The organism is Nitrosospira sp. Nsp2 (assembly GCF_003050965.1).
In the GTDB taxonomy this organism is placed as follows: Bacteria; Pseudomonadota; Gammaproteobacteria; order Burkholderiales; family Nitrosomonadaceae; genus Nitrosospira.
The window spans coordinates 230,687-288,357 of record NZ_QAOU01000002.1 but is presented as its reverse complement, the minus strand read 5'-3'; the positions used below and the strand labels follow the sequence as shown (position 1 = coordinate 288,357).

The window sequence follows — 57,671 nt, the reverse complement described above, 5'->3', positions numbered from 1 at the left end:
CGCACTTCTCATATTGCCCGGCTGCGCCACTTATCACGTCACCGTCCCGGATTCCGACCCGATCCGGACCGAGGGCCAGACCGCCGAGTACCAGTCGAAAACCATGCATGCCTTTTTCTGGGGGCTTCTGCTCCATCCCCAGGTTCTTTCAGCGGAGTGTCACGGTCAGGGCATTAACGACGTGGTTGTCTTCCGCACGTGGCTGCACGATTACGTCGGAGTTGTCACGCTGGGATTATGGATGCCGACCCAGGTGCGTTTCCGTTGCAAAGCGCCGCCGACAAGGCCGGGGATCCTGCCCGGAGCGCGAAAAAGGTCACGCGGGATATCGTGAGCGCTTGTAAACGCTGCTGAGCGGATAAAGGAAACCAGGTTATGCCAGACGGAAATGAAAGCGAACCCGCGCGCTCGGGGGGCACACGAAGCTCCTTCGTGCGCCGTCACCTGGAAACAGGGAGGCATGAGTCCTACGAGCAGGTAATCGACGGGGAATATGTCTTTGACATCGACAGGGGCGGCAAGGCACCTTTTGAAACATATAATTCGGCGACGAAGGAACTGCAGGGCATCATCCAGGCCTGCGTAAACGATGGCAGGTCACTTCGGGCGCACGGTGCGCTGTGGTCGCTGAGCACGGTTGCGGTTACCGCGGGCCGTCTCATCGACAACGTGGCGCTGCGGCTGGCGTTTGAGGTCCCAGGGAAGCTGACGAATCCGGCTTATGCTGGCGATCCCGTGAAATTGCGTTTCGTCGAATGTGGCAACTCGGTCGCGGCGCTGAATGATTATCTCTTTGCCGCCAATCTGTCCATCAAGGGTTGCGGATCCAACAACGGGCAAACATTGGCGGGCGCGCTTTCAACCGGTACCCATGGCAGCGCCTTCAACTTTGGAGCCATGCAGGAGATGGTTGTCGGTTTGCATCTGCTCACCGGTCCCAACCGTAATGTCTATCTGGAGCGCAAGAGCTATCCCGTCATGAGTCCTGATTTTCCCGAGAGCGTCGGCGCGGAATTCATCCGGGACGACATCCTGTTCAACGCCGCGCTGGTAAGTCTGGGCTCGTTTGGAATCGTTCACGGCATCATGATCGAGACGCGCGATCTTTTCGCGCTCAACGCAATCCGCTTCCGGCATCCCTACGATGCAACGCTCAAGGCAGCGATCGCCGCATGCGATCCGACCCTTATCCCCCTCCCGGCAGAGGCGCTCGATATTCCCAGAGACAATCCCTACCATTTTGAAATCTTCTACAATCCCAACGAGGGAACGCCGCCTGACAAGGCGATCGTTCTCGTCATGTACGAAACCGCCTACGACCCCGCCTCATACGTTCCTCCACCCTGGAATACCGGCGAGCCTGGCCTGGGTGCTTCGGGGCTGGACGTGATGGGGGCGTTAGTAGGCCGTATCCCCAGTCCGCTCAACAAACTCGCGGTGCCCTTGCTCAACAGCCAGGTAAACCAGGAATTCGCGCCCTATTTCAAGAAAGCAATTATCCGCGACCTCTTTCGCGGCGAAAAGACCCTGGGCAAAACCCTGGCCTGCGGCGTCGGACTACCCGTGGCAAGGGCAGTCGAGGCGATGGAGATTGCATTCGATCTATACAAACGTTCCAGGCTGGTTCTGCCACTCATCCTGTCCCATCGTTTTGTTAAAGGCACTAAAGCGCTGTTGGGCTTCACCCGTTTCGATACAACGGCGGTGATGGAGATGGATGCGGTAAATACCTCCGAAACCCGGGAGTTCTATAATACAGTCTGGAACGAGCTTGATGCCGCCGGCATTCCCTTTACGCTTCACTGGGGGAAATATAACACCTTCCTCACGCCGGAGCGGGTGCGAAACCGTTATGGCGGCGAGGCTGTTGACCAATGGCTTGCCGCTCGCCATACCCTTATGGAAAATGCCGTCGTGCGGCAAATCTTCACGAATGAATTCACGGCCGAGTTGGGGCTGGCAAACTGAAGCGCGCGGTGGCGCCATGGCGTTCGGGAGCTCTCGGTGGTATTGCTCTAAAAAAAGATTGGCCGGTACTTTCGATTTTCGCGTCACGAGCTGAGCGCGTTATAAGTCAATTTAATGTAATGCTTCGCCCAAAAAGCGATTGCCAGCGGGAGATCCTGGCGCCGCGCGACGTACCATCCCCCATTACGCAAAAAGCTGCTTCACAGTGGCTCTGATAATCTCGGCGGAGTTCGAGTCGCCACGCATGATGGCCGATGCGTACGCTCTCGCCTGTTCCAGCGTGATGTGAGGTGGCAGCGGAGGCACGTTCGGATCTGTACACGCCTCCAGCACTACCGGTCGATCCGCGATAAAGGCGAAGTCCCAGGCAGCTGCAAGATCATCGGGCCGATCGACGCGAATGCCATGCAGGCCGATCAGTTTTGCGTAGTCCGCGTAGGGGAAATCCGGAAGATTCTGCGCCTCGTCGAATTTCGGATCGCCTTCTGTTGCGCGCTGTTCCCACGTCACCAGATTCAGGTCGCGGTTATTCAGCACAAGTATGATCAGACGCGGATCGCTCCAGCGCCGCCAGTACTTGCCTATCGTGATGAGTTCGTTCAGACCGTTCATTTGCATGGCGCCATCCCCCGCCATGGCAACCACTACCCTGTCGGGATGAGCAAATTTGGCCGCAATTGCGTAGGGGACGGCCGATCCCATGGTAGCGAGTCCGCCTGAGAGCGAAGCCATCATCCCCCGGCGAAGCCTCACGTCACGGGCATACCAGTAAGTGGAAGAACCGGAGTCGCCGCACAGGATGCAGTTGTCCGGCAGGCGGCTCGACAACTCAAGGAAGACCCGCTGCGGATTAATCGGATCAGCCGGCTCCAGCGCCCTCGCCTCCACCGTTTGCCACCATTCCGCGATACTCCGTTCGAGGCGCTTGCGCCACGCGCGATCTTCCTTTCGTGTCAGGAGTGGAATCAGCAGCTTCAATGTTTCGGCGCTATCACCCACCAGATTCACCTCCATGGGGTAGCGGATGCTCATCATGCGGCCGGTAACGTCGATCTGCACCCCTCGTGCCTGCCCTTCCTCGGGAAGAAATTCAGAGTAGGGAAAGCTCGATCCGATCATCAGGAGCGTATCGCATCCCATCATCATCTCGTAGCTCGGCTTCGTACCCAGCTGTCCGATCGCGCCCGTCACGTACGGCAGATTATCCGGTACTGCGGCTTTTCCCAGCAGGGCCTTCGCGATACCGGCTCCCAGCAGCTCGGCGACTTGAATAACTTCATCGGTCGCGTCCAATGCACCGGCGCCAACCAGGATGGCAACCTTCGAGCCGGCGTTGAGCACATCCGCTGCCCGTTGCAAGTCCTCGGGCTGAGGAACGACCCGCGGAGCGCTATAACCCGCGCCGGAATGAACCGTACCGTGCTCGTGGGGGGGATTTTCGAACTCCATGTCCTGAAGATCGTTGGGGATGATCACGCAACACACGGTCCGCTCCGCCCGCGCGATACGGATGGCCTGATCCAGCACATGCCTCATTTGCGCCGGCGTGGTCACAATATGAACGTATTCGTGCGCGACATCCTTGAACAGTGAGACAAGATCGACTTCCTGCTGGTAACTGCCCCCAAGGGCCGTGCGCTGCTGCTGACCCACAATGGCGACCACCGGCTGGTGATCGAGCTTGGCGTCGTACAGTCCGTTCAACAGATGGATTGCACCCGGCCCGGACGTGGCCAGGCAAATCCCGACCTCGCCGGTGAACTTCGCGTGCGCGCAGGCCATGAACGCAGCCATTTCTTCGTGCCTTACCTGGATGAATTCAGGCTTGTCCTGGGCGCGTCCCATCGCGCCCATGATGCCATTGATGCCGTCCCCGGGAAGGCCGAATATGCGCTTGACGCCCCATTCCGACAGGCGGCTGACGAGAAAATCGCTGACGTTTTGTTTCATGGCGGGCTCCACGGATTACCGGATAGATAACAAGTAGATCCCGCGGACCCTAGGCCCAAGGCCCAAGGCCCCTAGGCCCCTAGGCCCCTCGCCTATGCAGCAGGAGAGTTGTTTCTACTGTTTTCGTGTCCGCCACCTTCGCACACCCTTTCTCGCGTCGCTGTGCGCTAGAGAACAGAAGGACGTTTCTAGAAGCGGGTTTCTGGACTTCTGGGGCCCAGAGTTGTGATACCGGCTTACCGCCGCGTGCGTTTGAGCTGGCGGTGGACATTCCACCCCTGTTATGTACGACTTCGTACAGAGATACATCGCGCATACCGACATACTTCCGGATATACGGATAAGTATGAGCCTTACCTCTCCGACAGACCGGTAGCCGTATCCAGGCGCTTTTGGGGGTCTCCAAATAAACGATAAGCGGGAACATTCGAGCCAGATTGCAACCCAATAAAGCATACCACAGCGGTCCGGATACAAAATGGAACAGCCTTCCCCGACAATTGACGCGGACAAGGAAAACGGCGAAGAGCCCGGCGATGCCGGGCGGTCCCCTATCCTTAATCCGGGCAGGAACTGCTGGCGCATCGAGCACGCCGACCGGGTCGCGTTTCTGGTGGATGGCGCCGAGTATTTTCGTGCCTTTCGCGAGGTGGTCAAACAGGCTCAGCGTTCCGTTCTGATTATCGCGTGGGATATCGATAGCCGGGTGGAACTGGTGCGGGAACACGAACCCGACGGCTTTCCCTTCACGCTGGCGGCGTTTCTCAACAGCATGCTCAAGCGCAACGATCAACTGCATATTCACGTGCTGGATTGGGACTTTCCCATGCTCATGGCGGCAGATCGCGAGTGGCTGCCCCTGCTCAAGGAAGAATGGACAGCTCATCCGCGGCTGCACTTTCATCTGGATGACCGGTATCCGCCGGGTGGCTCTCATCACCAGAAAATTGTCGTCGTGGACGACAAGGTGGCTTTCGTGGGTGGTCTGGATTTGACAACCGGCCGCTGGGATACGCCCGAGCACCGGCCTGATGACCTCCGCCGCTGTGATCTTGGCTCCGGACCCGTGCCACAACCGTATCACGATATCCAGATGATGGTACGCGGCCCTATCGCTATCACGCTCGGCGACCTGGCGCGTGAACGCTGGATGCTCGCCACCGGGCAAGCAGTGGACACGCCTCACGTCCCTTCCGGACCGAGCTATTGGCCGCAGTACCTCTCTTGCGATCTGGAAAACACTCCGGTTGCGATAGCCCGCACGGTACCCGCATACGAGAACCAGGCTGAGGTGCGCGAGATCGAGCCGCTCCTGCTGGACGCGATTGCGGCGGCGCACAAGGCGATTTATATCGAGGCGCAATATTTTACCGCCAATAAGGTGGTAGCTGCTTTGCAGCGACGCCTGGAAGATCCCGATGGCCCGGAAATCGTCATCGTGCTTCCGGTGCAAACCGCAGGCTGGCTGTCTCAAAGTACCATGGACGTGCTGCGCGAGCGTTTGTTCAAGCAACTGCTTAACGCCGACCATTACAACCGTTTGCGCCTCTACTGGCCGGAGGTGCCAGGCCTGGACGACGATTGTGTCAATGTTCACTCCAAAATCATCCTCATCGATGACGAACTCCTGCGTATCGGTTCGGCGAATCTCAACAATCGCTCCATGGGGGTCGACACGGAATGCGATCTGGTAATTGAGGCCAATGGAGAAGTGCGCATTCAAAATGCGGTGGCGGCTTTCCGTCATCGACTGCTGGGGGAACATCTCGGCAAGGATCCGGCAGAAATCGCAGCCGCTTTTGAACACGAGGGTTCATTGATCCGAGCCATTGAATGCTTGTCTGGCCCGGGCCGCAGCCTCCGACCGATGCAACTGAAGGTAACGCCGGAGATGGACGAACTGGTGCCCGATACCCAGGTCATAGACCCCGACCAGCCGATCAATCCCGACGAGCTGATCAATGGGTTTGTGCCCGAGGAAGAGCGCGAACCGGCTCGCAATCACCTTACACTGATTATCGTCACACTTCTCGTCGTTCTTGCGCTTGCAATCGCCTGGAGCTGGTCGCCTCTCAAGGAATGGATCAACATTGAGACGCTCACAGCCCTCGGGATTGAACTTAAACAGGCGCCGAGCGCGCCATTCCTGGCACTCGCCACTTTTGTCATCGCGGGTCTGGTCGCGTTCCCCCTTACTGTGCTCATCATTGTATGCGGTCTGGTCTTCGGTCCCTTGCAAGGCTTCCTTTATTCTCTCGTCGGCGCATTATTAAGCGCGATGCTCACTTTCTCGCTTGGTTATCTACTCGGCCGTAACACCGTGCGCCGATTTGCCGGTCGCAAGCTCGGGGAACTGAACAGGCGATTGGCCCGCCGCGGTCTTATGACTATCATCATCGTCCGGATCATTCCGCTCGCGCCATTCACGGTTATCAACATGGTTGCTGGGGCGTCGCGCATCCGCTTCCGCGACTTCGTCCTTGGCAGCGCCATCGGGCTCCTGCCCGGCATTATCGGCATGTCCGTCTTTACCGAACGACTAGCCGCGGCCATCGAGAAACCCAATCTTCTCGCCTTCGCGACGCTGGCAGCCGTCGTCGCAATTCTCATCGCGAGCGGTTGGGCGATCTGGCGGTGGGAAAACCGGCGCAGGGCTTCGCGCCTGAGAGCAGAAACTGATTGAGCCGCACAATGTCCCTGACCGTTGCCACCTATAATATCCACGCATGCATCGGAACCGACGGGCGCTTCGAACCCGGCCGCATCGCGGGTGTACTGAAGGAACTGGATGTGGACGTGGTGGCCCTGCAGGAAGTGGAGCACCACGATGTCGATGGTTGCGATCTGCTGGACTACCTCGCGGGAAAAACCGGACTAACGGCTATTGCCGGACCCAACCTTATGCGCGAAAGCAGGCATTACGGCAATGCGATATTGACGAGACTTCCTATACTGGCCTCTAACCCGGTTGACCTGAGCCTGCCCGGGCGCGAGCCTCGCGGAGCGCTCAATGTCACGCTTGACGGCAATGGTCGGCGGGTGCAAATAGTAGCGACCCATCTCGGACTGATGCCTGGCGAGCGGCGTCATCAGGTGCGCGAGCTTCTTAAGCTGTTCGATATTGGTCTTACCGATATTTATGTATTGCTGGGCGACCTGAACGAATGGTTCCTGTGGGGCCGCCCCCTGCGGTGGCTGCACGCGCACTTCAAATCCACGCCGCACTGCCCGACATTTCCGTCGCGCTGGCCTTTCATGGCCTTGGACCGCCTATGGGTGCATCCCCGGCGTCGACTCCAGAAGGTGGAGGCTCATACGAGCCAACTCGCGCGTATTGCATCCGATCATCTGCCATTGAAGGCGGTCATCAAAACGGATTGAGAGTTTCAGCGGCCTACCTGCCCTGTCACACTTGCAAGCGTGTCGATCAAGACATGCATGTCAACAGGCCTGGAAAGCTGTCTTCGAGAACCGGCATTAATTGCTCTGTTGCGGTCTTACGGACGAGTGAATGCACTGAGGGCGACAGCTGGGGTCTGACCAGCCATGGATGCAGGAAGATTCCTTACGTCTCGAATGAGTTGGTAGCCATCCATATGGGGCGTACCAATGTGGCTGCCAATACGTCGGGCCTGTGCCTCTGTACCTGGTCTGATCCTTCCGCAGCACCAGGAGCGGCAGATACCTCTGCCTTGTAGGGGATCAACATGGAGCCGCGTAAGTTCCAGAACCTCCAGCTTATCGTCAATGATCAGTATCTTCGTTCCGATAGCGAGCGATTGTTGATTTCCATTTAGAGCTCATTGCGTTAGATACTGCAATTCTGTCCTTGCTTAAAGAAGGACGCCGGCAAGCCGATGTGGACAACGCAATACACTACGTATAGATAATGCTTATTTAGAATCTCCCGGTTGATTGAACATCCCCGCGTGTTCTCATACACAGCGCTTTCCCGAAGCGAAAAGGCGCATCAAAGGATTTCTCCCGTTTCTGTAGCATCGCGCCGCTTTTCAAGACAATAACCTGATTCCGGCAGCTTCCCAACCAGTACTTTTTCGAGCTAAAATTATAGTGAGTCGCAAAACCCAAGTAACCTGTTTTCTCCGTTTAAAACACGTTTGAATAAGGGAGTTTGCTACTTATGTTTTCCTCGCCTGGCCTGAATCACCCCAATCCCCGATCGTTAATTCCCGCAGTTCCCTCCCATGCCCGAATGGATGAGGCCAAGCGTCTGCAAGCGGTAAGACGTTACGACATATTGGATACCCCTCCAGATGGCGCTTACGATCGAATTACTGCGCTGGCGGCTCGCTTGTTCGGAGTGCCGATTGCAATAGTCAGTATTGTGGATACAGATCGGATATGGTTTAAGTCCCACCATGGACTGGATGCAACCGAAACGGGGCGTGACCTCGGGCTGTGTGCATCAGCCATATTACAGAACGGCCCGTACGTTATTGAGGATGCTGCCAACGATGCCCGCGCCTTATCCAACCCGCTTGTTGCCGGTGGGCTGGGCCTGCGCTTTTACGCGGCCGTCCCGTTGACCACAACCGACGGCTTTAACTTAGGCACGCTGTGCGTGATTGACAAAAAGCCCCGGATTTTGGGCGAGCTGGAAATCGAGAATCTGCGCGATTTAGCCTCCTTGGTCATGGATCAGCTGGAACTACGTTTGAGCGCGATTCGGACCGTGGCAGAGTTAAATAACGCCAAAGCCTCTGCTGTAAATGCCAGCCTCGCCAAAACGGATTTTGTTTCCACTCTCTGCCATGAGCTGCGTTCACCGCTGAACTCCATCCTCGGCTATGCGCAATTGCTGGAGCTCGAGATGCAACCCCTACAATCCTCCCAGCTTGCTGGCATTCTTGAGATTCTTAAAGCAGGGCGACATCAGTCAAAGCTGATTGATCAAATACTAGACCTTGCAGTGATTGAATCCGGAAAGCTATCAATGGTGCGGGAAGTGCTGCCGCTATTTGAGGTCCTGAGTGAATGCCTCTCAATGATAAAGCCGGCGGCGCAGGTGAAGGGTGTCCATTTGGGTTTACCGCATAATGATGTGCATTCGTTTGTATATGCGGACCGAACCAGGCTGAAGCAGATCCTTATCAATCTTCTTTCCAATGCGATCAAGTACAACCGTGAAGGCGGAACAGTGACGGTGGAGTGCAACCGAAGCAGTCAAGGGCGAATTCGCGTCAGCGTCAAGGATACGGGCATAGGGTTGCCCCCGGAAAAGCTGGCACAGCTGTTCCAGGCCTACAACCGTCTTGGTCAGGAATCGGGTAGTGAAAAAGGTACGGGTATTGGTTTAACCGTAACCAGGAAATTGGTCGAAATGATGGAAGGGAACATTGGTGTTGAGAGCACCGTTGGGGTGGGAAGCGTGTTCTGGATCGAATTGATCTCAGGCGGCGCCCCGCCAATTGCAGAAATCTGATGAGATTATAAAAGGGAGGGGGACTCCACACTCGTCGAAGCATTGAGCTTGATCGGAATAAATAACTTAGTGGTTACTACGTTGGCATTAGTAACTTCCTAAATTCTATTCAGCAAGAGGAGATGTCAATGCGATTTTTGCACAGCCCAAGGCAAAACAAGATTCTTGCCGTTCTCCCCGATGAAGAATTCATGCGATTGCTACCGTTTCTTGAATGGGTCGACATGCCGCTTGGTCAAGTCATCCAGGAACCCGGAGCCAGATCAAGCCAGCTCTATTTCCCCGCAACCTGCATCGTTGCACGGATGTACAACCGTAAGTCCGGTATCTCCAAACGCGTTTCAATGACTGGCAATGAGGGGGTGGAGGACATATTCCTTTTATTAGCTGGCAATAGCCCGCCCGCCACCGTCGTGGTACAAAATCCTGGATACGGGTATCGGATTAAAGCAAAGATTTTAAGAAAGGAATTCGAGGCCGGGGGCGTCTTACAGCAGCGATTGTTACGTTTCAGTCACGCGTTGCTTCTTCAAACGGAGCAGTCCGTGGTAGAAGCTTGCCAAACTACTGAGCAAAAGCTGTGCGCGTTTTTCCTGATGACGCTGGATCGTTTATCAGGTGACTCCATGGTTATGACCCATGAATTCGTCAGCACCATGATCGGGGCGCGTCGCGAGAGTGTGAGCGAGGCGGCCTCCATATTGCAGCGGGAAGGCGCCATACAATATCGGCGGAGACACATAACGGTGGTGAATCGAAAACTCCTGGAAGATCGGGTAGGCGAAGGTTACGCAGCGCTCAAAAAGGAATACGACCGCTTGCTGTTGAACGAACCTTGTGCCGACCCTGTCCGGCATTCCCGTGCCGTACTAAAAAAAGCGCATGGTTATTAAATCTTGATCCGATTAACAGAGGAGTTACCGTGATTCACGACAACGATAAACATCCTGAGGCTTATAGGTAAGTATTACGTTGATGCCGCACTCAAGGCGTTGCCTGATAGCAAAACGGCGACCTCATCCGCGGGGTGTATTTTTCATTAATATTTATAGCTGCAGCTAAAGAACCTAGCGATGGCTCTCTGCGCGGTTTCAGTGCATCAAGCCAAACAAGGGAAGCACCCTGTATTGTAAAAAAAATAGCTCGGCGCGCACCGGCGTCGAGCTATTACTTTTCCTAACCTTCATCAAGGGGTTGCGATGAGCCCCACCCGTCCAGCAACAGCTAAGAAATATGTTCCCCGAAGAATAATTGGCTTATCCATCCGGCATCTCGTTTGTCGCAGTCTCATTTATAAGGCCTGAGGTGATCTTCCAGCGCCTTTTTACGAAGTATTAGGCAGGGAAGGGCTCGGTGAAGCAGCCCTTCCCGTCTTTCACTGTTACTTGTTCTTATGGCTTTGGCTGCCGGCTTTGGCGTGCTGCTCCTGAGAACCGCCTCGCGTTGAAGAGGAAGAGCCTTCCTTACTACCGCCACGGTCGTCCGATTTTTCCCCGCCATGACTGTGCTCCCCTCCTTTCTTGCCGGCCTCCCGAGCCTCGTCGGAATCGAACTCGTGAGCCGTACCCTTCTCATGTGCCGCTTTGCCGCCCTTGCTGGCTATTTCCCGCTGCTTGTCTGCGTCCATCGAAGCAAAGCCACGATTGCTGGTGTCACCCTTTTTGTTGCTATCCTTGTCTTGATTTGAACTCATATTATCTCCGAAGGTTTGAGTGATTAAAGAACCTCCCTCTTACGAATTTTGCTCTCTTGGAGCGTTCCCTTCTTCGGGGCGTTGCAGCATATTGGACTTTGTCTTATGCTGGGTCTGTGTGCTGGGAGACGTTTTGTTACGGTATTACCGACTCGAGCGAAATTATTATTAACACGTGAGTAATATGACGATTGTGACCTTGGCAACGGACCAGAATCTCGATCCTGATAAACTTTCTCAAACTGCCAGAAGAATGCTCGATGGAATGATTCAAGATTTGCTCGATTCCGTAAAATTTCAAACCGGAGAGCGATTGCACCTTCGTCTTGAAGAATTCGACATACAAGAGCTCGTGAAGGAGGTACACGATCAGTTCAGTGTCCCGCGCGGCCCGCGCTTTCAATTTATTGGCAATATGGCTAAAGGCTGGTGGGACCGAGAGGCAATGAAAAGGGCAATCGAAAATATTGTTGGCAATGCAGTGAAATACGGCCGTCCCGATACCCCTATTCGAATTAAAACTGATTCCCTAAATGAGCGCCTGCTATTGTGCGCGCATAACGAAGGAAATTCTATTCCTCCCGAACAAGTCAAGGATATTTCAGGTATTCCATAGAGCAGAGGTTGCAAAATCAGGGAACAAGGAGGGCTGGGGTATAGGCTTGCCGTATGTTTGCAGTGTCGCGGAAAGCCATGGCGGAAGTGTTGGAGTCGATAGCGGAGTAAACCGGGGAACAACCTTCATAATAGACATTCCACTGGAGGACTCCAGGGCGTATCAAGATGCTCCTGCGCTAGAAAGAAAATCGGATTGATCCTGGAATAGCAGTCGGACGCAGCGTCCTGAAAGCACAAGCATGTTCAAAAAAGTTGCATCTGAAAACGCGATCGTTCTTTTTTCTTCACGAAACTTGCGTTACGTTGACCACCGCACAGATAATGGGGGCAAGGAAGGATATTGTTGACCTATAGACCGGTGACTGTATTCGCAATCACTTTATTGTTATTGCCGTTTTTTCCAGGAAAGCGAACGGAGAATACCGGGCTTGGCGAGTGGTGAAGCGGGTCTATAATCTGAGGAAAAGAGGAGATGAAAATGCTAGGAAAAATTGTAACGCTGGCTGCCATGGCCGCCGGCGGAGTGATGTTATCCAAACAGCTCAGAAGATCGCGCGAGTCTGGCCATAACCTGTCAACGATCGAAGAAACCATCGAAATCGATGTGCCTGTAAGCACCGCGTACAACCAGTGGACTCAATTCGAGGATTTTCCCAAGTTCATGGAAGGCGTGCGTGAAGTACGTCAATTGGATGACACCCACTTGCACTGGCGTGCCGAAATCGGGGGTAAAGAGGAAGAATGGGACGCGGAAATAACCGAACAGGTGCCAGATACGCGGATTGCCTGGCGCAGTACCGGTGGGGTGCAGAATAGCGGGGTGGTGAGCTTCTACGAGCTATCCGATTCCAGGACCCGGATCGTGCTGAAAATGGAATACGGACCCAAGGGCTTCCTTGAAGAAGTCGCGGATGCGTTGGGGATTGTGAAGATGCGCACGAAGGGCGATCTCCGGCGTTTCAAGGAATTTCTTGAAAACCGGGGAAAAGAAACCGGAGCATGGCGCGGCTCAGTCCCTCAGCACTGAGGGTTTAATACCGTTCAACTTTCTCGCTTGTCCCTGGCGCTTGATCTTCGCGCCTCACCTTGGCGCTTGGCGCGAAGTCGAAGTGTGTAAGCGCCGTGCCGTCACGTCGCCACAGGTGTGACGCGAAATACCCTCGGGTCATCTGCAAACTCCAGCAGCAACCGTCGGACGCGCGCCTGCCACGCGTCGGCGAATGCGCCGCGCTGTGAAGCGTCCGCGCGGTCTTGCAGGATAGCCATCAGACGTCCACCCTGTGCCGGATCGCCCGGCACCAGCGAAACGTCGAGTTCCACCGCCACTGCCGTGCCCGTATCGAGGCGCTTGAAGATGATTGCCTCGCCTTCACGCTGCTCGGCAAAGCTGAGTAAGCCCTTGCGCCTGAATCGTCCCTGGATCCCGTGAAAACCGTTATCCGCGGCCGCGCCCGTGAGCAAAGTCAGCACCTGCGCCATGACACCGGTGGTGCCCTCGTGTTCGGGCGCGGGCATGTGCACGGCAATCGCTCCTCTTTCAGCAGGTTCTTCCGGATATAGCGCGGCCAGGGCGGCGCGACCCATCAGGAAGGCGCCCGCCACGGTCGGACAGGAATGCCCCGCCAGACGCACGGCATCCACGTAGCTGTACTCCAGCATCCCATCTTGCGCCGCGCCCAGCATCTCCGCAAACGGATCACGCGTAGGTATGACGGGAGCAAGTTCATAGAAGTCGGGGAATTTCATGAGATGTCACCTTTCTGGAATTGTATGAGGGTAAGCCGGGTTCGGGCTCAGCGGGTCTGTTGAAGTTGCGCTTGCGGTGCAAGCATGCGGTTCAAGCTGTGGAAAAAATACGCGTTCCTCATAGCGCACATGCGCGCTGAGGAGTTCGCCGAAGCGCCTCAGCCGCGCCCGCGGCTCAAGCGAACAAGGTCCCGCAGCCAGTATTCGCAGTTCGGCATGATCGGAAAGAACGCGCGCCACCGCATCTGCGTCGAGCTTCTCCCCGGCAAGTTCTATCAGCCGTTCCTCCTCAACGAAGTGCGCGGACATGTTGCGGCGCCAGTACTCTTCCACGCGGGCAATGGTCTCCAACCAGACGGCACTGTCATTAGCAGCAGCCGCGCGCCTGGCGTCGCGCCCCATTACCAGCGCGCTATGATGGTCACGTGACAACTCAAGCAAAGCCCCGAGGCGCGGCATATCAGTGGGAAGCGGAAGAAATTGTCATGCAGATGCCCGGACACAAATTGCTCATTGCTTCGTCGTTTTCAGCGCCAGCGCCCATTTCATTTATATGACTCGTTCAATAGCGATTCCGCCCCATGCAGGTGATGCCCAGTCGGCACAAGATTGTTGTTCGCATGGATGCACCTGGCAATATTCTGCTCGCTCACGGTCTCGACCATGGGCATCATCTTTAGCGTGGTCAGCGTGATCTCTTCCACCAGTGCGGAATGCACGCCACCTGAAACGCCACCATAACTGACAATGACCAGGGCTTGTAGTTCCACTTCTTTGTACACGTATTTCAGCGCGTTCAGCAGCGATGGCGGCGGCCTAAAATTGTACCCGGGGGTAACGAACACATACGCGTCCGCCGCGTCAACGCTTGCCGCCAACGCTTCGTATGTTCGCGGCGATAATGCTGCAGAATCGGACGTTCCGGCTCGGCATAGGACGCGCGCCGAAAATGATGATGGGCAGCTTAAGCGGCACCATTCGTAATCCTTCCATACGCGGTGACCGGCTGAAAATGAAGCACATGGCCTCCGATGCATCCCGCCTGTCTACCCTTGGACCGATGAGATGGATGAATGGACGCGCGTGGAACCGCTGCTGATCGGTGGCCGGGGGAAGTCGACCAGGAACGTCGCTATTCGTATCGCACAGCATGCTCATCATGTTTGGGTTAGTATGAGGCGATGACATTTCTGAATCAAGATGAGCCCTGGATTCGTCATGGCCCAAAACCGCAACATCGTGATGCTTCAGCCGAAACAGAAGTCTGCCAGGATAATGGCCGGCGGCAGCAATATAACGTTTTGTTGAATCGAGGGGAGTCACACCATGCTTAAATTGTCTCGCTATGATGACCTGGGAAAATTGATCGTACGCCTCATGGTGGGCGTCCTGATACTGTTTCATGGCGTACATAAGGTCCTAAATTCCGGGTCTCTTGATTCCATCAGAAAAATGCTCGTATCCTCCAACCTGCCGTCGTTCCTGGCGTACGGAGTTTATCTTGGCGAGGTCGTCGGGGCAGTGATGGTTATTCTGGGCGTCTACTCGCGTATTGGCGGCCTGTTCATTGCCGGCAACATGTTATTTGCGCTTGGATTGGCTCACCGGTCCCAGCTATTCGCGCTGACGAACACGGGTGGCTGGACACTGGAACTGCAGGCCTTTTTCCTTTTATCCGGACTTGCGATCGTATTCCTCGGCAGCGGTCGCCTGGCCGTGAAACCAGACTGACCTGCAGCGTAAACGATTCCACGCATTCCCCCCCGCTGCGATTGGCCTGTAACTTGAGCTTGGCGAAACCGTGGCATACGCGTTACTCGTCCCAATATTACTCATCCCTATGCCGCCGAACCTGATCTCTGTGCAATGCACTGGACAGCCAACGGGTGGCGGAAGCTGAGACATAGCGCTGGGCGCAGTTCGGTGGACTCTACCTGTAATGAGTACAGCTCACTGTCCGAACCCGCGCCCGGCCCGGCAGTCAAAGCCACAGGAGCTACCCCGCTTATACCTGAACAATGAAAACAGAAATTGTAATTATTGGAGGCGGTTTCGCGGGATTGAACCTGGTCAAGCATTTGGCCGAGGCAGGGCATTTTCATGTCACGCTGGTCGATCTCCACAACTACCATCTTTTTCCTCCTCTCCTGTATCAGGTAGCCACCGGCTTCCTGGATGCCTCCAATATTACGTATCCGTTCCGGAAGTTATTCCATGGCAAGGAGAACATTCGCTTCCGGTTGGGCAAGCTGCAAAAGGTGATGCCCGAAGACCACAAGGTGCTTCTGTCCACCGGAGAGCTGTCCTATGATTATCTTGTGCTCGCCACAGGCACCGAGACCAATTATTTCGGCATGGAAAATATCCGTCGGGCGGCGCTGCCGATGAAGACGGTGGACGACGCGATAGAAATACGAAATTACATGCTTCAAAAAATGGAAGAAGCAACTATTGATCTGGACGAAACAAAGAAAAAAAAGCTGTTTTCGGTTGTGATCGCCGGCGGGGGACCCACCGGCGTGGAAATTGCGGGGATGCTGGCGGAGATGCGAAACACTATCCTGCACAGGGATTATCCGGAGTTGATTGGTCTTCAGCCGCGAATCTATCTGGTTGATGGCTCATCCACGCTATTGAGCGCAATGAGCGAAAAATCGCAAAAATACGCCTATGCCATGCTGCGAAAAATGGGGGTTGAAGTACGTCTGAACACCCAGGTAAAAGATTATGTAAACGATATGGTAGTCTTTGCGGACGGAACAACCATTGAGACAAAAATCCTGTTCTGGACCGCTGGCGTGACCTCGAGAGTATTCGAGGGAATGCCCAAAGAAAGTTATGGATGGGGTAATCGCTTGCTGACGGATGAATATAACAAGGTCGTTGGAACCCGGAACATCTATGCTATAGGTGACACGTGTCTGCTGACCTCCGACAGAAATTTTCCGCATGGGCATCCGCAATTGGCGCAAGTAGCGCTTCAGCAAGGCGAAAATCTGGCCGCAAATCTTATCGCGATGCTCCATGACCAGCCATTGACGCCGTTTGCATACCACGACAAAGGATCGCTGGCCATTATCGGAAGAAACAAGGCCGTAGCGGACCTTCCAAAACCCGCGGTGCATTTTCAGGGGTTCGTCGCGTGGGTGACGTGGCTGTTCGTGCATCTTTTTTCCCTGATCACCTATCGCAATCGGTTCATGACAGTAGCCAACTGGGCAGTGGCTTTTTTCACCAGGGACCAATCCTTGAGAATGATTATCAGGCCGCGCCCGCATCAGCACGGCAAGGAGAATGAATGATCATTGAATGCTGGTTTAATAACGCGGAAGCACGAAGATGCTACACAAATCCGGAATACCTGAATTGGCTTTTCAGACCCGACATCCATGCAGGCGCCGCAATGAATCGAGAAATGCATCAGGCTGGTCGGCAGGCTGGGTGTCCAGCTGGTTAAGCGGGTTCCCGGAACCGGCTCCTGCGATGAGCAGGCATAAGCGGCTTTCCGTTTTGCTTCCCGTTCTTATTCTCTGCCTGGGTGCGAGCCTGAGCGGATGCGCGCTTTTACCGTCCCAGGAAAACCGCACCACTTCCGTTGCCTTTCGGGATACCGCCGATAGCCAGCTTGGGAAGGCGGTTATTCCGCGAGTGGCTGCCAATCCCGGTTATTCCGGCATCTATCCGCTTCGGCACGCCCTCGATGCCTTTGCCGCACGAGCGCTACTGATGCGTGCTGCCGAGCGCTCTCTCGATGTCCAGTATTACGTCTGGCATAAAGATACGACCGGAACCTTGCTGTTCAATGGTCTCTACGAGGCGGCAGAGCGTGGTGTTCGCGTGCGGTTGCTGCTGGATGACGCCAACGCATCGGGACTCGACACAATCCTCGCCGAGCTCGACGCCCACCCGAATATCGAAGTTCGGCTGTTCAATCCCTTCGTCACACGGAGAGCGCGCCTACTTACGTACATTTTCGACTTCGCCCGGGCAAACCGCCGGATGCACAATAAGTCGTTCACTGCCGATAATCAGGTCACCATCGTGGGTGGACGCAATATTGGGGATCAGTATTTCGGCGCCGCCGGCGGCCAACTGTTTGCGGATCTCGATATCATGGCCGCGGGGCCGGTCGTTCATGACGTGTCAAATACTTTTGATCGTTATTGGACCAGCGAATCGTCCTATCCGCTCGATCGTATCGTTTCCCCGGTTGCTTCCGATTCAATCGCCGAACTTGCCGCTGCTACCTCACGCGTCAAAAATGATCCCGCGACCTTGGCATATATAAGCGCCGTACGCGATTCTCCATTGATGCACAAACTGCTCGAAGGCCAGCTGCCCCTTGAGTGGGTCACGATGCAGATCACCAGCGACGATCCGGCAAAGGGCCTGGGTAAGGCGGCGCCGGAAGCCCTGCTGCGACACAAGCTGAAACAGATTATTGGCAAACCCGCGACTGAAGTTGATCTCATTTCGCCCTATTTCGTGCCCGCCGCGGCCGGCGTCGCTTCATTTGTAGCATTGGCGGAACAGGGTGTTCAAATCCGGATACTCACCAACTCGCTGGAGGCCACCGATGTAACGCTCGTCCATTCGGGATACGCAAAGTGGCGCAAACCCCTCCTCAAGGCGGGTGTAAGGCTCTACGAATCCCGGCATCTGTCACCCACCCTCCCGGAATCTCATGGCGCCGGATCAATCGGCAGTTCTTTTTCGGGCCTGCATGCAAAAACCTTCGCGGTGGATCGCTCGCGCGTTTTCGTGGGCTCCTTCAACTTCGATCAGCGTTCTGCAGCCATTAACACGGAAATGGGATTTGTCATCAATAGCCCTACGCTGGCACAGCTAATCGCAGATGCATTCCGTGACAATATTCCGGGCAAGACTTACGAGGTTGGTCTGTCCGATACCGGGCAGCTTTATTGGGTCGAGCGCAGGGACGGAGAGCAGGTGCGGCACGATGTCGAACCGGGCACAACTTTCTGGCAACGCGCACGGGTCTGGATTATTTCGCTGCTGCCCATAGACTGGATGTTATGAGGATTGGCTATTGCGGGTCCTAATTAGCGCGGCGTGATCCGATTGCGGTGTGTCCCGGGGTTATCGCGTTGGTCTGGATGGCTAACCCAACGACCGTTTTACCCAAGGGAAATAACAGACGTCTCACTGCAGGTCTGGTTGGACGCGGGGTCTGGCAACACAAGCTTATTGATCTGCGATCAGGGCCAGCAGGTCCTTGAAATTGATGGGCTTGGTGAGGTGGGCATCGAAACCTGCCTCCTCCGCCAGTTTCTTGTCCTTTTCCTGGCCCCATCCGGTAGCCGCGATCAGGCGTATGGCCGATCCCCATGGAGCGGCGCGGATCTGGCGCGCGACTTCATAGCCCGATAGATGCGGCATCCCGATATCGAGCAGAGCAATGTGCGGCTGAAATCGCTCGGCCTCCTGTACAGCGGAGGCGCCGTCATTCACTATCAGGATCTCGTGGCCGTCACGCTGCAGGAGCATGGAAACAGCCATTGCCGCCGCCTCGTTATCGTCAGCCACAAGGATACGGCATCCTTTTTTTGCTGGAGGTTCCGGATCTGACGGCGACGTCCGCGCCGTCTGCGGCACGCCCCGCCCGATCTCCGGTTGCGCCACAGGCAAATGGACATGAAAGGCGCTGCCCTGACCAATGCCCTGGCTGGTGGCATAAACCCGACCGCCATGCAGTTCCGCGATGGCTCGCACCAGCGCGAGCCCGATACCCAGTCCCCCGGCCAGCGCATGGCGTTTGCCCTTCGCCTGAGAAAACATGCCAAAAATTTCCTCCAGGCACGTTGGCTCGATGCCAATGCCATTATCCTCGACACTTACCGTTACGCCTGCGGGGGTTGACTGCACGTCGAGGGTGATCTTGCCGCCCGGATCGGTATACTTTGCCGCATTGGATAACAAATTGGAGAAAACCTGAGTCAGCCGGATCGGGTCGCCGTGAACCATCAGCGACGGCGGCGGCTTCGTGACCGATAAGGTATGGCTGGCTTCATCCATAAGAGATTGTGTCGTTTCGATGGCGGAGTCGATAAGCACAGTCAAGGCGATATTCTGTTTTTGCAGCGTTACCCGGCCCAGGGTGAAGCGCGAAACATCGAGAAGGTCATCCAGCAGGATCTTCATGGTCCTGCACTGCCGCCGAACCACCTGGAGAGCCCAATCGCGCTTGGCGCTGTCGAGATGCGCGTACTCCAGAAGCGTGGCTGAACTGTCGATTGCCGCCAACGGATTGCGCAATTCATGCGAAAGCGTGGCAATGAACTCATCCTTGCGCCGGTCGGCATCCCTGAGCTGCTCGGTGATGCGCAGACTTTCGATCAAATCGGCCGCTTGTCGCGCGAACAGGTCAAGTATCCCTGATCGCTGTTCCGCTGCCGCATGAGGAAACCGGAAATGGATGGACAGGACGCCCAGCGGCTTTCCCTCGCGGCTGTATAAAGGCGTGGTTTGAATGGCGCGGTATTGGCCCAGCTCCGCTGCGTGCAAGTCAATGGCGGATTGCTCCTCAGCGTGAATATCTTCAACCATCACCCGACGCCTTGTGCGAAGCGCGCGGGCGCAGGGCGAATCGTCGCTGCCATCGACCGTCTTGAAGCGGTCGATGAATTCGTCGTCAAAACCCTGATGCACCTCAATCGAAAGGACTTTTCTTTCCGGATCGTACAAGCGGATGTATCCCATGTCGGCCTGGTGCAATTCGGTGGCCGCCTGCAATATTTCAGTCAACGCGGAGGGCAGGTCGGGGATCGTTAAAAGACTGGTGCTGAGCTCATGCAACCGGTTCAGGGCGGCAACCTCGGCCTCGAGCTGTTTCTGCGTTTTCCGCAATGTCGCATCGATCCTCTCGCGTTCTGATATCTGATATTGAAGCGTGCTGTTTGCCAATGACAACGCTTGCGTGCGTTGTTCCATATGCCTTTCAAGAACATTGCGTACGTTGGTGCCCTCATCCATGGAATGCCTGAGCCGGTGCCCAGCCGAGGCAAAATTTGAGAGGCTTGTCATCAAGCGGAGGTCTTCCGTATCAAATGCCCGCCCTCCCGAATGCACCGTCCCCCATATCGTGCCTGCGGGTTGTTCCTCGTCAAAAAATGGCACCAGCAGCGCTTCCACGACCGGTGGCTGAATATCGAGAGAACGAGGGAACAGGCTGGCAGGGTGCTGTAACAGAACGGGGGCGTCATGAACGGCCATGATTCCGCATGAGTTGTGGAGATGGTTTTTCGTGCCATCCAGGTATTGCGCCACAAGCCCGGCGCAAACATGCCCCCGGCAAGTGCCATCATATTCAAAAATACTGACGCCGACCGAATCAGCCCGGCAGAGCTCGCATGCGAGCTCTGCCAACTTGTGCAACAGATTACGCGGATTATTCGCAAGCTCATGCGCGAGAATGGTGAGCGCGCGGTTTTCGCCCCGAAAATCTTCGGCACGCGAAATGCGCCGGGACAACACCTCGATACCCGGAACTCTGTCGAGCGTGGCTCCGCGCCCTGTCATGGAATTTTCGTCGGACATTGTTACGACTCCTGGCCGAATATCCCCATATTGTGCAGGGCTTTTGTCCTGTGTACAAGGCAAAATTGCGGTTCTGTTACAGGCAAAATTGCGGGCGTGCATGAGCGCTTAATGGTCCGTCCCGCGCGCGCGGTCCTCTTTTGCCCATGGCCGCACGTACCGCGTCGGCCGGGGGGCGCGAAAAGGGCGTTGCAGAGATGAGGGGATGAGCGTTGGATCAGGTTCCCTGAACAGCAAATGCATCAACTGGCAAGACCCGGGGCGGGAAACGGATGTGCCGGCTGCCGTTCCATTGGGTCACGGGCACGCTTCAGGCAAAAAGCCGCGCCGCTCGCATTGGTTGATCGGGTGCGGGAGATATGGGGGACATATGGGGGATTCCGCCTTGGCACGTCATGGACGTATATGTCCATGGCGCCGTGGGGCGGAAAGTCAGGAGGGGCGCAGCAACACCTGGCCGCCGCTCAATTGTTCGCGACGGACTGCACCCCGGTCCGGAGTTAGTCTTCCTTCTTGATCCTGATATTGTTGATAACCTTGGTGACGCCTTCCACGGAATGGGCTATCGCATGCGCTTTATCCGCTTCAGCCTTGCTTTTAGCGGTGCCGCTCAGCACCACCACGCCGTTCTTGTCTGTATCCACCTTGATATGGACCGCGCTGACATCATCTGCCGTTGCCAGCTTTGATTTTATTTTGGTCGTAATGACCGAATCACTTACATATTCACCTACGCCCGAGGGACGCTCGGAAGAACGCTCTGAAGAACGATCGGTAGAGCGCTCCGACTTGGTGGCACAACCAGAAATAGGACCCGCCAGCACTGCAGCCATCAGAACTACCGCGAATGACGGGAGGGATTTCGATATTTTCATGACTTCTCCTTTTTAAGAATAGAATGGTAGAGTCATACTCGTGCTGTTAGCGTTTCATGTCTGTACGCTAGCGAACGCAGGGTCGAGGCCAGCAGTAATTGGGCAGGCAAAAGGGTTGAGGGTTGAGCGTTGTCGGGGAGGTGGAATGGCCGGGACAGAGGCAGGCAGGCGTTCCGGCACGAAGATAAGGCCTCCGCCCTTTCCGTCGCTGCAGGAACTGAGTGGTTCCGCGTCCATGAAGCGCAAACCGGTGGCGATTACTAAGGAGCCTGTCAGTAAGTCCTCACGCGCGCGACGTGAGGCTTTGAAGGGCCGGTGGCATGAAAGTGACGGTGGGGTCTGGCTGATCCCGGCATGGAAATTGGTGGCACGCTGGCAAAAGGTTGACCAGGGTTTAGTGGAGCCGGCCGGTAATACCCGCGAAACGCGCAAGCAGATCGCTCGCATCCACTCCCGCCCGCTCAGCCATGTAGATGCCCGCTTCGATATCGATGCTGTCCGACGCCGGATGCAGAACAAGAAGCTGGAAATGATGAGCGATCGCCGTCCGGGTTACCCGGTCGGCATCGGTCCGCGCCGCGCTTGGACGGGATCGGGTAGTAAGCCATGATAGTACAGCCAGCAGCAAGCTGACCGGCGGTTTCTCGTTTGATTTTCCCCGATTCTGTATCAAGTTTGTTCCCCTTATCCCAATTAATTTTAGCTTCAGCAACACTATCCGCTACAGTCCCGCAAATACAGTAACGCTAATGAGAATGATTGTCAATCCTATTCACTGGTAAGTGGAGATTGCTGGGGGATTCCGGACCGTTCCGGCGCGAGGATAGACATACAGGCCGCACCGGTTTCCGCATCAACCGGCAAGCCAAAGGCCGCAGCAGCTGGAGCGGGCTGATCCTATCCCGCTTCGAGGATTTCAGCGACCAGCAACGCATGAATACCGCGCTGGTAGTGAACTTTGTCAACGCGGACATTTTTTGCGCAATCGAAGTCGAAGGCATGGAGGTGCTGCGCGTTTTCAACCGCAGTGTCGCCGCCACGTCGTACGGCGAATATATCGCCATTGACAGTCCCAATGACCCGCGCGGAATCGATATTGGCTGCCTCACCCGCTACCACATGACAAACCTCATCACGCATGTCTTCAATCTGGTGCCGGGAACGAACCGCCGTGTCTTCAGCCGTCACTGCCTGGAGCTTGCAATTGACCGCGACGAGAACACGCGCATCCACGTGCTCTGCAATCACTTCAAGAGCCAGATGGGGGCGGCGGAGGAATCGGCCGCAAAACGACTGGAGCAAGCCCGCGCAGTCGCCTCGACTGTCGATCGCTACGACCTGGCCCGTCAATACGCTGTTGTCATGGGAGATATGAACGAGGATACCAGCAGCGCCTTCGGTTCGCTGCATCCCCTCTTGCAGAAAAATGGTTTGCACCCGTCATCGACCCGACTCTACCGATCAACAGCGTTATACCCATTATTACGAGGATGCCGGAGCCGGGCGGCCGAAATTGACTCAGCTGGACTATATCTTCGTATCCGAAGCGCTTCGGCCGAAGATTACGGGTTATGGTTTTGAGCGGCGTGGGATACATGGGATCGAGGCATTGCTGTAAAAGAAGGTGCTCAACCCATTACCCAATTCCCGACCGTCACGGGGCCGGACGTATCCGCATCGGATCATGCTGCGTTGGGGGTGGACCTCGATTTATAGAAAAGAGATGTGGGGACCCGCATCCGCGGCGCCCCCGGGCGCCCTCCAACTACACCTGTCAGCCGCGTTATCGGCTGCGCGGGCCTTCCGCCGTTAGCCGCCATCCGGACCCGCTGGCTGAAGGGCGATACCGAGGGGCAATACCCCAGGGCGGCACCCGCCCCTTCCGTTTATATCAATACCGGTCAAGCGGCGCCGGGCCCGAGTCCGGGCTCTCATTTCTGGGATCATGATGCGGCTCGGTGCCGCTGACGGACTTTGCTTCCTCGCGCGTTTCCTGTTTCTTGGACGCGCGATTCTCTATCTTCTCTCCCACTCTGTTCCCGTGAGTCTCTTCGCTGACGGGTACGCCTTCACTCGATTCATCCGTTGCCTGGTCCACTTGCTGCTCGGCGGGCTGATCCGCCGGTTCGTCATCCTTCAATTCATCCGCCTGTCTGTCCGAGGAATTGTCCATTAATGGCTCCTGCATACATAATATTATTCGGCAATAGCGCCTGTTCGCATTCTCGCGCGCCATGGTCCCTGGTTCGGTGCGGTAGCGCACAGGCCGGAGCTAAGACCCTGTTTTAACTAAGGGTAGTTTTGTATGCTAGCGTACAGAAACTGCCCAACTAACGGCTCATCATTGCCGGGCCGGAGCTGTTATCAAGTTATCAAGATAAGCGCCCGGCATATTACGCCGCTTATCGCGGCGCGTCTCATCATCAATAAGGAGATTAAAAATGAAAAAAGTACTCGTGTTTGCAGCGACCCTGATGTTTCCGGCATTTGCCATGGCCGGCGAGCTCAATGATGCGCAAATCGCCCACATTGTAGTGACCGCCAATCAGGTTGATATTGAAAATGGGGAGCTCGCGAAAAAGAAAGCATCGAATGAAGATGTTCACGCCTTCGCCCACCGCATGATCGGCGAGCACACCGACGTGAATAAACAGGCGACGGACCTGGTAACCAAACTTAAGGTGACGCCCGAGGATAATCCCATCAGCAAGAGCCTGAAAGCCGACGGCAAAAAGAACCTCGACAAACTGAAGAACCTGAGCGGAAAAGAATTCGACAAAGCCTATATCGACGCAGAAATCAAGCTCCACCAACAGGTCATCGACGTGGCTGATACCAAGCTGGTGCCAAACGTCAAGAATGAAGAGCTGAAGGCCCTTCTCGTCAAGGTGCGCCCGGCGCTTGTCTCCCATCTGGAGCATGCCCAAAAAATCCAGGGCTCATCTGGCGATAAGCGCTAACGGGACCTGAAGCAAGCCGGGGTAAAGTCCCGCTCGGGCTTTATCTGCGCCATGTGCGAAATGAGAGAGGAATGTGGCGTTGATTCCGGCGTGACATTCCTCCACCGCCAGCCTCTTATTAAACCCCTCAGTAAGCCCTTTCCGCGGAAGACATTTCTGCGGAAACCCGGCAGGCAACTGGCGCCGCACCCTGCGCTGCCATATGCGATTTTACGCGCGGTTATACGCGCTAATAGGAGCTGCAAGACGCAGAAAATACGACGCGATGAGCGACCGGCCTTCCCTTGCCGCCGGTCGCCCTCGATTGCACCTGATGGCAAGCCTCCCTAAGAAGCGAGCGAAGCGTCCTCAAGTACTAGCTGCTTGTACCATTGGCGGACATGCATGAGGTGGTTGTCCTCCTCGTTGAGTGCGACCCTGAAATCACGCGCCATATCGTTCATCCCCATTTTTTCAGCCAAAAGGATGAGCATCTGCCATGCATCGTTATCCGCCAGTTCCGCGATAAGAATAGCCTCCAGGCATTGCGCCACCGACGTCCGGGGATCGGTCAGTACTTGAATCAGGCCCATCGACGCCACTCCATCGACGTCCGCGGAAGGCGTCTGCGCGGTGGGGTCAGCGCCGATCGAACGTATGGCAGCCTCGACGAGCTTGAAGTGCTGTAACTCCTGGTTGCGAAAGGTCCATAAGGTATCGAGCGGGACCTGGATATCAGCCCCGGGCGCGGTTGAACACTTGGCGATCAGTGCGTCATAAAGCCGGACACCAGTACGTTCGAAGGCAAGCCGACAACCAAGTTTGTCAATAAAGGCTTCAGGGTTCTTGCCCGTCAGTTTCTGCATTGCCGTGCTGGCGACACCTTTGAGGGTCCCCGGCGGCGGAATGGAGCCTAGATCTTCCGCTTCAGCGTTATATTCCCTGCGCACTGCAGCCATTGACGTTTCGTCCCCGCCGGATGACGCAGGTGTGGCGCGGCTCAGCGCGAGCATTTCCTTCGTATCGATCGGCGACATATCGACGCCGGTGCGATTGAGTCCCACATCTGTACTTCTTTCCATGATTGATCTCCTGAATTGTGTCTAAAAGGGGGTCCACCCGGAACCTATGGATCACGAGCGGACAAGTTCCGCGCCAGGCGACCATTGGTAGCCGGCCGCGACGATTTCCGATGGCGAGCCCGAAGAGTTCATATGCTCGCGGTATTCCTGCGACTCGCGGCCCTCCTGGCTTTTGTCAACGATCTGGGTCCCGCGGGCGCGTAAGTCAACTTCCTCACTGAGCACTTTACGCACAAACTCGCGCTGGCTGGCATAGTTGATAGGCTCGGGCAGTTCCGCGGGAAGAACTTCCGCCGGGTCGCGGCGCTCGTACTTCTTGAATAGTTCGCGTACAAGCTCCAGATGTCCCAGCTCATAGTCGAGGCAGCGTTCCCAGATCGCCTTCACATGCGGGTCGGACTCCTGCTGCACGCAGCCGTAATAGTTATAAACCTCGGTTGCCTCATGCAGCAGCCATTTCTCCAGCCAGGTCTCGTTCGGATCGATCATCGACTCGTATTGCGTTACGTGCTGTTCCTCTATCGATGCTATTTCCGCGTACAGCTGGCGCGCGACCGGGTCCGCGTACAGCGGCCCCACGTTCATGTAGAAATTGTGGGTTTGCTGTTCGCTGGACAGAATCGTAAGTGCGTGCAGCTTTGAAATAAATGCCGCCTGAGTCCGGTTGTAGTGTTCGCGCAAGTCGTCCGCGGGCGCGCGATGTTCCACTGAAGTCGGCCGTCCCGGCACGATGTCCGTATAGGATTGAAGGATATTGTTGGCGTCCTTGCCTTCCAGCCGGTCAAGCAGCGCGGTATAGCGGTAGAGATGGTCAAAATCCTCCAGCATGCCGAAGCGATAAAGCTGGGCCAGGTACTCGTCAGGCTCGTTCTGGGCCACAACCGCCGTAACCTCGATTGCAACCTGTTCATAGCCTATGGTCGTCTCGAGTGTCGAGTGATCGGCGCCGAGCAGGTTATTCACCATTGAAGCCTGGTGGTGCTCTACCCGCCGGACCTTTGCCAGCGGCAGCCTCAAGTCGTTATTCATGCGCGCGCACGAATGCGAGAAACGCAGCGCTTCCATCTCTATGCCGTTCATCAGGATAACGCGGACGCGAGTGAAAGCGTCGTCATCCAGCTTGCTGATGGGGGGTTGTATCAGTTCCTTCCAGGTGAACCGCTGCCTGTCAAGTGAAATGCCTTTGTCTTGAAGTAAGTTAAGCGCCATTTTTTCCTCCTACGGAAGTATGGGGGGTTGTATTGAGAGGAGACGATGAAGAGTGAGTGTGGATGGACCGTCCGTTACAATCCAGGTCCATTCTCGTCTTTAGTGGTGTTTTTGCTATTGAATCGGATTATTGCCAAGTGCTCTTTCTAGCGTGGGACAGGCCGTGGTATTCCTTTGCCTGCCCCATGGAAGCTGATGGAAGCTGATAGGAACTGATGAAACCTGAGGGAATACTTAGGGAAACCGCGATTTCATCTGCCCGTACCCGAACCACTGCTGGAACCACTGCCGCTACCGGAACCGCTGCCGGTGCCAGATCCCGAATGGGGTCCCGCCCCGGCGTCCTTGCCAACCGTGCCGCGCATTCCACCTGCGCTGTTGGCTCCACCGGAAGTCCCCTGCTTGTTGGTTGTAACACCGCCCTGCAACGGTGCACCAGAACCGCTTCCGCCGCCACCGGTATCCGTGTTGCTGAATTTATCGGTCGAGGACCCCCCTAGGGCGCCCCCTTGCGGCTTGCTTTTATTGCCGGAACCTTGTGATGCGCCGCTTCCGGAAGTACCGGGTTCGGTGGTGCCGAGGGTACTTTCATTCCCATGTGTTGTCTCACGGCTCAACGTCCTCTTGCCTTCGTCCTTGTCCGATCCTCCTGCCGCGTGAGCCAGACTTCCAAAGGCGAGGCTTGCGGCAGCAACCACGACGGCGCAAGTTTTTATGGATACCGCTATATCTTTCATCTGCTCCTCCTGTTTTAGTCATCGAAGATATCTGGAGCCGCGTCATTTTACTAAAGGGCAATTCGTATATGACGAGGCCCTATTTTAGAAAAAAGAAACTGCATGCGGCGAGGGATGTCATGCTAGTCCCCGAAAGCGTTTAGCTCTGTTCGCCAGCGTACGTTCCCCTCAATGCGACGGAAAATCGGGTCTTGTTTTTTTTGGCGCTAAGATGGCGGGGCGTGGATATGCGTAAAGAATAATGACGATTAATGACAGAAGAGTAGATTTTGTTGCTCAGGCTTCTTGAGACGATGGCGCGCATTTATGGATGCCAACGCGCCGACTTCAGCAGAAAGCTGGCGCCAAGACCCAGGGGACGAAGACCCAGGGGAATCAGGGGACTAGAACAGCCGTTGATTGCGCACGCAGGGCGGACACCACTGGCATTGAATCAGGCGGAATCACAGGAATCCGCCGGACTGGTGGCGCCAGAGCATGGCATATTGGCCGTTAAGCTGCAGAAGCTCCTCATGGGTGCCCTGTTCCACGATGCGTCCGTCGTTCAGCACCAGCAGCCGGTCAAGGCAGGCAATGGTCGAAAGGCGGTGCGCGATAGCGATGACCGTCTTGCCCTCCATCAATCCGAGCAACTGATCCTGAATCGCAAGTTCCACTTCACTGTCGAGCGCCGAGGTAGCCTCGTCGAGCAACAGAATGGGGGCATTCTTCAGCACAACGCGGGCAATTGCGATGCGCTGCCTTTGCCCTGCGCTGAGCTTCACCCCTCTCTCGCCCACGTGCGCATCGTAGCCGATCCGTCCTTTCCAGTCCCGTTGGCTCACGATGAAGTCGTGCGCCTGCGCGCGCCGGGCGGCCGCCGCAATCTGCGCCGGCGTCGCCCCGGTACTGCCATAAGCAATGTTTTCCGCGATGGAACGGTGCAGCAACGAGGTATCCTGAGCCACGACCCCGATCGCGCGACGCAAGCTGTCCTGTGTCAATTCCCGGATATCCAGGCCATCAATCCGGATACCCCCAGCCTCGATCTCGTAAAAGCGCAGCAACAGATTGATGAGCGTCGATTTTCCGGCGCCGGAGCTTCCGACCAATCCAACGCGTTCGCCCGGGCGGATGGTGCAGTTGAGGCTATCCAGTACCTTGCGGCCATCGCTGCGGCCATAAGTGAAGGTCAGCCTTTCGAACCTGATTTCGCCATGGACTGTACTCACGTCCAAATTACGTGCCGCCGGGCGATCGGGCATCGTGTTCACTACGGCGATGGTTTCCATGCCGTCCTGCACCACGCCGATGTTTTCGAAGGCTCGGTTCATCTCCCAACTGACCCATCCGGCCGTATTTGCTATCGTCCAGGCCAGCGGAACTGCCATCGCCACGATCCCCGCTTCAAGCACTCCCTGGGACCACAACAGCAGTCCGATGGAGGAGGTGCCCACCAATAAAAGCGCGTTCAGCAACGCCAATGTGGTGGTGAATTTGGTTATCAGACGCATGTGCGCCGCTATTGCGCCAGTGTGATCCTCGATTGCTTCGCGCACATACGCGTCTTCATCGGTCGCGCGCGAGAACAGCTTGACGGTAAGGATATTCGTATAGCTGTCCACCACCCGACCCATCAGTATCGAGCTTCGTTCACTGCTGTGCCTGGACAGGTCACGCATGCGGGGTACGAAGTAGTGAAGGAAAAATATGTACGAAATGAACCATAACGCGGTGGGAATCGCCAACCGCCAATCGGCAGAGCCCATCAGGAATAATGCCGAGGCACCGTAGACCGCGATATACCAGACCGCATGGATACTCGATACGACGCATTCCCGAACCGCGTCGCTCGTGTTCATTACCCGGTTTGCGATGCGCCCCGCGAAGTCGTTCTGAAACAGCGTCCAACTCTGCCGGACGACATGCCAGTGGCTCTGCCAGCGGATCAGGCTGGTCACGCCCGGCACCACCGCGTTATGGCGAATGAAGCTGTCTATCAGGACTGCCAGGGGCCTGCCGATCAGTACCAGCAGCGACATGCCGATCAGCATGGGAATAGCATCGTGCAATGCCTCTGGCCGCGCGGACGCCTCCATGATCTGCACGAAGTGGCCGATGAATACCGGGACCAGGGTATCGATCAGTGCGACTGCCAGGCCAGTCGCAAACAAGGCGGCATAAAGACCCTTGGTCTGGCTGACAAAGTGCCAGTAGAAAGCCAGCAAGCCTGAAGGCGGCGGCTTGACGGGTACATCGGTGGGTCGTACAAGCTGTTCAAAGAATGCGAACATAACGTTGCCTTTTTGATTGGGTTAAAGTCGAACTGGCGACCGCCTGTGAATGTTTTCCGGTCGCTGATTGCGGTCCCTGATATATATAGCGTCGTGTGTAAGAACTCCTGGCAGTCGCGCGACAGCCGTGCCTGCCGGCCACGGCACCGGCGTGGTGCTTATTTACGCATGCCGGTGGCTTTCTCCGTTGACTCCATCGCCATTTCTTGCCGTCTGGACGCCAAATAACGGTCCAGGGCGTTGTCGAGCGTCGGCAGAATAATGCCCCGCTCGCTGGAGAGCGCGCTGTAGGCGGGACGAGCCGCGGCATAGCCAAGCTCATGACTGGCGCGCGCAACCAGGCCGGCGTTGTCGATGCCCGCTTTTTCGGCAGCCATGGCGGCAAGCTCTGCCCAGGTGAGCGCATGCGCGTTAGTCAAGTGCCAGATTCCCGCTGCCCGGTCGATAAGCAGATCCAGGCTGGCATGCACCAGGTCTGGCACATAGGTGGGTGAAATGGTGATGTCTGTCGAGACAGGAAATGGTTGGCCGTCCGCCAGCGCTTTCAAGGCGAGGGTAATGAAATTGTAATTGTCCCATGGCCCGAAAAATGCGCTGGAGCGCACCACCAGCGCGTCGGGGCAGGTTTCCCGGACCCTGCGTTCCGCCTCGGCCTTGCTCCTTCCATAGTTATTCAATGGCTTGACGGTGTGGCTCTCCAGGTAAGGGAAGCGCTGACCCCCGTCGAATACGAGATCGCTGGAGTACGTCAGCAGCTGGATGCCTCGCATCTTGCAAACGCCGGCAAGAACCGCGGGCCCCAGCACATTCTCGCGGAAGCAACGTTCGAATTCATGCTCGGCATTGTCCACCTGCACGTAGCCGCTGGCGTTGATGATTGCCCACGGCTGGTAGCGCGACACGGCCAAATCCACGGAGTCCTGGACTGCAATATCCAGTTCCTGGCGGCTCAACAGCTTGTAGGTGAGGTTCCGCTCCTCGCAGATTTTCGCAAACGCCCTCCCCAATGTGCCGCTTGCGCCTGTGATGAGAATCGGCTGCACGCTCTCATCGGTTGCCTGATGGTGCTCGGGATACAGGGAAGCAACAGCGGTGCCCGTAGCCACCGGCGCGCAGGTGAGGCGGCCCGGGCGGCGCCACCATCCCTGCCCTTTCAACACCGGGTGAGATAACGGACGTCCTGCCGCGAGGTCGCGCATAAGGGCGGCGACAGCCGTGGGTCGGGGCTTGCCCGACCGCACATCGAAAGGACCGGGCTCGTAATACCCTCTGCATTGCGTAACGAGACAGTTCCAGTCATATGAACCCAGCAGCGCCCATACCGTGACCGCGCGCACGTCAACGCCCTGCTGCCTTGCCTTCCTTGCCGCCTCCCAGATTTCAACCAGCCAGCGCATCTGATCCTCGCGGCGCGCGTCGATGTGCGCCTCGGTAACCGCGAGCGGCACCCGGTACCGGCCCCAGGCTTCTTCAAGCAGCGGCCCGACCCCTGGTGTCGGCGTCGCGAGCACGCGCGCGGGCTCGATATCGACAAAGCGATGGCCGCGATAATCAGTAACATGGTGACCGGGATAGCGTTCGAGGCGGTTATCCAGCCACCGCTCGCTGGTGACGTAATAGTTGATGCCGATAATATCGGGCACGCACGGGTTGTCCTTGAACCAGAGCAGCCGCGACGCAGGGATGCCCGTGCTGGTCAGATACTCCCATAACGGATGCGCCACCCCTACTGCTCCGCACAGGAGATCCCACCCCAGCCAGCGGCGTGCATTATAGAATTCCGCCACGTCGGACAGTCGCGCGGTACTGTAGGTCTTGCCCAGGTCGTCGGTCTGCACCAGTTTTGCCTGGGGGGTCACCCGGCGAATCTCGCGCATGGATAACACCACTGCGCGGCACTGGTTCAACAACGCCTCGATAAAGACCGCATCGTCTCGACCATGGGGATACCACAATCCATACAGTCCGCTGAAGCGGGCCGTTGTGAGCGGTTCATTCACCGGCGTGTAATACTCCACCCAGGGATACCGCCGCGCCACTGCCGCGGCAAAGGCAGCCAGCTGTTCGGGGAAATTCGGATCGGTCAGGCTGGTGTACTTCGGGCCGCTGCCGTGGTGCACCAGGCCCACGATTGGCATAATGCCCCGGGCCTGCAATTCGGGCAAGCGCGCGTCGGACCATTGCCAGTTGATTTGATCGACTCCATCGGGCGCCATATGCTCCCATAGCACCGGGTAGCGGATCGCGCGGATGCCAAGGCTGGCGAACCGCTCCAGATCGCACAGGCGCTCGAGGTGTCCGTTGCGCGCGAGCTGGCTGAAGTATTCGTCGGCCACCCGGTTCACGGTGCATTCGAGTCCGCCCCATAGCGCCAGTTCTTCCCCGCGCGCGGGTTTTTTCGCTTGTTTCATATCGAGTCCAGCATGGATGATTTTTGGATACCCGTTACGAAGTGAAACATGGGGTGAGCATGGAACGTTTGAAGGGCGCAGTGTGGCGCAGTATCCGGTATCGTTCGCATCGCTATAAGGTCCGTCTACAGGCCGGGCTACAACCGCTTGCAGTCCTTAATCAAAGGAAGGGGGTTTCCCGGATGGGATTTGCCGCCATGCTGGTCCGCAGCCCAGGCGCGTGCCCCATCCGGCATTCAGTCCGCCGGCATTGACACCGGTCCTCGGATGAGGCGTTGACTTTCATAAGCTTGTTTCCCTGCACTGTCCCATTGGGCCCGAAACTGGCCCAATCTGCGACCTGAGCTGAGGAGGCCATAAAAGAACCATCGAAAGCCGAAATTCAACCGCATCCTAAACGGCAAACCGGCATCGCTCTGTTCGCCATCATACATTCAGGCGTCGAAATCGAAATCAAGGCGCAGCCTTCCCTCCTCCCCCTTCTGTAACGCGGAAAGGGCGCAAAAAGTCGCGTTTTCGAGGCGCCTGGAGCGCGTGTTCAGGGCACACACTCCGAATTGACGCGAGTGTGGTCTGGCGAACAGAAGGTTCAGCTGGCCCTGCGTATCCTTCAGCTCATCGGATACATGCCTGTCATGAATTCGTTACGCATTGGCAATCGGCCACATTACATACAGCCGACTGTATAACCAACCATAATCAACGGAGAACTATCATGCCTACAACGCAAGGCACCTCTACTGCAAAAACCACTACACGCCGTACCAAAAATGATGCGATCAAATTGCTGACCGCGGACCACGCCAAGGTCAAAAAAATGTTCAAGGAATTCGAGAAGCTGAGCAAAAAGAACGAGGAAGCAGGCAAGGAAGAGCTGGCGGCGCAAATTTGCAAGGAGCTGACCATCCATGCGCAACTGGAAGAAGAAATCTTCTACCCCGCTGCTCGAGAGGCCATCGACGATGATGACCTGATGAACGAAGCCATGGTCGAGCATAACTCAGCCAAGGATCTGATCGCGCAGATCCAATCCATGGGCGCGTCTGATCCCATGTTCGACGCGACCGTTAAGGTACTGGGCGAGTATGTTAATCATCACGTCGAAGAGGAACAGAACGAGATATTCCCCAAGGTCGAAAAAGCCAAGGTAGATCTTGAAGAAATTGGAGCCGAAATGGCGCAGCGAAAAGAGGAGTTGATGGAGGAATAACGCCTTTCAACACGAAGGCTCAATCCTCTTTAACCTGTTGCCGTTTACCGCCTGGAGCGGAGCCCGACCCTTTGGTGCCGGCCCGCCCAGGCGTACTGTTATGATTTGCCGCATATGTCTCACAGAGAGGCTCATGCATATGCCCCGGAGATAGTATGCAAAATATTATCGTCATGTCGCACCTGCGATGGAATTTTGTCCATCAGCGCCCTCAGCATCTGCTCTCGCGCCTCGCGGCGCATTACCGGATTCTTTTCTTCGAAGAACCCGTATTTCACCCCAAAAAGCATCTGGCGGCGATTTCCGAGCCCCATCCCAATGTGATTGTCTGGACACCGCACACACCTGTGGAAACTCATGGTTTCCACGACGACCAGTTGCCCTATTTGCAGCCATTGGCGCGCCAGTTGGGAATCGACTACCCGGACCATATGGTCTGGTTTTACACGCCGATGGCGTTACCGTTAATGGACGAGTTAAGCCCGGGCCTTGTGGTTTACGATTGCATGGACGAGTTGGCCGCATTCAAAAACTCGCCCAAGCAACTGCTGCAGCGGGAAAATGCGTTGTTCAAGGAAGCGGATATCGTGTTCACGGGGGGGCCAAGCCTCTTCAGGGCAAAGCGCGAGCGGCATCATAACGTTCACTGCTTCCCCAGCAGCGTGGATGTTGCCCACTTTGCTCACGCACGGGACCGCTCCAAGAGCCATCCCGCACATGCGGCCATTCCCCGGCCTCGCCTGGGATACTACGGTGTAATCGATGAACGCCTCGATATGGCGCTGCTCGCCGTGCTTGCCGACGCGCACCCCGATTGGCAGATAATCCTCGTCGGGCCAGTGGTTAAAATCGATGAGGCGGATCTTCCGCGACGGCCGAACATACATTATCTAGGTCAGCAACCCTACGATGACCTGCCGAGGTTTCTCGCCGGCTGGGATGTATGCCTGCTCCCGTTTGCGCGCAACCAGTCCACCCGATTCATCAGTCCAACCAAGACCCTGGAATATATGGCTGCGGAACTGCCCATCATCAGCACCGATATTGCGGACGTCATCGAACTTTATGGGGAAGCCGTCTCCATTGCCGCCGACGCGAACGAGTTTATTGCGGCGTGCGAGAGCGCGCTTAACGCGACGCCCGGGCAACGAACCGGGAAAATCGAGGCAATGCGCAGGCTCATAGCGACCAGTTCCTGGGAGGATACCGCGGAGCAAATGCGTCGCCTGTTCACGGAGGTGGAAACCGAAAGGGCTGCCCGCAAAGCGAGTGGGCAGATCGAAACATCTAGTGAGGGCGCGGCAGCGGAAATCGCGGACGATGAAGCGCGATTGCCTCCCCCCAATGTCAAACGCATGATTTTAAAGGCGGGACGCAAACCGGTAGACGGACAGGATAACCGCGGGACGTGATGTACTGCTCGTACTGCTCCCCTGAGGGCAACGAAGGCAACGCACGCTCGGCACCTGAATCGGCAGCAGGGCAGCATGTTAACGGCGATCCGTAGATACCGGCCTGGTATACGGCTCGACGCGGGCCCGGGCGGGGGGCGGGGAGAGCGCTGAATTGCGCCGTAACCGGAATGGCCGAACGGCCGAACGGTTCCGGCCCCGGGAATGTCTGCCTTTGTCAGGATCCTGGCTAGGATCACCGATTGGATTAGCCATTCGCGCCGTCGCCTTTGGCGCATCTCATCCCGTGAACCCTGCCCGCGCCCCCCGTGGGGCTTTTTCCCTGCTTCCTTAATATCCTCCGCCAGATCCCCCGGATTGCCCGGATGAGCCGGAGCCCTGACCCGTGGAACCCGACTGCCCGGAAGAGCCGGAGCCTTGTTGCGTGGAGGAACCTGAGCCCTGCCCTGATGAGCCTTGGCCCGAGCGCATACCACCCTGCCCCTGCCCCTGTCTTTGTCCTTGGCCACCCTGCATCGACGACGATCCGCCTTGACCGGATTGCCCCGCCTGCGAGCGGTCTACAGGCCCCCCATGCCCGGACATGTCACCACCTTGCCCGGTTTGGTCTCCCGCGCCCGCCGCGTACGCTGCGCCGCTGAAGCCGAAAACGATAACACTTGCCAGTGTTGCAATTCGTGCCGTATTTTTGAGAAGAAAACTGTGCTTCATGATCTGTCTCCAGTAAGTCCAGCGAAATTGCTGTACGTCTTATCCTACTCAGATCACGCTGCCGTTCCGTACGTTTACGCACAAAGAAAAAGCGTAAAGCACCAGGCGACGGCACGAGGAATGGGCTGTCGAGGAAGGCTACCCAGCGATTCGCGATCATCAGACACCGCCCCGGCCGCGTGAACAATTTACAGCAACGCTTCTATTTATTCGCTTTGCGGTAGCCAACCCCGCGAGGCCGCGTTCAGAGGTTCCTCAACCGTTTTTCGGGCTCTGGCGGCTGGTCCTGGCATGCTGCGCGGATGAGCCTCCGCGTGAGGAAGGCGCCTGGCTGTCGGAACTGCCGCTCCTGTTTTCACGGGACGCCTCGCCGCCCTTACGGCCCGCTTCGCGAGCTTCGTCCGAATTGAACTCATGCGCCGTGCCCCTTTCATGAGCCGCCTTGCCGCCCTTGCGGCCGGCTTCGCGAGCCTCTTCGGAATCGAACTCATGAGCGTTGCCTTTCGCATGGGCGGCTCTGCCAGCTTCCCGGGCTTCTTCAGAGGTGAACTCATGCGCGGTGCCCTTCTCATGAGCGGCTTTGCCTCCCTTGCTGGCTATCTCGCGCTGCTTTTCATCATCCATTGAAGCAAAGCCGCGCTTGCTTGTACCGCTGTTGCCGTTAGCGGCGCTTTTTCCTTGATCTTTATCTTTGTCTGAAGCCATGATAAATCTCCTCATTCAACACTCAATGAACTCCCTTTACTTTATATAGATCGGGCGATATGAGCGGTCTCATATGAAATTTTCGGGGGCCTTATCTCAGCCATCTAAAGACGGAGAATAATTCATCCTAAAGGGTCAAATAGCTTTGCTCTGTTCGCCAGCACACATGCCGACAGGCCCTGTCCGACATGAAGCGGGAACAGGTCGTCAGGCATAATGGCGGCGGCATGACATCGGGATTAAACGCCCCATACCGGCTGCTTCAGGGGGGGCTGCTGCAGAAGGCAGACCCAGGGAACGAACAGGGCGGGCGAATATTTATTCAGGACGCATGAAAAGGCGTAGCTTTGCGCACTGCGGATGTTTCCGCCGTTTGTCGCAGTCGCGTGAAAAAATATGACGAGAAGTAGTTGATGGGTGCAGGGTTCAGCGCGCCGTGCACTTTCCGGAACGCGCCGGGGGAGGGATTAACCTGAGCAGAACCGTGCAGGATAGATAACGGCTACGCTGATATGGAAGCGCTGGGGTGAGGCGTGGGGTGAAGCGTTGCGGTGAAATCAAGCCAAAAAGGCGAGTCCTCTCGCCTTTTTTCCTGGGTCCTATTAAGACTTTTTATGGCTTGGGCTGGCTGCCTTTGCATGCTGCGCCGATGAGGCGCCGCGAGAAGATGACTGGCTGCCCGAACCCCCGCTTCTGCCGCCACGGGACGCTTCTCCTCCTTTGCGACCCGCCGCGCGGGCCTCTTCAGAGTCGAACTCATGCGCCGTCCCTTTTTCATGGGCCGCTTTGCCGCCCTTGCTGGCTATTTCCCGTTGCTTTTCTTCGTCCATGGAAGCAAAACCGCGCTTGCTTTGGCCACCGCTTTTTGTTGTTGAGGCCATGATAATCTCCTGTATATTCAGATTTAAGAAATTTCCGCTGGCATCCGGCCTGCTCTCTGAGGTCGCCGCCCCAGCGGATAGTGCCTGCGAAAGCCTGCCCAGGGTCGAAGCCCAGACATGGTCCCATCTTAGTAAGGGGAAAACCGCTTTTATGTACGGCGGCACACATATACGGAAAAAATCAAACTCATTTGTACTTATGACGCTCCATGGCATTTGAATGACCGGCCACGGTTGTCATGGCGGTTCAGGCAGGCGCTTGGCCGCGAGCAGTTCCTGCTTCTCCTGGTTGGAACAATGTACCTTCCGGATGTAGCGGCAGCGTGTCTCCCCGCTGACTCATTCCGCGCTTCACAGACATCTTGTCGCCAATGCCCGGCATCAGCTTAGATATTGTAGTATTGACAACCGCCATCGCTCCGACTTTGACATCCCTTCCCCCTTCCGTCGCCGCTTTCAGGATGGCTTCGGCGACTTGCTCTGGCTCGATCACCGGGGGAGGCAGCTTCGGCTCCCTATCCATATAGTTTTTAGCATGGTGCGGAAAGGGGGTATCGACAGCCGAAGGCTGGATCAGCGTGATGGAAACCGGGGATTCATCGAGCTCTTCGATTTCCACCCGCAGCGCATCAGTGAAGCCCTTGACGGCATGTTTGGATGCTGCGTACATACCGAGAAAAGGCACGACGGCTTCCGATACTTCGCTGCCCACATTGATGAGGGCGCCTCCGCTGCGCTTGAGATGAGGCAAAGCCGCGAGCGAACCATTTGCTACGCCCCAGAAGTTAGTATCAAACAGGCGCCTGCTGTCGGCTTCGCTCACTTCATCCAGGCGTCCATAGATGGAGACGCCGGCATTGTTTACCCAAGTATCGATCCCGCCGAACCGATCGGCAGCCTCCTGAGCTGCGCCTTCCATTTTCTGCCGGTCCCCGACATCCGCCACGATATGTAAAGCCTCTCCGCCGTCGCCCGTTATCCTCGCCGTGAGCGTTTTAAGCGTTTCTCCGCTGCGCGCGATAAGGACCAGCCTTGCCCCCTGCGCAGCCGCAAGCAATGCCGTGGCCAACCCGATTCCGCTTGAGGCCCCGGTAATGACGATTACCTGTTCATTTAAACGTTTATGCGAAACCATGCTTTTTCTCCTCAAAGAGTCAAATATGTCGATCCAATCAAACAGCCCAGTGATTGGCAGCGGGCCCGATGAGATGGACGAATGAGAAGCGAAAATGCGTCGCCCGTCAAACCTGAGTCGGGCGAATGTCTGGAAAATCTCAGAAGGCCAGAATTACACGCTGCTCAGATACCCAGACTAAAATCAACTCCGCCGCGAAACCGTGCAGTAACGCACACAACAGTCGTGAGGGGAGTAAGAAGGGGGATAAGGGAGAAGGCAGTTTGCGTCCGAGCCGCTTCGCCGAGCCATGGTAAAAAAGCAGAACGGACGCAGCCTATCGCGCTAGCGGATGCAGTCGTATCGCGCTAGGGGCAGGCTGGGGAAACGGAAACGGGAGGAATTAGGTAGACTTGGGGAGGGCTTACATAGACGTGATCAGTCCTTTGAGGATTTTAAAATCGACGGGTTTGGTAAGATGGTGATCAAAGCCGCTTTCGCGCGACATCACACGGTCCTTTTCCTGGCCCCAGCCTGTGAGCGCGACGAGCTTGATATGATGGTACTGCGGCTCTTCCCGAATACGTCGGGCCACTTCGTAACCATTCATCCCCGGCATGCCGATATCCATCAGGATCACGTTCGGCTGGTAGTCGGGCAGGGCCGCGAGCGCCGCCGGGCCGCTGTCGACGGCCTGCGCCACGAAGCCCATCGACTCCAGCAGCATTGCCAGGACTTCACCTGCATCATGGTTGTCGTCCACCACCAGCACACGTATCCCCGGGGCCGGGGTAGGGATGGTTTCCGGCGCGGCGCGTTTTTCCGACGTTTGCGACAACGGCAGGTGCACGATGATTTCCGTGCCCTGGTCCTTGCCTGCGCTTTTGGCTTCAACAGATCCGCCATGCATATCAACCAACCGCTGGACCAGATTGAGGCCGATGCCCAGGCCCTCCTGCGTCGCGGCCCCATTGCGGCGCTCCTGCGCGAACAGATCAAACAGCCGAGGCAGCATGGCCGGCAGTATGCCGATCCCGTTGTCGCGCACGGATACAACGGCAGCGTCGCCCTCCTGCCTTGCACTCACCCAGATCTTGCCGCCGTTGGGCGTATATTTTGCCGCATTATTGAGCAGATTGGTGAACACCTGCTCAAGACGGACCGGGTCTCCGTAAACGATCAGCGGTGTCTCGGGAATGTGCAGGTCCAGTTTATGCCGGTTCTCCTCGATAAACGCCATGCTGGCCTCGACACTATTGCGCAGCACCCCATTTAAATCAGTCGCGGCGCGCCGCAGTTCGACCTTCCCGCTGGTAATTCGCGATATCTCCAGCAAATCATCCACCAGCCGGACCATATAGTTGACTTGGCGGCTGATTACCGGCAGCAGATGAGGGACCGCCGATTCGCCGTCGGGGCGCCCAATCAGCGCCAGCGCGTTCGAAATCGGTGCCAGCGGGTTTCGCAGCTCATGCGCGAGCGTGGCCAGAAACTCGTCTTTGCGCCGGTCCGCTTCCAGCAGGGCTGTTTCGGCATTGACCGCCTCGGTAATATCGATCGACACGCCGACATGCCCCGCATACTCATCCCCGGCGGTGAACCACGGCAGCGCGTACGACTTCAGCCAGCGCCATTCTCCCCACGCAGTCTTTACCCGGACTCGATGTCGCAAGCGGCCCCGCTCGCGTTTCGCACGATCCAGCGCCGCGAGATAAGCCGACGCATCCTCGGGGTGGAGTATGGATCGCCAGCCATTGGGCATGAGCTCGCACGCGGACATCCCGACCATATCGAGGTAGGGCTTGTTAACGTAAACCACGTCGCCTCGAGCGTCCACCTGCCAGATCAGCGCTGGGGACGCGTCCGCAAGCACTCGGAATCTCTCCTCACTCTCGCGCAGGTTCTGCTCCGCCCGCTTGCGCATGGTTGTGTCGATCACATAGCCCACGCTTTCGTTCTCGTCGAGTTGTTTGGCCGTAAACAATGCCCACCAGCGCGAGCCGTCGACGCGGCGAAACTCCCTCTCATGGGGGACGGTTTGTCCCGTTGGCTTGAATTCGCGCCAAGCCCGCAAAAACATTTCCATCCATTCGGGGGGCGCGACAATATCGCAGCGCCGCAGGCCAACTTCCCCGTCTTCGCGGCCGAAGCGGCTCATAGTCAGAAAGGCGTCATTCGCTTCGGTAATCTGGCCTGCACTATTGAAAAAAATGACGCCGATCGTGTCAATCTCGAGGGCTCGGCGGAAGCGCTCTTCGCTCTCGCGCAGAGCGTCCTCGGCTTGCTTGCGCTTTTTCACATGCATGGTCACATCGATGCCATGGCCCAGTACGCGCTGGCACTTGCCATCCTCATCCAGCAGTGGCAAATAGACGAGATCGATGTAATGTTCTTCGGGCTGCTCCCCGGAGGCAGGGCTCACTTTCAGCGGCAGTTCGAACCCGACGAAAGGCTTGCAGGACGACATGACCTCAATAAGTTTTTCCTGGAATCCGCAGTCCGCTGTTTCTGGAAGCGCGTCGAACGCGGGGCGGCCGATCAGCTCGCGTTTGCCGACAAGCTGATAGTAGGCGTCGTTGGCAAACTCGAAGATGAATTCGGGGCCGCGAAGCACATGCAGGAATGAGGGTGCGCTGCGGAATACTTTCTCGAGCAACTGAATCCGCTCCGCTTGCAGCGCCTCCCTGAGTTGGATGCGCTCCGCCTCGCGTTTGCGCGCGCGAACCAGTTCGGTGGTTTCAGCGACGGTTATGAGCACCCCCTCGGGGGCGCCGGTATCGGATGATCCCTCGCGCGGCGGCCCGGGGAGCGGACTATAAGTGAGTTTGAAAAAAGATTCTTCCGGGGTCCCGTGGCGGTTGAGTACCATCCGCTGCTCGTCAAACAGATACGACTCACGGCGCTCCATGACCCCCTCGCAGATGGGGGAAATAAAATCCCATACCTCCGGCCAGCACTCGCGTACCGGCTGGCCCAGACCTTTGGGGTGCTTGCGGCCTATAAGATCGCGATAGGGGTCGTTATATAGCTGTATCAGCTTCGGTCCCCACAGCACTAGGGCTGGCGATGGCAGCAGGAGGATGATATTGACCGCGAGCTGAAGGTGCGGCGGCCAACTCTCCAATGGCCCCAACCCGGACTGAGTCCAGTCGTGGGCATAAATTTGCTCGCCCATTTCACTGCCGCGCAGCCAGCCCGGCATCTCAGGCTGAGTCATCGACAATAGCTCCCTCCTTTTTTTATGTATGTCGCTTTATAACACTTCCGGATGTTATAAGCCAAGTGCCGCGCTCCAGTGCGAAGACAAGCACCGCCTGACGGCGCTACGTGGCCGTCGGTAGAGGAAGCTCCTGCGGCGAGGCGCATCCGGATATCCTATAAAGAAATATAAACCTGTCGCGACCATAAAGGTCAAAGGTGAAGTTCAGGTGTTTCGAAATCAGTATTTTTTGGCAGCATTTGTAACAAGCGTTCGATAAGCTGGCGACAAGTGATGACAAAGGGGAAAAATTATGAAACATGATGAGAATATTCCGCGCCAGGAAGTACCCCGTCCCTCTGGCACCGTGCTTGAAACAAGACAGAAGATCGGGGACGAGCTCCAGCAGACGAGGTGGGCACTGGAAGAACGAACGAGACAGCTTGATCAGTCCCTGTCTGTCCTGCGCGCTGCCATCGAATCGACCGCCGACGGCATCCTCTTCACCGACGAGGACGGCCGCATACTCCGCTTCAATGAGCACTATCTGCAGATGTGGGGCATATCCCGGGAGAATGCCGAGCGTAGCGCACAGCATCACCAGTTGCTCGAATCCTGTGCCGCTTTGTTAAAGGATCCGGAGCAGTTCATGCGGCGCACTGCCGACATATACGCGTCCTGGCCGCAGGAAAGCCACGACGTGCTGGCCCTCGCCGACGGCAGGGTTTTTGAGCGGTATTCGAGGATACAGTATGTCGAGGGTAAGAGCATCGGCCGGGTCTGGAGCTTCCGCGACGTGACCGCGCGCGTACATGCGGAGGAAGCCTTGCAGGAAAGCGGCGAACGGATGTGCTTCATGGCCGACGCGATGCCCCAGAAGATTTTCACCGCGCGCGCCGATGGCAAGTTCGATTACTTCAACCGGCAATGGAAGGATTACACGGGGCTGGCTCCCCAGGAACTGGCGGGCTGGGAATGGACTAGGCTCATCCATTCCGACGATTTGGACGAGACCGTAGCGGGCTGGCTGCGCTCGGTTCGCACGGGAGAACCGTATCAGATGGAATGCCGTTTCCGGCAGGCTGACGGCGACTATCGCTGGCATCTGCTGCGCGCTCAAGCCCGACGGGGCAGTAATGGAGAAGTATCGATGTGGGTGGGTTCGAATACCGATATCGACATCCTTAAGCGCTCGAACCGAGAAAAACAGGAGTTGCTGGAACGCGAGCGGATTGCCAGGGGCGAAGCGGAACGCGCCAACCAGAGCAAGGATGAGTTTCTCGCTACGCTTTCTCACGAACTCCGAACGCCGCTCAACGCAATTCTCGGGTGGTCGCAGCTTATTTTACAGGGAACGATGCGGCAGGAGGACATCCAGCGCGGTCTGGAAATCATCGACAGGAATGCCCGCGCACAGAATAAGCTCATCGAGGATCTGCTCGAAATGAGCAGCATCGTATCCGGAAAAGTCAGGCTCGAAGTGCAGCGACTGGATCTTGCCCACGTAGCCGAGGCGGCGGTTGAATCCATGCTTCCGGCTGCCCAGGCGAAGGGCATACACCTGCGGAAAATGATCGATCGCGCGGCGGGGCTCGTTATCGGGGATAACAACCGCTTGCAGCAGGTCATCTGGAATCTCCTTTCCAACGCGGTCAAATTCACCCCGAAAGGCGGAACGATAGAGGTCATTGTCGAAAGGGTCGCGTCGAACCTCGAACTGACGGTTAGGGACTCCGGGGTTGGGATCCAGCGTGAGTTCCTGGCCTACGTATTTGACCGTTTTCGCCAGGCCGATTCTTCGCTTACCCGCAGCCACGGCGGACTTGGCCTCGGCCTGGCGATCGTCAAGCAACTCGTGACGCTGCATGGGGGAACTGTCCGGGCGGAAAGCGCGGGCGAAGGCCGCGGCGCATCGTTTATCGTCAACCTGCCGCTCGTCCCCATCAAAGACAGGAAAGACACGGAGTTATCTGGGCGCCCGCGTCGTGATCCCGGTTACGGCGAGGTAACCCTTAAAGGACAGAAAGTGCTGGTTATCGAGGATGAGCCGGATGCGCGCGAACTCATCAAGGAGGCGTTGACGCAATGCGAGGCCGATGTAGTCACCGCCGCAAGCGCCATGGAAGGGTTGGAAGTCGTGAAGAATCAAAGACTGGATGTGCTCATAAGCGACATCGGCATGCCCGGAGAAGATGGATACCAGTTCATTCGTGCGGTACGAAACCTTCCTGAAGCTCAGGGAGGTCGAACCCCGGCTATAGCGCTCACCGCCTTTGCTCATTCGACTGACCGTACCAAGGCGTTGCTCGCCGGTTATCAGCGGCATTTGTCCAAGCCGGTGGAATCGCATGAACTGATCGCGACGGTCGGCAGTTTGACCGGATGGGCGGGGAGACAGAAGATTGGAGAGGATGCCTGCCAATAACATCCCCCATTCCGGGGGCAAGGATTGGCACTCAAGTCCTTCCGAAAGGCCGGGCCAAAAAAACTGTGTTCGCGCCGGGCGCCGGCCACCACGATAAGGGGGGCCGGATAATAACCCGCAATGGCTGCCCTGCATGGCACAATATCCCTATCATTCCATATTAAGCCTGATTGGTCAGTCCGAGTATGCCCCGCTGGATCCTGGTCGCCATTGTTTCTTTATTGTCCGGGTTTGCAGCCGTGTTTATCGCCGCGCTTGCCGTTGGCGAACTTCTTTCCGGCGCCGCGCCCACCGCGGTCAGCACCTTATCGGTCGATTTCCCGGTCGAACCGGTGCGGATTCCTGTCCACGACAATTCGCGTGACGAAAATGCGTCTGTTCGCGGTTGGCTGGCGCGGGGGCCGCGCGGCGGGGGCCTGGTATTACTGGTGCATTCGATCCGCAGTAACAGGGTCGAGATGCTGAGCCGGGCGCGTTTTCTTAATGACCATGGCTATGGCGTCCTGCTCATCGATCTGCAGGCCCACGGCGAAACCCCCGGGGAACGGATCACCTTTGGCGTACGCGAATCGGAAAATGTGCAAGCTGCCGTTGCCTATCTGCGCAACGCCTTTCCGGGTGAACGGATTGGAGCTATCGGGGTCTCACTCGGCGCAGCCGCCATCGTGCTGGCAAAAACGCCGTTAAGGCTCGATGCCGTAGTGCTTGAATCGCTACATCCCACGATCGAGGAAGCAGTTGAAAACAGACTGAAACTGCATCTCGGGCAGGCGGGGCCGGCTCTTGCCCCGCTTCTGCTGTGGCAGTTGTCGTTTCGGCTGGGCATCCCCGCCCACGAACTGAATCCCATCGAGCAGATAGTCAACCTCAACGCACCGGTTCTGCTGATCTCCGGGTCCGTTGACCAGCATACTCGTATGGTCGAAACCGAACGACTGTTTGCTGCCGCCCGGCAGCCCAAGGAATTATGGATCGTCCCCGGTGGAGGCCACTTCAACATGCATGCCTATGCGGGCAAGGAATACGAACGCCGTGTCACCGCCTTTCTCGACTGGTATTTGCGCGAGCGCAACCTTACGCCGTGACTTCTCTCTCACTCCCTCTCACATGCTTGAAGCAACGGTTATACCCCTTGCGAACCGGGTAAAACATGACATGCCGAAATGGCGATCGGGACACGGATGAAATGCGCCGCCTTGGTTCCACTGCTCCAACAGGTACCTTATTTGTCGCGTTTTCCTGGTTGAACTGGTTGATCGTGAGACGTATGATGTGGCGCTGCCGTAGTGGCGGTCCGGCGGTCGTTTTTTATGGGTTGTACTTCGGTTTGTTGCTTTGATACTGTTGCCGGGCAATCGCGCTCCTCGATATCTGGCACTTCCTTATAATTTTGTGTGTAAACGTACGGAACCTCGGCGCCAACCCGGCTAGCATATGCAAAAAGGAACGTCGCGCCGCTCCGCTTAATGCCCTAATAATGACGCCGACAATGCCAACAGTGCGAATGGGCGTGAATATGCTATATACAGACTTGACCCGAGAAAGATTACCTGCCTTTCCGTCGCCGTGACGGGTGCCGCTGCTCCCGAACGGACAAGAAAAGGAACATACATGGCAATGATAGAAGACAACGAAGAGAAACTGCTACGTTGTGTTGCGCTGCAAACCTCCACCGTTATTCTCCAGGCACGGCAACGGGCCGAGCACGAACTCAGGCAGGCAAAAAAGGAGCTCGAGGAAAAGGCGAAGCAACTCGACCACTCTTTGTCGATCCTGCGCGCAACCATCGAGACCACCACCGATGGCATCCTCGTAACCGACGAGCATGGCATCGTCCTGCGCTTCAATGAACGGTATCTGCAGCTGTGGCAGATACCACGTGAAGCCACGGGTTTCCGCGAGCACTGGCATCTGCTGACCTTCTGCTGCAAGCAGATGAAAGATCCGCAGGGTTTTCTGGGAAGGGCGGCGGAAATTTACACGTCCTGGCCGCCCGACACTTACGATGTGCTGGAGCTCATCGACGGGACCGTGCTTGAGCGGTTTTCCAAGATGCAATTTATCGAGGAGCAGAATGTCGGCCGCGTCTGGAGTTTCAGGGATATCACGGCCCGGCGGCGCGCGGAGGAAGCTGTACGGGAAAGCGTGGACCGTCTGCGTTTCATGGCGGATGCCATGCCTCTGAAAATATCCACTACCCGTGCTGACGGCGAGGTGGATTATGTGAATCAGCAATGGGTGGATTACGCCGGCCTCGGCGCCGAGCAGATGATGGGCTGGGAGTGGACAAAACTCATCCATCCCGAGGACGTGGACGAGAATATCAAGCGCTGGCGTCGTGCCCTGGACACGGGAGAGCCTTTTCAGATGGAACATCGCTTCCGCAAGGCCGACGGAAAATATCGTTGGCATCTGACCCGGGCCCAGGCCAAGCGCGACATGCACGGCAACGTATCGATGTGGGTCGGCTCCCATACCGATATCGACAGCATAAAGCGCGGGGAAGAAGAAAAGAAGCAACTGCTTGAGAACGAGCGCCTGGCGCGTGCCGAAGCCGAGCGCGCAAGCCGGGTCAAGGACGAGTTCCTGGCAACGTTATCGCACGAACTGAGAACGCCGCTGAATGCCATACTCGGGTGGTCCCAGCTTATCCTGCAGGGAACCATGAATCCAGACAACATTCAGCGAGGGTTGGAGACCATCGAAAGAAACGCGCGCGCCCAGAATAAGTTGATTGCAGACCTTCTTGAAATGAGCAGTATCATTTCCGGGAAGGTGAGGCTCGACATGCAGCGGCTCGATCTCGCTGTGGTGGTCGAGGCGGCGGTGGAGTCCATCGCGCCGGCAGCGCAAGCGAAAGGAATTAACCTTAGAACGAGTATCGGCTCCCCCGTCGGACCGGTTTCGGGCGACAATAATCGCCTGCAGCAGATCATCTGGAACCTCCTGTCCAATGCGGTTAAATTCACGCCATGTAACGGCAACGTCGATATCGTCATGGAGCGGGTTGACTCGTATTTGCAGCTTACCGTGAAAGATACCGGCCCGGGGATTCAACCCGAGTTTCTGCCCTACGTTTTCGATCGTTTCCGGCAGGCGGACTCGTCGCTCACGCGGCAGCATGGCGGCCTGGGCCTTGGGCTCTCCATCGTTAAGCAACTCGTAGGGCTGCACGGCGGCACGGTGCGCGCGGAAAGCGCCGGCCAGGGCAAGGGTGCTGCGTTCATCGTATGCCTTCCGCTTGCGCCCGTTATGGAGGCAAAGGCTCCCCTGCGGCAGGCACGCTTGAGGTCATCGAACCCGCAGAGTGAACAAATTACGCTTCCGGGGGTCAGAATTCTTGTCATTGACGATGAAGAGGACTCCCGAGGACTCATCCATGAAGTGCTGACAAGGCATGAAGCCGAGGTGGTGTGCGCGGCGAGCGCGGAAGAAGGTTTGAAAATTCTGGAACGTCAGAAGCCGGATTTAATCATCAGCGATATCGGGATGCCGGAGAAGGATGGATATCAGCTTATTCGCGAAATAAGAAACCTGGGTGCAACCCGGGGCGGGAATATCCCCGCCATCGCGCTGACCGCCTTTGCGCGCCCGGAAGACAGGATAAAAGCGATGATCGCAGGCTTCCAAACGCATCTTCCAAAGCCCGTGGAAGCGCACGAACTGATTGCCACCATCAGGACTTTGACGCGTTGGGTGCACAGGCCCGATAAATAAGCGCAATCCGTATGAAAGCCAGTTGAATATTCTATTCGGAATCGGATGTCGTAAATCACTTTGGCTGGGCCGCGCCGCGTAATAGCGACAGCGTAAACTGTATCGTGAACGCCAGATCGTTTGTACGACCTTTTACCCATGAGGTTGAGCTCGCCCGAGAGAGTGGCAGCTTCGTGTGAAAGGCTCGAAAGGCTGGATACGCACCTCTCCGCCCAGCACCTCAGCAACCCCGGAGGCTCAATAAGGTACCTCGAGCCCCTTCCCAGGGCGCCGGTATACCCGTGCCTTCAAGTGGGTCTTGCATACTCGCGGGGAGTACATATATATTATATCGGTGTAATGTTGTTCCAAAAATTGATGTAATCCCCGCGCAACTTTTTTTTGAAAGCAGGAATCGCACCAATGACAATACCAACGGAACCTATAGGCAGTATCCCCCGCCCGCCCGAGCTGCTCGAGGCCCTGGCGAATAACGATCCCCTCGACCCCAAGATCGAGCATCTGTACGAAAATGCAATCCGCGACACGATCGCCGAATTTGAAGCGACCGGCTCGCCTGTTATAACCGATGGCGAACAGAAGAAGTACCATAACTTCTGGACCTACAGCGTGCATGGCCTCACCAATACCACGCCTGACGGGTTCACCATCCCCTTCCAGGCGGGCCATTGCCGCCGCATGCCAAAGCTCGTATCCGGTCCGTTTCGTTACCGGGTCTATGCGGATCAATATCTGGATGTGGCGATGCGCTACGCGCGCGTACCGGTCAAGCAGGCCGTTATCTCCCCTTCCGCCTTGAGCCTCATGTACCCCGCCGATGACATACCCGGCTACTCGCGGGCGGAATTCATCGACGATCTGCTAAATGAACATGAAACCGAGGTTCGCCGCTGTCTCAACCGGGGCGCGCATAAAGTCCAGATTGACTTTACGGAAGGCAGGCTGGCGATAAAACTTGATCCTACCGGCAAGCTCCTGAACAGCTTTATCGATCTGAACAACTTGGCGCTCTCGCGTTTCAACCCGGAAGAATTGATGCGAATCGGGGTGCATACCTGCCCGGGTGCCGACCGGGATTCCACCCACAGCGCCGAGGTGGATTATGCCGAGCTATTGCCGAGCCTGTTCCAGTTGAAAGCGAGGAATTTTTATATTGCGCTCGCTACCGAGCAGGACCGCGTGCGCGTTCTGAAAATCATCCGCGCCCATATGAAGCCCGAGCAGCGGATTTTCATCGGCGTCACCGCCCCGATAGAGGCGCGCATGGAGACGCCGGAAGAAATCCGGGACCGGGTTCTGGAAGCGGCGGAATACATCTCCGTCGATCAATTGGGCACCACCGACGATTGCGGCTTCTCGCCTTTTTGCGATGACACGTCCACCAGCCGCGATACCGCGTTCAGGAAGATACAGGCACGCGTGCTGGGAACGGCTCTCGCATGGAAGGTGATCTCTGGTCAATCGGTGATGGAGACGTCCATAACCTGACGGTGAAATACCGCTGGGGGTGTTGGAATGATTGTGCGGGGCAATAACGCCGTGCTCAAAAAGTGAAGCGACGAGAACGGACGAGAACGGACGTGTGCCCCGCCAGGGGGTGCCGGGCGGAGGCGCTGGCGCTGCGCCCCCCGCGCCGGGCCGCTCGCTAAAGAACAACTTCCTCGAGTGCCTGGGCGATATCTTCGATGATATCGTCGATATGTTCTATCCCGACAGATATCCTGACCATGCCCTCGGTCACCCCCGAAGCTTTCAGTTCCTCGGCATTGAGTTGCCGATGGGTAGTGGAGGCCGGGTGGCATGCGAGGGACTTGGCATCGCCGATATTCACCAGGCGCAGAACCATCTTCAGCGCGTCGATGAACTGGCTCCCGGACGCCGCTCCGCCTTTGATACTGAAGCTCAGTATGCCCGAGGCTTTGCCCCTGCTGATGCGGTTGCATAGATCATGATATCGGCTGCCGGCCAGCCCCGCATAATTTACCCACTCCACCTTTGGATGGTTTTCGAGGTACTGCGCCACTTTCAGTGCATTTTCACAGTGCCTTTCCATTCTCAACCCGAGCGTTTCAAGTCCCTGCAGCAGAAGAAACGCGCTGTGCGGCGATAGCGCCGCGCCGGTATTGCGCAGGGGCACCACCCGGCAACGGCCGATAAACGCGGCGGGACCGAAGGCCTCCGTATAGACGACGCCATGGTAGGAGGGATCAGGTTCATTCATCAGTGGAAAGCGTGCACTGTGTTTCACCCAGTCGAACTTCCCTGAATCGATGATGATCCCGCCTATCGTCGTGCCATGGCCGCCGATATATTTGGTCAGTGAATGCACGACGATGTCGGCACCCAGTTGGAACGGCTGGCACAGATAAGGCGTGGAAACGGTGCTGTCGACAATCAGGGGCACGCCATGACCATGGGCGATCTCGGCCAGCTTCCCGATATCGGCGATATTTCCGGAGGGATTGCCGATCGACTCGCAAAAGATCGCTCTGGTATTACTGTCGATCTGCCGTTCAATATCCTCGTGGTCATCGTTCGCCACCATGCGCACATCGATCCCCTGCCGCGGTAACGTATGCGCGAAAAGATTATAGGTGCCGCCATATAGCTGGCTGGTGCTCACAATATTCTCACCGGCGCTGGTAATGCATTGAATGGCATAGGTGATGGCGGCCATGCCCGAGGCAACAGCGACTGCGCCAACACCGCCCTCCATTTCCGCGATGCGCTGTTCCAGCACCGCCGTGGTGGGATTCATTATCCGCGTGTAGATATTTCCCGCGACCTTCAGATCGAATAAATCTGCGCCGTGCTGGGTGTTATCGAACGTATAGGAAGTGGTCTGATAAATGGGAACTGCGGCGGCTTTCGTCGTGGGGTCAGATTGGTAGCCGTGATGCAGGGCCAGCGATTCCAGTTTCATTGTGTCCTCCTGTCCTCTGTTATTCAGGTCCTCTCACATCCTGTAGGAGCGCGTTGCCAACTGATAATGTACGCATCGCACCCACGAAAGTCGAGCCCCCGGTTAAATAGGAGACGCATCGATGCGGTTGCTTATTCTGTTGGAAGCATGTCGGTCCTGCCGGCCATCGGGTCGGACAGATTGGCCCGCAGCACGTGTTCCGAGATTTCCTGGCTGTGACTCTTGATTGTGCTAAACCGTCCCTCACACTGGCGTGAGAAAAGACATGCCGGTGGCGCCAACGGCTCGCCCGTGCTCCAGGCGTTGCGCAAACCTGTTGCCTTTCGTTTCGCAATCATCGCCCAGAATTCTGGCTACCCTGCCGCTATGGAAGCTCGATAGCTGCTTGAGAAACGGAATCACGAATACCGCCTCGTTGCCCCGCTGTTCCCCGGATACCCCACCGTATAACTCGTTATGCAGGGCGGGCAACGCGTGCCACGGCGCGGTGGGCCGGGCATGATGCGCATTGTGGTAGCCGAAATTGAGCGTCACGAGATTCAGCCACGGGCGCGCAACCGAAACCGGGTTACTGAATGTATGCGCATGCTCATACGCCCGATCGCCTCTACGGCCCGGTGCTCCGAACTCCTCGCGTCCCTCCAGCCCCTCATGCCCCGCGCCCCCCTCGCCTGAGGGCAAGACGATTTCGTAGTTGTGCTGCAGCGCATCCATGAAGCGCAAGATCGTCAGGAACAGGACATGGGCAAAGAGGTAGCACGCATAGGCTGCAGCCGAATACAGGAACAGCACGGCCAGCAGGCTGAAGCGCACGGTGATTACCATTGCGGTCCGCAGCCTCTGATTTTTCTTTTCCTCAACGATAAACGGCGCGATCACGAGCGCCCCATGCATGATGATTTCCACCGCCGGCACATAAAGCCACTCCAGTGCTTTTACAATCCTGAGCTGGACTGGATGGCGCACGAGATATGGCCGGTAGTCGAAGCCAATAATGTCGGCATGATCGACGTGGTGTCGCATATGCTGTGCACGCAGGTCCGCATACGTTCCATAACACCCACCTGTGAGCCAGTTTAACTGGCTTCCAATAAGGGCATTATGATGCGGCGACTTGAACAGGGCGTTGTGGGCGCAGTCGTGGATGAGGTACGCGGCAATCACCATGCCGTGCGTCAGCCCGACAGTACCGATTCCCATCAGGACGGGATTCAGCGACAGGACGAGCGCAGCTCCGCCGAAATAGGCCAGGTGGCAGTAAAGCAGCGCCGAGATGCTCGGGATCAGGCTGCCTTTGTAACGAAAACAGGTTTCTTCAATTCTTCTGAACATCATCATTATGTGCTTTTCCTTCTGTCATAGGCACAGCAGCAGCGAACACTGCAAACGACTCGTGACGGGGACCGTTGGCATTGAATCCGTCAGGGTCGATATCCGGTTGTTGCTTCGTTGCCCTTTCATCCAACCCGCACCACCGATAATTGATACATGTAATAATACATGTAATCTTACGAATAATAAAGACGTATAATTTCCCTCAGCCGTTTGGACCGGTCGCCGTGGACCATGCGTGCACCTCCTATCCGGGGAACCAGGACCATAATGAATACACCTTGCCGCTACTCCGACACGAGGCGTCGCGAGTTCATCGACCTGCTCAACGATACCGACCAGTACTGGGTAGAGGTGATGGGTGACAGACTCTTCCACGATCTGAATTATTACGATCTGTTCACCAGGATGTGGCTGAGATCGAATAAAGCCCGCAATGGCCGCAATGGCCTGAATAGCCGCAATGGTTCGGGTGGCCCCATGGAAACTTTTCGCAAATCCGAGCTGTATCAGCTCATGCCGAATGTCAGCCAGCGAACGGCAATCAAATACATTCAAATCGCGATCGATAACGGCTTGCTCGTGGAGCAGGCCGATCCCGGCGATCTCCGTTCCAGGCGAATTACGATGTCGGCCGATCTCAAGCGCAAAATCGAGTTATTCCTCGATTACTCCATTTCGGTATTCGAGGCATTTCCCCGCGGCGACGTCGCGATGGGAGATCGGAGCGCTTACGGGGGAGCCGAACATGACGCCTGACGAGCTTGAAAAGCTTCACGACCAGCAGCAACGTCAGGCCGCGCAGGCAGCATCCAGCCAGAAACTTCCCGAGCACGTGGACATCTCAGACTTTGCCGACCTGTCCAGGCAGACCATGGCGGCGGTGATGCAGGGCTTCGGCACTGTGGCGAACGAAGCGGGAAGCTGGATCGACTCGCTGCCGCTGCCGTTGCAACTGATGACGCAGCCCAAGCTGACAGTCGACCTGACGCTTGCAACGCTGGCCTCGGATACGCCCTTTGGCTTGAGCATGGCTTCGCTCTGCAAGCTCGCGGGAAGTGGTTTCATTTACCTGAACCTGAGGGATTACGATTCCGATCTGCGAAATGGGCTGAAAGGGCATGTCGCGCAGCAGGCGAAACTTGAGAAGATTCTTGACTCGGGCAGCGTGTACATTGGCAGCGCCGTTCGCAAAGGCATATTTGATGCGGCCATTTCCAAACACGTCGAGAGAAGCCCGGGGTACATCCGCAGGAGCGGTAGCGCGGCGCCCCGTTACGAAGCCTACCGCGAAGAGGCGGCGCAGGTATTACGCGATGTCGGCAACGAATATGCCAAAGTGGCGGACAACGATCCGCACGTGCAAAACGCATATTTCCGCGGCAGGCGCACCACCGTCGAAGCCGTTTCCTGGCAATATGCCTACCTGCGCGCGGTTGAAGGTTATCTCCCGTATGAAATCAACCGGCAGCTCATGGAGGCGATCAATTCCGCCCCCCGCTCGGTGGAAGACCTGACGAAGTTCATGCGCCTCGCGCGGATCTTCCACCTCAACTTCACCGCGCCAATTACGGCTTCGTTTGGAACCACCTACAACATCACCCCTGACGAGTACAAGGAGCTGATAAGGCTGCGTACCGCTCCTGAAGACCCGGTTCATCGCGACCCCGAATATGACGAAATAATCGACCAGTTCCTGTATTGCCTTTTCGACCGGAAGTCGCCCCTTAACGCGCGCAGCGTGGCCAGCCTGAAACTTCAGCTCAGCGCCGATCCGGGAGAAATCGTGTTCACCGACGCCATGATCGATTCGCTGATCGATGTTCTTCAGCGCAATCGCCTCAAGCTCAGGTCAGCGGCGGAAATCCTTCGGCAGTTGGGTGCCGCCTCTTATGTTGATGGCAAGCAGGCGGAACTGGAGGACCTGATCCGGCAATACAACGCGATCGAATCCGAATCGCTCGAGCTCATCGCCAGGGAAAAAAAACTGGCGAAGGTGTTTACCGCCGGGACCTCGGCATTGGCGGCCTTGCCCGGTCCGCTTGCCTATTTTGGATTAGGCGTGACCATGCCCTGGCTCGCGGCCGCGGCGGCTTTCGGACCGGTGACCGCGCTGCTGGCCAATCAGTTCACCCCGGCCATCGCTGAGTCCGTGATCGAAAAAGTCAAATTGCCGCAGAAACTCGACAAGATGCTCTACCGGGTGCACAAGATCATCCGCTAGCCTCGTCTGGTGCCCGTGGATGGCCGTGGACATCAAGCAAAAGGATAAGGCGAACCTCTTCCGATTATCTCCCATCAATGATTAAGTTTAGTAGTCGCGACCTCCCCAGGCTGATCCGTTTCCTGAAAACGCGACAGCGGTGACCATGTGCACGACGCACCCTGCCGCCTGTTTGACGATCCGGTATTCAGAGATATCCAATGGATCAGGGAAGGACGAGAAGCCATCCTGGACCATAGCCGACGGGCAGGGATCAATATGCGATGCCATGGCAACCATCGGTGGCACCAAAACCGTACCCGCGCATCTGACCCATCTCATCCGCAGCGTGGAGACGAGCATTCCGAAAGAGGTGCTGAATCTGAGCGGCACGGACACCATATGAATGACCTTTGTGCCGTAGCGCACAGAAAAAAACAGGCTTCTGTTCAACGATAGCGGCTGGCCCCATCCCGCTGCTCTTTGCCGTCGCCTCGTCTAATCGCGCGGGCAATGGGACCTGCGCCTCCGGGGATGGCGGACGATTATCAACAACTTTAGATAAAAAGAGGATATATCGTGGACACAACTTCTGTCTGGCGCGCAACGGCGCCTAAAGCCGCTCTTCCATCCCTCCAGGGGGATATCGCTACCGATGTTGTGATCGTGGGCGGCGGCATCACCGGCGTCACACTCGCCTTGAATCTCGCCGAGCAAGGCATTCCGGCTGTATTGCTGGAGGCGCGCGACGTGGGCTTCGGCAGCACCGGCAACTCCACCGGCAACCTGTACGAGACCGTCAGCCGCGGCATACACCGCGTTGTCGACCGGTGGGACAAAGACGTCGCGCATGCGGTTACTGTAGCCCGCCGTGAAGCGGTCGATCAGATCGAGCACCGGGTACAGAAGTACGGAATCGGGTGCGGCTTCCGCCGTTGCGCGCTCTACCGCTATGCGTCCTCGGAGGAGGGGAAGGAGCGCGTGGAAAAGGAATACCAGGGCTCGCTTGATGCTGGATTGAGGGTGCGTTGGGAACCCTCCCTCCCCCCACCCGTCCACCCGCCACACGGACAGGTGATGGTCCTGGATAATCAGGCCCAGTTTCATCCACAGGCGTACGTGCGCGAGCTGGCCCGCCAGGCAGCGGGGCATGGCTGCCTTATCTTTGAAGATTCCATGGTTCTGGAAGTGGATACGGATCGGCGCGTGGTGCGCACCGCCCGCGGGAAGGTGAGTGCGAAGCATATCGTTCTCGCCACCCACTCACCGAAGGGCCTGCACCTGGTGCAGGCCGAAATGGTGGTGAACCGCGAGTATGGGCTCGCCACCCGCATCGAGAGGGATGGGTTTCCCGCCGGCATATTCTGGGGCAGCGGCGTCGACCGGATCTCGGCCCGCGAGCTGGGGGTCGATGATGAAACCTACCTGATCTGTGTCGGCGAGGAGCACAAGACCGGGCAGGAAGACGCCAACATCAACCTCGACCGGCTTGAAGCGGCCGCCGCTGCGCACTTTCAGGTGCGCGATATCGCATTTCGCTGGTCTGCCCAGAATTACGCCCCCGCTGACAGCCTGCCCTACATCGGCAAGGACGCTACCGGGTGCTTTATTGCGACCGGCTTTGAGACCGACGGGCTCACCTGGGGAACGGTTGCCGCATCCATTATCACGGACGAGATCATCGGCCGCGACAACCTGTTCGCACCGCTCGTCAAGCCAAGCCGCTTTTCACCGGTGAAAGGGGCGAAGGGCCTGGTGGAAGAGAACGTGGCGGTGTTGAAATCCTTCGTCAAGGATTACGTCACTGACCGGCCCGGGATTCCGTTATCGCAGCTCATGCCCGGCAAGGGCGACATCGTGAAAGTCGCCGGCGAGTCGCTGGCAGCCTACATGGACCCCAACGGCAACCTGTTGCTTGTCTCACCGGTCTGCACCCACATGAAGTGCAAGGTGCACTGGAACAGCGTCGAAAAAAGCTGGGATTGTCCCTGCCACGGGAGCCGCTTCGCGCCCGACGGGACTGTGATCGAGGGGCCTGCAACCGAGCCGCTGCAGCGCCATTTTCTGCAAGACGTCGAATAAGCCTGCGCGCCGGAGCACGCCCGGCATATAGGGACATCTCTATTACCGTCCGGGTCCCGCCCGATCCAGGTGGACACTGTTCTACCTGAGCCGATCGGCGGGGCCCGACCCTGTCTTCAACGGCGGAGCAGCGAGTTCGCCGCTCCGCTGCATGTCTTTCAGCGCCCGCAGCAGCATTTGCTCGAGCACTTTCGCGAAAGCCTGATTTTGGGGAAACGACTGCACCCCTTCCGGCACCGCCATGTTACCGATAGCGGTATGCACCGCGTGCTTGATGCCGCTCCACCTGGCAGATCTGCCTCCGGAGGTAAGGAATACCGACATCTCATAGGCGTCGGTAATGGTCTTGCCCAGCATCCACAGCGGGAGTCCCCTGCGAGCCGTTTCCACGGCAACCGTATCCGCGTCAGCGATATTGTTCAGCACAATCCTGATTTCTCCCTCGCCGCCCTCCTCCACCGGCAGTATCACGCCCGAATTCACCAGTATCCTGTTTGAATAGTCCTTAAGCGGCACGTCGCCCTTGGGGAAAGGCTCGCCGTTTCGCTGAAACTCGACCGCAAGATGCAGGCGCAGAGGCGCGGAGCGCGGCTGTATTTCCCTATAGCCGACTTGCGGATAAGAAGCGCCTAAAAATGACTTCACGGGCGGGCGTGCACCGCATCCCGCAAGCGCCACCAGAGTGATGCCGGCAACCAGCATCGGGGACAGGCCGAGATTCATTCATGCTCCTATAGATTTGCATCCTGCTTCAGAAGCAGGCGAAACAGGCGCGACAGACCCCTGACGGGCCAGGGGGCGTGAAGCTGGCGCAACAAAAATTCCCGCAGGGACGCCCGGCAGGTGCGAAAAAAGGCGGAATCAGGGCATAAACCAATCGCGCTGACGCCATGCCAGCACTTGAAGATTAGCCATTTATTCCGGATGCTGCAAGCCGAGGGGAAAATAGAGAGAAAACAGACCGGCAGGCACTGCATCCCATCGCTGGGAGCAGGCCAAAGGCGCGCAGTTTCAGCATTGAACGGCGGCGGATATTTTTTTCATGGCTCAAGGCCTGCCCGCCTTGGGCCATATATGGGGCACGAGGTGCAATATGATCAGCGCCAGGACCGTGCTTAGAACGGCAGAAGCCTCGCGCCCCAACCCCGCGGTGATGCCGATAGCCGCCGTCAGCCATAAGCCAGCCGCGGTCGTCAGCCCCTTTACGGTTGCCTCGCTTGCGCTTGTGCTTTTAAGGATGGTCCCGGCGCCCAGGA

46 protein-coding genes and 1 pseudogene (2 of these 47 running past the window's edge) are annotated in these 57,671 nt (G+C 57.0%); 23 read left to right on the top strand and 24 right to left on the bottom strand.

The genetic code is table 11. From position 1 onward, the window contains the following. Positions 1 to 334, top strand: partial view of a Bor/Iss family lipoprotein gene (locus C8R31_RS05455; protein ID WP_107693049.1) — the 3' portion only. It extends 74 nt beyond the left edge of the window; only the last 334 of its 408 coding nucleotides appear in the window; its start codon lies off the left edge, out of view; its stop codon occupies positions 332 to 334. 41 nt (positions 335 to 375) lie between these two features. Next, positions 376 to 1,968, top strand: coding sequence for an FAD-binding protein (locus tag C8R31_RS05450; protein ID WP_107693048.1), 1,593 nt, complete (start codon positions 376 to 378; stop codon positions 1,966 to 1,968). Positions 1,969 to 2,151: 183 nt separating this feature from the next. Here C8R31_RS05450 and C8R31_RS05445 read toward each other — a convergent pair whose 3' ends face one another. Further along, positions 2,152 to 3,918, bottom strand: coding sequence for a thiamine pyrophosphate-requiring protein (locus C8R31_RS05445; RefSeq protein WP_107693047.1), 1,767 nt, complete (start codon positions 3,916 to 3,918; stop codon positions 2,152 to 2,154). Positions 3,919 to 4,396: 478 nt separating this feature from the next. On the opposite strand from C8R31_RS05445, the gene C8R31_RS05440 reads away from it, so the two are divergent. The 4 genes from C8R31_RS05440 (at position 4,397) to C8R31_RS05425 (ending at position 10,254) form a co-directional block, all read left to right on the top strand. Continuing rightward, complete coding sequence (locus tag C8R31_RS05440) at positions 4,397 to 6,601, top strand: VTT domain-containing protein (RefSeq protein ID WP_107693046.1); 2,205 nt, start codon at positions 4,397 to 4,399, stop codon at positions 6,599 to 6,601. An 8-nt stretch (positions 6,602 to 6,609) separates the two neighbouring features. Continuing rightward, positions 6,610 to 7,299, top strand: a complete 690-nt coding sequence (locus C8R31_RS05435) for an endonuclease/exonuclease/phosphatase family protein (RefSeq protein WP_107693045.1) — start codon at positions 6,610 to 6,612, stop codon at positions 7,297 to 7,299. A 760-nt stretch (positions 7,300 to 8,059) separates the two neighbouring features. Further along, the gene (locus C8R31_RS05430; protein ID WP_107693044.1) at positions 8,060 to 9,361 is read left to right on the top strand and encodes a GAF domain-containing sensor histidine kinase; all 1,302 of its coding nucleotides are present in this window, start codon (positions 8,060 to 8,062) and stop codon (positions 9,359 to 9,361) included. Positions 9,362 to 9,489: 128 nt separating this feature from the next. Beyond that, the gene (locus C8R31_RS05425) at positions 9,490 to 10,254 is read left to right on the top strand and encodes a Crp/Fnr family transcriptional regulator (RefSeq protein ID WP_107693043.1); all 765 of its coding nucleotides are present in this window, start codon (positions 9,490 to 9,492) and stop codon (positions 10,252 to 10,254) included. Between the two features lie 488 nt (positions 10,255 to 10,742). Here C8R31_RS05425 and C8R31_RS05420 read toward each other — a convergent pair whose 3' ends face one another. Further along, positions 10,743 to 11,054, bottom strand: a complete 312-nt coding sequence (locus tag C8R31_RS05420) for a KGG domain-containing protein (protein ID WP_107693042.1) — start codon at positions 11,052 to 11,054, stop codon at positions 10,743 to 10,745. 184 nt (positions 11,055 to 11,238) lie between these two features. Here C8R31_RS05420 and C8R31_RS05415 point away from each other — a divergent pair. Then, a pseudogene (locus tag C8R31_RS05415) lies at positions 11,239 to 11,869 on the top strand (sensor histidine kinase). A gap of 281 nt (positions 11,870 to 12,150) precedes the next feature. Continuing rightward, positions 12,151 to 12,699, top strand: a complete 549-nt coding sequence (locus tag C8R31_RS05410; protein ID WP_107693468.1) for an SRPBCC family protein — start codon at positions 12,151 to 12,153, stop codon at positions 12,697 to 12,699. 101 nt (positions 12,700 to 12,800) lie between these two features. Here the strand turns inward: C8R31_RS05410 and C8R31_RS05405 are convergent, their stop codons facing one another. The 4 genes from C8R31_RS05405 to C8R31_RS16480 form a co-directional block, all read right to left on the bottom strand. Further along, the gene (locus tag C8R31_RS05405) at positions 12,801 to 13,418 is read right to left on the bottom strand and encodes a hypothetical protein (RefSeq protein WP_107693041.1); all 618 of its coding nucleotides are present in this window, start codon (positions 13,416 to 13,418) and stop codon (positions 12,801 to 12,803) included. A 6-nt stretch (positions 13,419 to 13,424) separates the two neighbouring features. Further along, entirely contained in the window at positions 13,425 to 13,877 is a 453-nt protein-coding gene (locus C8R31_RS05400; protein ID WP_107693040.1) for a hemerythrin domain-containing protein, read from the bottom strand. A gap of 86 nt (positions 13,878 to 13,963) precedes the next feature. Beyond that, the gene (locus C8R31_RS05395; protein WP_258192561.1) at positions 13,964 to 14,296 is read right to left on the bottom strand and encodes an NADPH-dependent FMN reductase; all 333 of its coding nucleotides are present in this window, start codon (positions 14,294 to 14,296) and stop codon (positions 13,964 to 13,966) included. Beyond that, entirely contained in the window at positions 14,280 to 14,606 is a 327-nt protein-coding gene (locus tag C8R31_RS16480) for a hypothetical protein (RefSeq protein ID WP_258192560.1), read from the bottom strand. Before C8R31_RS16480 ends, C8R31_RS05395 begins: the two co-directional genes overlap by 17 nt. 138 nt (positions 14,607 to 14,744) lie before the next feature. On the opposite strand from C8R31_RS16480, the gene C8R31_RS05385 reads away from it, so the two are divergent. The 3 genes from C8R31_RS05385 (at position 14,745) to C8R31_RS05375 (ending at position 18,458) form a co-directional block, all read left to right on the top strand. Further along, positions 14,745 to 15,149 carry a DoxX family protein gene (locus tag C8R31_RS05385; RefSeq protein ID WP_107693038.1) on the top strand — a complete coding sequence of 135 codons (405 nt, stop codon included), beginning with the start codon at positions 14,745 to 14,747 and terminating at the stop codon, positions 15,147 to 15,149. Between the two features lie 287 nt (positions 15,150 to 15,436). Beyond that, entirely contained in the window at positions 15,437 to 16,720 is a 1,284-nt protein-coding gene (locus tag C8R31_RS05380) for an NAD(P)/FAD-dependent oxidoreductase (protein WP_107693037.1), read from the top strand. 181 nt (positions 16,721 to 16,901) lie between these two features. Further along, positions 16,902 to 18,458 carry a phospholipase D family protein gene (locus C8R31_RS05375; RefSeq protein ID WP_107693036.1) on the top strand — a complete coding sequence of 519 codons (1,557 nt, stop codon included), beginning with the start codon at positions 16,902 to 16,904 and terminating at the stop codon, positions 18,456 to 18,458. Positions 18,459 to 18,623: 165 nt separating this feature from the next. Here C8R31_RS05375 and C8R31_RS05370 read toward each other — a convergent pair whose 3' ends face one another. From C8R31_RS05370 to C8R31_RS15820, 3 genes are all read right to left on the bottom strand, one after another. Beyond that, the gene (locus C8R31_RS05370; protein WP_181320446.1) at positions 18,624 to 20,975 is read right to left on the bottom strand and encodes an ATP-binding protein; all 2,352 of its coding nucleotides are present in this window, start codon (positions 20,973 to 20,975) and stop codon (positions 18,624 to 18,626) included. Positions 20,976 to 21,475: 500 nt separating this feature from the next. Continuing rightward, positions 21,476 to 21,850 (bottom strand): BON domain-containing protein, encoded by a 375-nt coding sequence (locus C8R31_RS05365; RefSeq protein WP_258192559.1) that lies wholly within the window; start codon positions 21,848 to 21,850, stop codon positions 21,476 to 21,478. Between the two features lie 394 nt (positions 21,851 to 22,244). Next, on the bottom strand, positions 22,245 to 22,523 hold the full coding sequence (locus tag C8R31_RS15820; RefSeq protein WP_146164559.1) for a hypothetical protein: 279 nt from the start codon (positions 22,521 to 22,523) through the stop codon (positions 22,245 to 22,247). 86 nt (positions 22,524 to 22,609) lie between these two features. Between C8R31_RS15820 and C8R31_RS05355 the strand changes: the two genes are divergently transcribed. Continuing rightward, the gene (locus C8R31_RS05355; RefSeq protein ID WP_146164558.1) at positions 22,610 to 23,431 is read left to right on the top strand and encodes a hypothetical protein; all 822 of its coding nucleotides are present in this window, start codon (positions 22,610 to 22,612) and stop codon (positions 23,429 to 23,431) included. 310 nt (positions 23,432 to 23,741) lie between these two features. Here the strand turns inward: C8R31_RS05355 and C8R31_RS05350 are convergent, their stop codons facing one another. Continuing rightward, a complete protein-coding gene (locus tag C8R31_RS05350) occupies positions 23,742 to 24,023 on the bottom strand; it encodes a hypothetical protein (RefSeq protein ID WP_107693032.1) in 282 nt (93 codons plus the stop codon). Positions 24,024 to 24,291: 268 nt separating this feature from the next. On the opposite strand from C8R31_RS05350, the gene C8R31_RS05345 reads away from it, so the two are divergent. Further along, positions 24,292 to 24,810 carry a DUF4142 domain-containing protein gene (locus tag C8R31_RS05345; protein ID WP_107693031.1) on the top strand — a complete coding sequence of 173 codons (519 nt, stop codon included), beginning with the start codon at positions 24,292 to 24,294 and terminating at the stop codon, positions 24,808 to 24,810. Between the two features lie 326 nt (positions 24,811 to 25,136). On the opposite strand, the gene C8R31_RS05340 is transcribed toward C8R31_RS05345, so the two are convergent. The 5 genes from C8R31_RS05340 to C8R31_RS05320 all read right to left on the bottom strand — a co-directional run bounded on the left by C8R31_RS05340 (position 25,137) and on the right by C8R31_RS05320 (position 32,501). Further along, positions 25,137 to 25,871, bottom strand: coding sequence for a ferritin-like domain-containing protein (locus C8R31_RS05340; protein ID WP_107693030.1), 735 nt, complete (start codon positions 25,869 to 25,871; stop codon positions 25,137 to 25,139). A 51-nt stretch (positions 25,872 to 25,922) separates the two neighbouring features. Further along, positions 25,923 to 27,080, bottom strand: a complete 1,158-nt coding sequence (locus tag C8R31_RS05335) for a hypothetical protein (RefSeq protein WP_107693029.1) — start codon at positions 27,078 to 27,080, stop codon at positions 25,923 to 25,925. Between the two features lie 251 nt (positions 27,081 to 27,331). After that, positions 27,332 to 27,817, bottom strand: a complete 486-nt coding sequence (locus C8R31_RS05330) for a hypothetical protein (RefSeq protein WP_107693028.1) — start codon at positions 27,815 to 27,817, stop codon at positions 27,332 to 27,334. Between the two features lie 443 nt (positions 27,818 to 28,260). Then, on the bottom strand, positions 28,261 to 30,090 hold the full coding sequence (locus C8R31_RS05325) for an ABC transporter ATP-binding protein (RefSeq protein WP_107693027.1): 1,830 nt from the start codon (positions 30,088 to 30,090) through the stop codon (positions 28,261 to 28,263). A 158-nt stretch (positions 30,091 to 30,248) separates the two neighbouring features. After that, positions 30,249 to 32,501, bottom strand: coding sequence for a family 1 glycosylhydrolase (locus C8R31_RS05320; RefSeq protein WP_107693026.1), 2,253 nt, complete (start codon positions 32,499 to 32,501; stop codon positions 30,249 to 30,251). A gap of 715 nt (positions 32,502 to 33,216) precedes the next feature. Between C8R31_RS05320 and C8R31_RS05310 the strand changes: the two genes are divergently transcribed. Together C8R31_RS05310 and C8R31_RS05305 are read left to right on the top strand one after the other, a co-directional pair. Continuing rightward, positions 33,217 to 33,711, top strand: coding sequence for a hemerythrin domain-containing protein (locus C8R31_RS05310; protein WP_107693024.1), 495 nt, complete (start codon positions 33,217 to 33,219; stop codon positions 33,709 to 33,711). 155 nt (positions 33,712 to 33,866) lie between these two features. After that, on the top strand, positions 33,867 to 35,123 hold the full coding sequence (locus C8R31_RS05305; RefSeq protein ID WP_107693023.1) for a glycosyltransferase: 1,257 nt from the start codon (positions 33,867 to 33,869) through the stop codon (positions 35,121 to 35,123). Between the two features lie 330 nt (positions 35,124 to 35,453). Here the strand turns inward: C8R31_RS05305 and C8R31_RS05300 are convergent, their stop codons facing one another. The 5 genes from C8R31_RS05300 to C8R31_RS05275 form a co-directional block, all read right to left on the bottom strand. Beyond that, complete coding sequence (locus C8R31_RS05300) at positions 35,454 to 35,834, bottom strand: hypothetical protein (RefSeq protein ID WP_107693022.1); 381 nt, start codon at positions 35,832 to 35,834, stop codon at positions 35,454 to 35,456. 255 nt (positions 35,835 to 36,089) lie between these two features. Continuing rightward, entirely contained in the window at positions 36,090 to 36,539 is a 450-nt protein-coding gene (locus C8R31_RS05295) for a KGG domain-containing protein (RefSeq protein WP_107693021.1), read from the bottom strand. A 602-nt stretch (positions 36,540 to 37,141) separates the two neighbouring features. Beyond that, positions 37,142 to 37,420, bottom strand: a complete 279-nt coding sequence (locus C8R31_RS05290) for a KGG domain-containing protein (protein ID WP_107693020.1) — start codon at positions 37,418 to 37,420, stop codon at positions 37,142 to 37,144. 247 nt (positions 37,421 to 37,667) lie between these two features. Next, positions 37,668 to 38,555 (bottom strand): SDR family oxidoreductase, encoded by an 888-nt coding sequence (locus C8R31_RS05280; RefSeq protein ID WP_107693018.1) that lies wholly within the window; start codon positions 38,553 to 38,555, stop codon positions 37,668 to 37,670. Between the two features lie 403 nt (positions 38,556 to 38,958). Next, complete coding sequence (locus tag C8R31_RS05275; RefSeq protein ID WP_107693017.1) at positions 38,959 to 41,751, bottom strand: PAS domain S-box protein; 2,793 nt, start codon at positions 41,749 to 41,751, stop codon at positions 38,959 to 38,961. Between the two features lie 295 nt (positions 41,752 to 42,046). Between C8R31_RS05275 and C8R31_RS05270 the strand changes: the two genes are divergently transcribed. The 4 genes from C8R31_RS05270 to C8R31_RS05255 all read left to right on the top strand — a co-directional run bounded on the left by C8R31_RS05270 (position 42,047) and on the right by C8R31_RS05255 (position 49,363). Continuing rightward, entirely contained in the window at positions 42,047 to 44,158 is a 2,112-nt protein-coding gene (locus tag C8R31_RS05270) for a PAS domain-containing hybrid sensor histidine kinase/response regulator (RefSeq protein WP_107693016.1), read from the top strand. A 185-nt stretch (positions 44,159 to 44,343) separates the two neighbouring features. Next, positions 44,344 to 45,243 carry an alpha/beta hydrolase gene (locus C8R31_RS05265; protein WP_107693015.1) on the top strand — a complete coding sequence of 300 codons (900 nt, stop codon included), beginning with the start codon at positions 44,344 to 44,346 and terminating at the stop codon, positions 45,241 to 45,243. 526 nt (positions 45,244 to 45,769) lie between these two features. Next, complete coding sequence (locus C8R31_RS05260) at positions 45,770 to 47,875, top strand: hybrid sensor histidine kinase/response regulator (protein WP_258192558.1); 2,106 nt, start codon at positions 45,770 to 45,772, stop codon at positions 47,873 to 47,875. A 402-nt stretch (positions 47,876 to 48,277) separates the two neighbouring features. Next, on the top strand, positions 48,278 to 49,363 hold the full coding sequence (locus tag C8R31_RS05255) for a 5-methyltetrahydropteroyltriglutamate--homocysteine methyltransferase (protein ID WP_107693014.1): 1,086 nt from the start codon (positions 48,278 to 48,280) through the stop codon (positions 49,361 to 49,363). Between the two features lie 157 nt (positions 49,364 to 49,520). Here C8R31_RS05255 and C8R31_RS05250 read toward each other — a convergent pair whose 3' ends face one another. Beyond that, complete coding sequence (locus tag C8R31_RS05250; RefSeq protein WP_107693013.1) at positions 49,521 to 50,798, bottom strand: O-acetylhomoserine aminocarboxypropyltransferase/cysteine synthase family protein; 1,278 nt, start codon at positions 50,796 to 50,798, stop codon at positions 49,521 to 49,523. A gap of 243 nt (positions 50,799 to 51,041) precedes the next feature. Beyond that, positions 51,042 to 52,136, bottom strand: a complete 1,095-nt coding sequence (locus C8R31_RS05245; RefSeq protein ID WP_258192557.1) for a fatty acid desaturase — start codon at positions 52,134 to 52,136, stop codon at positions 51,042 to 51,044. A gap of 264 nt (positions 52,137 to 52,400) precedes the next feature. Here C8R31_RS05245 and C8R31_RS05240 point away from each other — a divergent pair, with 264 nt between their 5' ends. From C8R31_RS05240 to C8R31_RS05225, 4 genes are all read left to right on the top strand, one after another. After that, positions 52,401 to 52,889, top strand: coding sequence for a MarR family transcriptional regulator (locus C8R31_RS05240; protein WP_258192556.1), 489 nt, complete (start codon positions 52,401 to 52,403; stop codon positions 52,887 to 52,889). Continuing rightward, positions 52,879 to 54,354, top strand: a complete 1,476-nt coding sequence (locus C8R31_RS05235) for a hypothetical protein (RefSeq protein WP_107693012.1) — start codon at positions 52,879 to 52,881, stop codon at positions 54,352 to 54,354. Before C8R31_RS05240 ends, C8R31_RS05235 begins: the two co-directional genes overlap by 11 nt. A gap of 145 nt (positions 54,355 to 54,499) precedes the next feature. Beyond that, entirely contained in the window at positions 54,500 to 54,739 is a 240-nt protein-coding gene (locus C8R31_RS05230; RefSeq protein ID WP_107693011.1) for a hypothetical protein, read from the top strand. A 173-nt stretch (positions 54,740 to 54,912) separates the two neighbouring features. After that, positions 54,913 to 56,415 carry an FAD-dependent oxidoreductase gene (locus C8R31_RS05225; protein ID WP_107693010.1) on the top strand — a complete coding sequence of 501 codons (1,503 nt, stop codon included), beginning with the start codon at positions 54,913 to 54,915 and terminating at the stop codon, positions 56,413 to 56,415. Between the two features lie 81 nt (positions 56,416 to 56,496). On the opposite strand, the gene C8R31_RS05220 is transcribed toward C8R31_RS05225, so the two are convergent. Both C8R31_RS05220 and C8R31_RS05215 read right to left on the bottom strand, forming a co-directional pair. After that, positions 56,497 to 57,138 carry a hypothetical protein gene (locus C8R31_RS05220; RefSeq protein WP_107693009.1) on the bottom strand — a complete coding sequence of 214 codons (642 nt, stop codon included), beginning with the start codon at positions 57,136 to 57,138 and terminating at the stop codon, positions 56,497 to 56,499. Between the two features lie 324 nt (positions 57,139 to 57,462). Beyond that, positions 57,463 to 57,671, bottom strand: partial view of an MgtC/SapB family protein gene (locus C8R31_RS05215; protein WP_258192555.1) — the end only. The gene runs 376 nt beyond the window's last position; 209 of the gene's 585 nt are visible here — the last part of the coding sequence; the start codon falls outside the window, past its right edge — the gene reads right to left on this strand; its stop codon occupies positions 57,463 to 57,465.

Excerpts from the sequence above, each read along its gene's own strand:
- C8R31_RS05450 (WP_107693048.1), top strand. The coding sequence starts at position 376 with ATGCCAGACGGAAATGAAAGCGAACCCGCGCGCTCGGGGGGCACACGA.
- C8R31_RS05445 (WP_107693047.1), bottom strand. The coding sequence starts at position 3,918 with ATGAAACAAAACGTCAGCGATTTTCTCGTCAGCCGCCTGTCGGAATGG.
- C8R31_RS05440 (WP_107693046.1), top strand. The coding sequence starts at position 4,397 with ATGGAACAGCCTTCCCCGACAATTGACGCGGACAAGGAAAACGGCGAA.
- C8R31_RS05435 (WP_107693045.1), top strand. The coding sequence starts at position 6,610 with ATGTCCCTGACCGTTGCCACCTATAATATCCACGCATGCATCGGAACC.
- C8R31_RS05430 (WP_107693044.1), top strand. The coding sequence starts at position 8,060 with ATGTTTTCCTCGCCTGGCCTGAATCACCCCAATCCCCGATCGTTAATT.
- C8R31_RS05425 (WP_107693043.1), top strand. The coding sequence starts at position 9,490 with ATGCGATTTTTGCACAGCCCAAGGCAAAACAAGATTCTTGCCGTTCTC.
- C8R31_RS05420 (WP_107693042.1), bottom strand. The coding sequence starts at position 11,054 with ATGAGTTCAAATCAAGACAAGGATAGCAACAAAAAGGGTGACACCAGC.
- C8R31_RS05410 (WP_107693468.1), top strand. The coding sequence starts at position 12,151 with ATGCTAGGAAAAATTGTAACGCTGGCTGCCATGGCCGCCGGCGGAGTG.
- C8R31_RS05405 (WP_107693041.1), bottom strand. The coding sequence starts at position 13,418 with ATGAAATTCCCCGACTTCTATGAACTTGCTCCCGTCATACCTACGCGT.
- C8R31_RS05400 (WP_107693040.1), bottom strand. The coding sequence starts at position 13,877 with ATGCCGCGCCTCGGGGCTTTGCTTGAGTTGTCACGTGACCATCATAGC.
- C8R31_RS16480 (WP_258192560.1), bottom strand. The coding sequence starts at position 14,606 with ATGTCATCGCCTCATACTAACCCAAACATGATGAGCATGCTGTGCGAT.
- C8R31_RS05385 (WP_107693038.1), top strand. The coding sequence starts at position 14,745 with ATGCTTAAATTGTCTCGCTATGATGACCTGGGAAAATTGATCGTACGC.
- C8R31_RS05380 (WP_107693037.1), top strand. The coding sequence starts at position 15,437 with ATGAAAACAGAAATTGTAATTATTGGAGGCGGTTTCGCGGGATTGAAC.
- C8R31_RS05375 (WP_107693036.1), top strand. The coding sequence starts at position 16,902 with ATGAGCAGGCATAAGCGGCTTTCCGTTTTGCTTCCCGTTCTTATTCTC.
- C8R31_RS05370 (WP_181320446.1), bottom strand. The coding sequence starts at position 20,975 with ATGTCCGACGAAAATTCCATGACAGGGCGCGGAGCCACGCTCGACAGA.
- C8R31_RS05365 (WP_258192559.1), bottom strand. The coding sequence starts at position 21,850 with ATGAAAATATCGAAATCCCTCCCGTCATTCGCGGTAGTTCTGATGGCT.
- C8R31_RS05350 (WP_107693032.1), bottom strand. The coding sequence starts at position 24,023 with ATGGACAATTCCTCGGACAGACAGGCGGATGAATTGAAGGATGACGAA.
- C8R31_RS05345 (WP_107693031.1), top strand. The coding sequence starts at position 24,292 with ATGAAAAAAGTACTCGTGTTTGCAGCGACCCTGATGTTTCCGGCATTT.
- C8R31_RS05340 (WP_107693030.1), bottom strand. The coding sequence starts at position 25,871 with ATGGAAAGAAGTACAGATGTGGGACTCAATCGCACCGGCGTCGATATG.
- C8R31_RS05335 (WP_107693029.1), bottom strand. The coding sequence starts at position 27,080 with ATGGCGCTTAACTTACTTCAAGACAAAGGCATTTCACTTGACAGGCAG.
- C8R31_RS05330 (WP_107693028.1), bottom strand. The coding sequence starts at position 27,817 with ATGAAAGATATAGCGGTATCCATAAAAACTTGCGCCGTCGTGGTTGCT.
- C8R31_RS05325 (WP_107693027.1), bottom strand. The coding sequence starts at position 30,090 with ATGTTCGCATTCTTTGAACAGCTTGTACGACCCACCGATGTACCCGTC.
- C8R31_RS05320 (WP_107693026.1), bottom strand. The coding sequence starts at position 32,501 with ATGAAACAAGCGAAAAAACCCGCGCGCGGGGAAGAACTGGCGCTATGG.
- C8R31_RS05310 (WP_107693024.1), top strand. The coding sequence starts at position 33,217 with ATGCCTACAACGCAAGGCACCTCTACTGCAAAAACCACTACACGCCGT.
- C8R31_RS05305 (WP_107693023.1), top strand. The coding sequence starts at position 33,867 with ATGCAAAATATTATCGTCATGTCGCACCTGCGATGGAATTTTGTCCAT.
- C8R31_RS05300 (WP_107693022.1), bottom strand. The coding sequence starts at position 35,834 with ATGAAGCACAGTTTTCTTCTCAAAAATACGGCACGAATTGCAACACTG.
- C8R31_RS05295 (WP_107693021.1), bottom strand. The coding sequence starts at position 36,539 with ATGGCTTCAGACAAAGATAAAGATCAAGGAAAAAGCGCCGCTAACGGC.
- C8R31_RS05290 (WP_107693020.1), bottom strand. The coding sequence starts at position 37,420 with ATGGCCTCAACAACAAAAAGCGGTGGCCAAAGCAAGCGCGGTTTTGCT.
- C8R31_RS05280 (WP_107693018.1), bottom strand. The coding sequence starts at position 38,555 with ATGGTTTCGCATAAACGTTTAAATGAACAGGTAATCGTCATTACCGGG.
- C8R31_RS05275 (WP_107693017.1), bottom strand. The coding sequence starts at position 41,751 with ATGACTCAGCCTGAGATGCCGGGCTGGCTGCGCGGCAGTGAAATGGGC.
- C8R31_RS05270 (WP_107693016.1), top strand. The coding sequence starts at position 42,047 with ATGAAACATGATGAGAATATTCCGCGCCAGGAAGTACCCCGTCCCTCT.
- C8R31_RS05265 (WP_107693015.1), top strand. The coding sequence starts at position 44,344 with ATGCCCCGCTGGATCCTGGTCGCCATTGTTTCTTTATTGTCCGGGTTT.
- C8R31_RS05260 (WP_258192558.1), top strand. The coding sequence starts at position 45,770 with ATGGCAATGATAGAAGACAACGAAGAGAAACTGCTACGTTGTGTTGCG.
- C8R31_RS05255 (WP_107693014.1), top strand. The coding sequence starts at position 48,278 with ATGACAATACCAACGGAACCTATAGGCAGTATCCCCCGCCCGCCCGAG.
- C8R31_RS05250 (WP_107693013.1), bottom strand. The coding sequence starts at position 50,798 with ATGAAACTGGAATCGCTGGCCCTGCATCACGGCTACCAATCTGACCCC.
- C8R31_RS05245 (WP_258192557.1), bottom strand. The coding sequence starts at position 52,136 with ATGATGATGTTCAGAAGAATTGAAGAAACCTGTTTTCGTTACAAAGGC.
- C8R31_RS05240 (WP_258192556.1), top strand. The coding sequence starts at position 52,401 with ATGAATACACCTTGCCGCTACTCCGACACGAGGCGTCGCGAGTTCATC.
- C8R31_RS05235 (WP_107693012.1), top strand. The coding sequence starts at position 52,879 with ATGACGCCTGACGAGCTTGAAAAGCTTCACGACCAGCAGCAACGTCAG.
- C8R31_RS05230 (WP_107693011.1), top strand. The coding sequence starts at position 54,500 with ATGTGCACGACGCACCCTGCCGCCTGTTTGACGATCCGGTATTCAGAG.
- C8R31_RS05220 (WP_107693009.1), bottom strand. The coding sequence starts at position 57,138 with ATGAATCTCGGCCTGTCCCCGATGCTGGTTGCCGGCATCACTCTGGTG.